The following is a 57,069-nucleotide window of genomic DNA, read 5'->3' on the forward strand; positions in this document are numbered from 1 at the left end:
GGTACGTCTACACCTTCATCTCCGAGCAAGCGGTCCGGTCGGTGAAGGCGAAGATCCGTGCCCTGACACACAAGACATCGCAGTGGAACCTTGCATCGATCCTGACCCGGATGGGCCAGATAATGCGAGGCTGGGCCAATTACTACAAACATGCCGTGGCAAAACACACCTTTAGCAAACTGGACGGTTTCATGTTCTGGAGACTCGCCCATATGCTGAGGAAGCGCCACGGCTGGAACTGGGGACAGCTCCGCCGCCACCTGACCGCCGTCACTGGGCGGTGGCGGATCGCGGCGGACGGGGTCGAGTTTTTCCGGATTGAGAAGGTGACGGTCTCCCGTTACACCTACCGGGGCGACAAGATCCCGGCCCCTTGGCCGACCACGAACCCCGCCTGACGGCAGAAACCGTGGAGAGCCCGTTACCGAGAGATCGGTACGGCGGGTTCGGCGAGCGGTCCGGGGAAACGGACCGGTGGTAACACCGGAACCGCGCCCCGGGCCGACTCAACACGCGGGTGCGCGGGATCTCCGCCCGCTCACACACCTTGTCCCACCACCGGTTGACGTTGTGCGGATCGATCCGGTTTCCGGTTGCCGTGGTGAACACCAGCCCGGGATCCGCCCACTCGTACGCTTCCGCTCTGGCCTTGCCCGGTTTGTCGCGTTCTGCGAGGAGCTGCCGCACATCCGCACTCGCCGGGCGCAGCGCCGACCAGAGCGGTGTCCATGAACGCGAGGCCACCTTGCGCAACCCCCCGCTATGGCCTCAACAACGATCCCGAGGTCACGACCTGCGCCCGCGACGTGCTCGCGGCCACCAGCCCACCCAACCGTCACTGTGATCCCCGGTGATGGTGCCCTCGGCGGACCAGACGGTGCGTTCTACGACCGGCTCGCAGTCACCGTGACCATCCAGGACACGCCCTGAACTCAGATCTCAATCACGATCTTGCCGCGTCCATGACCGGATTCCAGGTCACGGTGGGCGGAGGCCGCGTCCTCAAGTCGGTAGCGTGACCGGATCGCGACGGAAAGGTCTCCGCGCTCGACATACTCGACCATCTCGCGCAGCCCCCTGGTGCTGCGCGTGCCGGCCCAGTCGCTGACACCGAGGGCGGCGATCTCGTCGTTGAAGATCATCGTTACCACTCTACCGACGTCACGGGCGAGTTCGACGGCTGTGCGCAGCCCCTCCACCTCGAAGCCGAACGCGGCGTCGATTCCGGCGGGCGCGATGTTTCTCACGCGGTCGGTGAGCCCGGGTCCGTAGGCGACGGGGATCGCGCCGAGCGACCGGACATACTCGTGATTCGCTGGCGAGGCGGTGCCGATCACCGTCGCCGCGCCACGGATGCGCGCGAGCTGTGCGGCTATGGCGCCGAGGCCACCAGCCGCAGCGTTGATGAGCACGGTCTCACCCCCGGTGACCCGCATTCGGCTCAGCACGTTGCGCGCGCCTTGCGCATGGCCCGGGAATCCGCCCGCGACATCCCATGGCACTGCCGGCGGCTTTCGGACCACCTGGCCCGCGGGCACGACGATGTGCTCGGCATACGCCCCCAGGGTGCTGAACCCAAGCACCTCGTCGCCGACACGCGGCCCTGTGACGTCCGCACCGACCTCGTCGATGACGCCGGCGAACTCGTTGCCGGGCACGATCGGCGGGTCTCCGACGAACTCGCGCGGGAACTCGCCTGCCCGCACGCCGAGGTCGAAGTGCTGCACGCCGGCAACTCTGACGCGCACCCGCACTTCTCCCGGCCCGGCGTGCGGGGCCGGGAGAAGTGCCACGCCCAGCACGCCCGGTGGTCCGAAACGGTGAACAACCGCTGCTCGCATGGTCGTGCTCTCCTTCGTCGGGCTTCTCGCATGTGCGGAGCGACTTATTCCGCACATGCTACCGTTGCGCGGAACGTTTCGCTCCCCACAAGAGGCGGGTGGAGGCATGGCTACGTCCCCATGGCCGCGGGCGCTGGTCCCCTTCCGGTCAGATCAGTACCGGCTTCTGGCGGGATCGTTCGCGCTCAGCCTCGTCGGCAGCGGGATCTGGACCGTGACGGTGGCGTGGCGGCTTCTCGACCTCGGCCACGGGTCCGCCGGGCTCGCGATGGTCGCGTCAACCACCACCGCCGCGCTCGTGGTCACCGCGCTCGCTGGCGGCGTGCTGGCTGATCGGCTGTCCCGGCGGAACCTGATCGCCAGGATCGGAGCGGCCAAAGCTGCCTCGGTGGCGACGGTCGTCGCGGCGGACGTCACGGGAGAGCCTGGCCTGCCGCAGCTCGTCGTGGTGGCCGCGGTGCTGGGCGGCGCCGATGGGATCTTCTTTCCGGCGTACTCGGCCTCAGTCCCCTCGGTCATCCCGGAGGCCGAGCTGCTGGCAGTGAACTCGATCGAGTCGCTGCTGCGTCCCGTCATGCTGCAGGCCGCCGGCCCGCTGGTCGCCAGTGCACTGATCGGCCTTGCCTCACCAGTTGTCGCCTGGGCCGGCACCGCGGTAGCGTTCGCGGGCTCAGCCGCGTGCGCGGCCGGTATGCGGCGTGATCCAGCACGGGTGAACCCACCCGGCGGAGGGTTGGCGCTGCGACAGAGTGTGGCTGACCTGAGGTCGGCGGTCGTCTACGTAGCGACGACACGGTGGCTCGTGGCAACCCTGGTCTTCGCGGTCGCCGTGGTCCTCGCCTACGCCGGCCCGATCCAGGTGCTGCTTCCGGCGGTCGTGCGCGACCATGCGCACGGCGGACCGGAAGACCTCGCCCTTGTCACGGCCGGCTACGGCACCGGAGCGATCGTCGGCTCGCTCGTGATGGCCTCGACGCTCATGCCTCGGCGCTATCTCACCGCGATGCTGCTCATGTGGGGCGTCGCGTGCGTCCCTCTGGCCGTGATGGGTGTCTCCGATCACGTGTGGCTGATGGCGCTCGCGTTGTCGATCTGCGGGGCACTCGTCGCCTGCGCGGGGACGCTGTGGGGAACGCTGCTCCAGCGGCGCGTCCCGCACGAGATGCTCGGCCGGGTCTCAAGCCTGGACTTCTTCGTGTCTCTCAGCGCGGCACCGGTCTCAGCAGCCCTCGTCGCACCCGCCGCCGAGGCCTGGGGCATTCCCGCCGTGTATCTCGTCGCCGGTATCGCTCCGCTTACCGTGGCGGTTCTCGCCCTCACGCTCGGCGGACTGCGCCGCGACGAGCTGGCCCACCCCCTGCGATAGGGGCCCAGCGCGCTGGACGCTCGGGTCCGGGACCGGGCCGGACGTCCCCAGGAGAGCGCGGCGGGACGCGTGCTCCTACCCGCTTCCCTCCTCGGGCCACCGAACGGCGAGCAGGCGCTCGCTGGGCGGCGAACTCGGGAGGCCGGCGCGCGGACCCGCGGCGAGGCCATCCAGCGCGATCGCGATCAGGCGCCGCCGCGCACTGTAGGCCTCGGCGTCGAGAGCCTCGTCGCCGAGGTCGCGAATCTGCTCGACGAGCGGTGATCGCCCGAGTTGCTCGATGAGCAGCAGGATGTCAGTGGCCGTCACATCATCGCGCAGCCCGCCGGAACGATGGGCGCTCACGACGAGCGCCCCGAACGCCGCGTCCGCGCGGACCGCGACGTCTCCCAGTCCACGCGGCGCCAGGCCCAGTCGCCCGAGCGGCGCGAGCGTACCCTGGCCGTACTCGACGCTCTCGACCACAAGCGCGCGGAGGCCGCCCCACGGATCGGGGTTCGCGACCGCCCTTTCCACCGCGGCGGCCCACTGCTCGTTCGCCAGCACCAACAGTCGCTCGAACAGCGCGGTCTTGCTCGTGTAGCGCCGGTACAGGGTGCCCACCCCGACGCCCGCGGCCTCGGCGATCGCCGCCACCGACGCGCGCGCCCCCTCACGGGCGAACACGAGGCGCGCGGCGGCCAGCAACGCGGCGTCGTTGCGCGCGACCTCGGCCTGCCGCGCCCGCCGCTGCCTGGAGATATCCACGCTCCCAATCTAAATGTGCGGAGTCAGACACTCCGGGAGGTGTGGCAAGCACGTGTTCCACACCGAATCGAACACCCGTTCCCATGCCGGGCGGCTCCGGGCGGGACCGGTGGCCGCGTCGCTCGCCAGTCCAGGCGAGCCCCACACAAAGATGATCACCGCTGCGAGAATGGTCGCTGCTGCCGGATCAAACCGCCAGAGCCAGCAGCCCGGTTCCGGGAGCCGCAAGCAGGCCAGCCACCACCACCTCGCAGAGGCCGGGAACGCGAACCGGCAAAGCGCCGCCGCAGATCCGCCGTGTTCATGCCCTCATGATCGGGCTGAGGTTGACGGGGGCGCCTCTGGTGGCGGGCTCTGCCCCGCAGCGCCGCAAGGTGGTGCCTGCTCGGAGTGGCCGGATTGTCTGCTCTTGGTGCGGAACGGCCGCATCATCCGCCGGGAGTGCCGGCGGCCGGGAGGCATGAGGCTCGGAAGTCCGGGTTGGCCGGAAATCCGCCGACGCCGCTGACAGCAGCCGTCGACGGCCGTCGACGGCGCGGCCGTCCCCGAGCTCACGGCCGACCAGCCTCCAGTACTGCATCCCGAAGCAGGCGGCCGAGGCGCCGGACGTCTGGACCACCTACCTGTTGACGCCGTCGTTCGTCATCTTGCGCCGTCCGCGTCATGCCGTCTGCCGGAACCGGCCGGATTCAGGACCGGGTCAACGCATGTGCATAACGTCGTGCATGCTCCGGGCGGTCGAACGCCGGACTTCGTCCAGAATTCCCACGTAGATGTCCGTCGTGCTCGCCAGTCGCGTGTGCCGCAGAAGGGCCCGGATCTCGTTCAGGTCGACGCCGGCCGAGAACAGCAGCGACGCCGCAGTGTCGCGCAGATCGTGAACGCGGGTGCGTGGGATGGTCCGGATCTCCCTCCATTGGCTGCATCTCGGAGACCTCGATCCTGTCCGCGGCCATGAGGGTGGTGAAACATCCCCGTACTGGGGCCAGTGTGCCCCGCCTGCCCATCGAAACCGGCGGCTCGCGCGATGGCCGATGAGGGGTTCCGCGAAGTCCGCCATGACGGCCACGTTGACAGCCAGGCCCCTGGATGCGGGCGGACGTCGACGGACGCCAGTGGACGGAACGCCTGTGACAGCCGTCGGGGTCGGCGGTGCGTTCCGGTCAGCCGCGCTCGGTTTCCGGCACACTGCGCGGCGGCGGGGCAGCGTGGGCCTCCATGGCCCTGGCGCCCAGGGACGGTCTCCTCGCACCCCTGACGGGGGCGGTTTGCGCCGCGGTCGTCATCGAGGGTGTGGCGGACGCGGCGGACGCGGCGAGCGCCCTGGTCGGCGCCTCGGGGGCGCGGCGGACGGCTCCGTCCCGGCGGCCACGCCGTCGCAACAGGTGGAGGAGCGCGGGCAGCACCGTGGCACGGAGTACGAAGGCGTCCAGGGTGACACCGGTTGCCAGCCCGACCCCGATCACCTTCATGAGGCGTGACGGCTGGGCGGCGACCGCGGCGAAGATGAACAGCATCACCAGGTTCATGGTGAGCACGACGTGGCCGATCTCGGCGTGGCCGGTGGCGATCGGGCCCTTGTCTGCCCGCCGCGCACGCCGGGTGGTCAGGGCTGGCGGGTCACGGTGTTCGCTGAGCCCGACCAGCAGGTTCAGGTTGAGCCCGGGAGACAGGCTGATCACCGCGATCAGGATGAGTGCCAGGAACGACGGTTCGACCGGTCCGCTCGTCAGCCCGATGGAGCGGGCGAACGCATCGGTCTGGAACAGCAACGCGATCTGTCCTGCCGCCGCGAGCGCGGACAGGACGGCGGTGGCCGCGAGGGCCGCGGCAGGCAGCGCCGAGCCCAGCAGCAGGAAGCCGAAGAGGGCGAACACCACCAGCACCACGGCGAACAACTTCGTCGTCGCACCCTGGAAGTCGGCGGCGATGTCGGTTGATATCGCGGTGGCGCCACCGATGTAGATCCGCGCCGTCGTGTCGCCGACCAGCGTGGGCGTGACCTGGTCGCGCAGCCTGTGCAGCAGGTCGACGGCTTCGGGAGTGCGGGGGGCGGCTTCCGGCAGGATGCGGATCATGGCGAGGCCGCGCTCCGGGTTCTCGGCGCCCAGGGCCGCGTCCTCGACGCCCGGTGTCTTCGCGAGGACGGCGACTGCTTCGGCGGCGGTGACCTGGGAGCCACGACGGTCCAGGAGGGCGAGCATCGGCCCGTTGAGCCCGGGGAAGAACTCGGCGCTGAGCAGATCGTAGGCCCGGCGGGTGCTCATCGACGTCGGATCGACGCCGTCGTCAGCACCGCCGAGATCGATCGGAACCGCCATGGCTGCGAAGGTGACGAGGACCAGGGAGCCGATGACCGCGGCGTGGGCCGGCCGGCGTTCCATCCAGCGCGCCCACCAGGCGCGTACCCCCGGACGCTGCCGCAGCCCGGCTCCGGTCGTCTCCACATGGTGTCGTTCGACCCAGCCGAGCAGGTGCGGTCCGCCGAGGGACAGCAGCGCCGGCAGCAGTGTGATCATGATGAGGGCGGTCACGACGCCGGCGGCGACGGCGCCGACAGCGATGGCGTCGAAGGAGCTCAGATCCAGCTGCACGACCACCGCCATGGCCGCCGCGACGGCGAGACTGCCGACCGCGACGGCCGTACCGGACCGTCCGCTGGCCTCGCTGGCCGCGTCGACCGGACGGGCCCCGGCGCGCAGGCTCTCCTGCGCGCGGTGGACGACGACGATCGCGCCACCGAGGCTGGTTCCGGCGGCGATGAGGCCTGCGAGCAGCAGCGCCAGAGGCGTCGTCGTCAGCAGGTGGGAAAGCACCACGGTGACCCCGACGGCGCTGATCGTGCCGGCGCCCACGGCGGCCGCGCACAGCGCGACGGCGAACCGGGAGCGCAGCGTGATGCCGAGGAACAGCACGGCGCCGAGGGCCGCGATGAGCAGCGGCCCTGGCGAGACCGTCGTGGCGTTCAGCGCGGTCGCCCCGGGGCCGGCTACCTCCACCTGCAGGTCGGGCCCGTCGTAGGCACGGGCGATGTCGATGATCCGCCGGGCCGCGTCCCGGTCCGGTTCGAGCGCCGAGCTTTTCAGAACGACGGAGGTGATCCCGGTCCGGCGGTCGGCGCTGATCGGCTGGGTGCCGAGGACGAGCGGGCCGACCGGGCTGAACGGATCGGCCACGATCACGAGGCCGGGCAGCTTCGTCAGCTCGGCTGTCATCGCGGTGACCTGGTCATGGGCCGGCGGGTCGTCGAGCGTCCCCCGGCGGCTGTGCAGCACCACCGAGGCGGTGTCGTTCAGCTTCCCGCCGGGAACCGTCTCTCCGGCCAGAGCCAGCGCCCGCGCGGAGTCCGAGCCCGGGACTGCTACGTCGGCGCTGGTCCGTGGGCCCTCCGCACGCGCGTAGAGGGCGATGCCGAGGACTCCGACGAGCCACAGCACGAGGACTGCCCAGCGGTAACGCCCGCACACCGTCGCGAGAGCTCTGGCTCCGCCGGCCGCCGGATGGGACTTTTCGGTCATTCTAGACAAAATATTGGGTGCGTTCCGTATGTCAATGGATCGCCACTGCGACAGTTACCTGCGACGCATCGCGCGGGCCGCACCGCGCCGTGTCTCAACCAGCACCTACTCCGGCTCACGGAAACAAGGTGTTGGTGTTGGGGTTGGGGTTGGGGCGGGACGGGGCGGCAGGCCCTCCGGCGGTGACGTTGGTGAAGCCGCGCCCCCGGGACGGTCGCGCATGGGCAGAGGCGGCGGGCGCCTGGGCGCTCCGCCGCCTCTGGTCCGCGGAGGCTCAGTAGTTTCCGAGCCCGCCGCACACGTTGAGTGCCTGGGCGGTGATGGCGGCGGTACGCTCGCCGGCCAGGTACTCGACCATCGCGGCGACCTCGTCGACCTCGACGTACCGCTGGATCGGTACCCGGGCGGTGATGCGCTTGAACACCTCGCTCGTCGGCACGTCCCAGATTCCGGCATAGTGCTCGCGGACGTTCGCGGCCATCGGGGTCTCGACGAAGCCGGGGCAGACGGCGTTGACCGTGATTCCGGTGGCGGCGAGTTCCAGACCGAGCGCCTTGCTGAAGCCGACGACGCCGTGTTTCGACGCCGAGTAGGGGGCGGCGTGCACCACCCCCTGCTTACCGCCGGTCGACGCGATGTTGATGATGCGTCCCCAGGACCTGTCACTCAGGCCGCCCACGGTGAGGACGGCTTTCGTCATCAGGAAGACGCTGTTGAGGTTCGTGTTGATCACGTCGAACCAGAGCTCGTCGGTGATCTCCGCGGTGGCGCCGCCGCCGCTGCGGCCCGCGTTGTTGACGAGGATGTCGATGCCGCCGAACCGCTGCACGGCAGCGCCGACGAACCGCGTCACCTGTTCCGGCGAGGTCACGTCACAGGGGCTCCCGTCCACCTCGAGGCCCTTCTCGCGCAGGGACTTCACGGTGTCGACGAGCGCGGCCTCGCCGCGCGCACAGATGTAGACCGCGGTTCCCAGCCCGGCCAGCCTTTCGGTGATGGCGAGACCCATCCCGCTGGTGGCACCGGTGACGATCGCGACGGGCCGGTCAGGACGTGACATGAGCTGCTCCTGTTCAGGGACGCGGAACATGGGCCCCGCGGGGGAGGCCGGACGCGGGTCTCCCTGCCGGGTCTCCAGGTACGCGGCGGGCGTGGGCGGTTGCCGCCGTCGCTGGTGAGCCTGGCGCCCCGTCCTCGAACTTCGCTCGCATCGTCGTGGGGCCGCACGTGTGCGGCAGCCCGCGTGCCACGGTTCCGCGGGTCGGGAGCGCCACGGGTCGCGGAGTGCCACGGGTCGGGAGTGCCACGGGTCGGGAGTGCCACGGGTCGGGAGCGCCACGGGCGAGCCGGTCTCGAGTGGGCCGCGAGCGGTGCCGGTGATGGTGAGGACCCGGTCCGAGCCGAGCCGCCCCTGTCGGCCCGCACTCCGACCACGACCGACCCGGAGGTACCGGATGGCCCCGTCGCCCTTTGCCGATCTCTACGCCGAGGTGCAGAACTTCTACGCCCGTCAGATGCAGAGCATGGACCAGCGCGACTTCGTCGCCTTCGCCGGGACGTTCACCGAGGACGGCGAGTTCAGCCACACCCCCGGGCAGCTCGCGCGGGGCCGTGCGGACATCATCGCGGAGCTGCGGGAGTTCCACCGTCGTTTCGACGGCGACCCGGTGGTTCGCCGGCACTGGTTCGGCATGACCTGCCTGGAGCCGTTGGACGGGCAGAGCTGGCAGGCGACCTACTACGCGTACACGGTCAACACCAGGCCCGGCGCGGCCGCACCGACCATCGGCCCGAGCTGCCTGGTGACCGACGTGCTGGTCCGCACGGCGGCGGGGCTGCTGAACCATTCCCGGTACGTGCGTCAGGACCGACTTCTGCTCGAACGCTAGCCACGTCGGCGGGCCCGGCCCCGCCCGGGCCTTCCAGACAGGCCGGGCGGGCCGGGCCGCAGCAGGACCAGGTCGTGCCGATCAGACCGTCGCCGCGGCGTCGGCGGCGTAGCCCATGGTCACGCTGCTGTTGCGGCCCAGAGCCCGCCGGACGTAGGCACGGGCGTCGGCGATGCTCTGGCCGGGCCCGAGAACGTCATGGACGGCGGCAGGATCCAGCAGCACGGTGTGACGGGCGGTGAGCACGGCGCCGCCCGGCCCATCGGCGAAGGTCCACAGACCGCTGTGGCCGAGCAGGAGACGCGGTGTCTGCAGCTGCTTGTAGGCAATCCACCCGGGCGGGGCGCACACGCGCAGGGACCGGGTGCTGTGCGTCGAGCCGTCGTCGGTGACGGTCTCCATCTCCAGGTCCTGGACGCCGGGCGACGGCTCGGTCATCCGGACGGCGCGGACGTGCGGCAGCCGGCTTGCCCAGTCGCCGGCGCGGGCGACGAACCCGTAGGCGTCCGTCGCCGCACCCGCTGTCACGCGCGTGTCGGTGAAGCTGAAGAGCACGTCCTCCACCGGATGCCCGCACTCGGCAACCTGGGTCAGCGCTGCCAGTTCCTCCGCGCTGTTGCGGTCGAGCGCGGATGTGATCCACTCGACGGAGTCCGCGGCTGCCTCGAACCCGTGCCGAAGGATCACCTCGCAGCCCCTGCCGGGCAGCTCGTCGATCTGCCACTCTCCGTCCATCGCGTCGATCGGCGGGCGGCTCACCTCGCGGGCGAATCTGAGGCGCAGGCCGTGCGGGTCGAACCAGCGCCGGGAGACCCAGCTCGTGACGGAGCCGTTCACGCTGGCCCAGATCTCGACACGCTCCTCCTGGGAGGTCGACGACAGGCGGTGCGCATACACACAGGGGCCGAACACGGCAGGCCAGACGGTGACGTCGGCGAGCAGGTCGTACACGGCGCGGGCTGGCGCCGCGACGAACTGCCGGTGCTCCGTGCGGTGGGTGTACCGGACGTTTGGCGGGTTCTGGGTGCCCATGGACTCGCTGCCCCTCTTTCTCTGCTGCGTCGAGATGTGGTGGCCCGCGCCGTATTCGACGCTGCCGCCCGTGGCTCGAAGGACGCTCGAGAGCGGGTCGGAGTTCACCGGGAGGACATCCAGCCGAATCCCCGCTGTTTCTCGACCTAAATGGTCGACTTTCCGGCCGCAATCAGGTGACACATTCTCTCGATCCGTGATCCGCACGGGCCCGGGCATCAAGGGAACGGAAGCGCCGTCGTGGAAGGGCATTGACCTGTCGTCGGCACCGACACAATGACGGCCGACGGCGCCGGCCGGGGACGACGAGGCCGCAGGACGGTGCGGGCGACAGCAGGCGGGAGATGTGAGCGAGAACATCACCATGAATCGGCACGGCTGGTCATGGCAGACCTCCACCGCGAGAGATCGGGCTGCTCGGCACCTGACGGTGGTGCGGCCTTCGGTACGAGGTTGTCATTTCGGGTCCGCAGCACAGGTACGGACCGTCGTCCGCCACGCCTTTTCCTGGGGGTCGCTCCGCCTGAAACGTCGAGGACAACGACTCGCGAAGCCGGCCCCCGCGGACGGCGCGTGACTCCGGCGTTGAGTTCCCGGTAACGGAAAGGCGGAGGGCGCGTGTCCTGTCGATGCACTGGAGCGGCGGGGCGAGGTCTTTTCTGCCCCCGCGCCGTCGAAAAAGATGCGTTCCGGTTCACCATGAATGTTTCTCACGCCTCCCGGCCTGGATCGGGTGTGGGCCCGACCACGTCCGGATCGTCGCCGTGATGCCTGCCCGCCGGTAATCGAGAGGTTCCGCCGGCCTCGGGTAAATCCCGCGCCAACCCGGGAGGAACGCGGGTCGGACCTGCGTTTCCGCCCGCCCCGGCATCTCTGTGCTGGTCTGCTCGGTGCGCGGTCGGCAGAAGATCCTCCCGCCTTCGGCGGCGGCCGGGATCGGTGCCATGCCGGGAACAGTCCGCAACGATGTTCCGGAACCGCCTGACCACCTGGGCACGCCACGGCGCCAGCCGCGGGGGCGGCCTTCGACGTCGCCTCAGCGGCCGTTCCGCAGCACCGTGACCTGCGGTGCTCGGCGGCCCGACGGCCGGGGCACCGCCTCACGCGCTGAGCAGCTCCTGCTGGAGGAGCCTCAGCTCGGGAGCGGGTGTCACCCCCAGCTCCGCGTCCAGGATCCGCCAGAGGTTCTGGTAGGCCTGCAGCGCCTCCGCCCTCCGCCCGCACTTGTGCAGGATCCGGATGAGCTGCGCGTGCAGACTTTCGTTCAACGGGTTCTCGGCAACCAGGAGCCGCAGCTTCGGAACCAGCTCCTGGTACCGCCCCAGCCGCTGGTTCGCCTCGATCTCAAGCTCGTTCGCGGTAAACCTGAGTTCATTGACGTAGGTGACGTGTGCTTCCAGCACAGGACCGATCTTCATACCGGCCAGAACCGGGCCGCGCCACAGCCTCAGCGCTTCGTCGACTCTGTCTATCGCCTTCTCCGGATCACCTCCGTCCAGAAATCTGCGGGCTTCTCCCACTCGCCGCTCGAAGATCTTGACGTCAATCTCCTCCGCATCCGCGCGGATAGAGTAACCGGACGGCTCCGTAGCCAGGATGTTACTTCCACGGACCATGGTGGAAAAGATCTTTCGCGCATGGTAGACGTACGTCTGCAGAGTGGTGAGCGAACTTCGCGGAACGTTTTCCCCCCACAGTTCGGCAATGAGGGTGTCGACACTTACCGTGGTTCCACTGCACACCAGAAGAAGGCCCAGCATCTGACTTATCTTTGATTTGCTCGGAAAGTACGACTCATCGTCCCCAGATATAATCTGGAATCGGCCGAGCAGATAATACTTCATCGTCCCTCCGGGATCTTCAAGAAACTTGAAGATGACTGGGCGACCGCCTGGCCGCAGACACGGTCCGTGACGAACGCGGATGGAACAATCTCAGACGCCTGCAGTGGGATCGTAGCCCGTCCTGTCACACCCAAGTGCACCTCGTGCCGCAACCAGGCCGATGTCGACGTGGACCGGGACAGAGCGTCCGCGTAGTATCACCGGCCCCGCACCGCCGATCGGCCAGATCACCCGGCCGTCCGGCCAGGTCTGTTAGCTCTTACGGCTGGTTTCCGGGCCCAGCAAGGAACGCAAGACTGCCGATCTGGGGGCTCTCCGCGCTATCCGAGCGCGCGAAGCGGCGTCATGTTCGGCGGTTCGAAGGGATGTCACATGTTCGACAGTTCGGTATCCGTGGTTGTCGCCTATCACAGCGGCTACGGGCATACGACCAGAATGGCCACGGCCGCACGCGACGGCGCAGCGATGGTGACCGGCGCCAACGCCGAGATGATCATGATCGAGACCCTGGACGACAGTCACTGGGAGCAGCTCGACGCGGCTGACGCGATCATCTTCGCCTCGCCGACGTACATGGGGTCGGCGAGCCCGGCCTTCCACCGGTTCGCTCACGACTCCAGCTCCCGCTGGCAGACCCAGAAGTGGAAGGACAAACTGGCTGCCGGCGTCACGACCTCGGGCTCGATGAGCGGCGACAAGCTCCACACGCTGCAGTACTTCACGCTGCTCGCGGCGCAGCACGGAATGCACTGGGTGAACCTGGATCTGCTGCCCGGGTCGACCGACGCGGATCTGAACCGGCTGGGTGGGTGGCTCGGCGCGATGGGCCGTTGCCCCGGCGACCAGGGGCCGGAGGCGATGCTCGAGTCCGATCTGCGCACAGCGGCCCACCTCGGCCAGCGCGTAGCCACGCACGCCCAGCTGCTGAGCCACGCCAGGGCAGCCTCGCCGGCGGTCATGGCGTAGCGCGCGGCAGAGACGAGCCGAGACGAAGCGGCGCCGGCGAGCAGTCTGCTCGCCGGCGCCGGTCCACTATGCCGCTGACGCCGCGCTGTCCATCCCCCCAGCCCGCTCGTCGCCTCCCCCGCGGGTTTCAGGCCCCGTTTCCGGCCCCGAGGCCCCGCCTCAACGCGTCGACCTGATCGTCGATCATGCGCCGGGAGACGGCTGCCTGGCTCAGGCCGATCGATCCGTGGAACGTGCCCGGATAGTGCACGAGCGCCGTCCGCACGCCGGCCCGGATGAGACGTCGGCCGAAGTCGAGCGCCTCGTCGCGCAGCGGGTCGTACTCGCAGGCACCGACGAAGGTCGGTGGCAGGCCGGACAGGTCCTCGGCCCGCCCCGGCGCCGCGTAGCCCGAGGCGTGCCGGCCGCCCAGGTAGTGCCGCCAGCTCATGACAAGGCTGGAACGGTCCAGCATGGGCGTGTCCACGAACAGTTCCGCGGACGGCGACTCCAGCCGGTCGTCGAGCTGGGGAAACAGAAGGTACTGGAACGCGATGGCCGGCCAGCCGCGGTCCCGCGCGAGCAGCGCGAGCCCGACCGCCAGGCCGCCGCCCGCGCTGAAGCCGGCCACGCCGATCCGGTCGACGTCCACGCCGAGCTCGCCGGCCGTGCCCACCGTCCATTCCAGGACGGCCCAGCAGTCGTCGAGCGCGGCCGGAAACGGGTGCTCCGGTGCCAGCCGGTAGTCCGGGCAGACCACGACCGCCCCGACGAGATCGGCGATCCGGGCGGCCGCGGTGCGGGAGGTGTCGAGGTCGCCGGTGACGAAGGCGCCCCAGTGCGGGAAGAGCAGCGCCGGTCGCGGCCCCGGCCAGTCCGTCGGTCGCGGGCGGAACAGGCGCACCGCAACGTCGGGCGCGCCCCGCGGTCCCGGTGCCACCACGTCCTCCACCAGAACGCGGTGGCTGCGCTCGTACGGGGGCTGGCGGTCCATCACGACCCGCAGCGCGACCCGCGCCGCGGGGGGATCGGTGTAGTCGAGCGGGGCCAGCCGGGGCACGAAGGGGGCCAGCTCCGGGTCGAAGTCATAGCTCAGCACGGGACGTCCTCCTGTCGTCCGGACCGGCCCTGCGCCAGGTCAGCATCCGACGGCCCGGCCAGGCCGCCTCCGCGGGCGCCACGCCCGTGAGCGTGAGCACGCCGTCCCCCAGCGACAGCTGCCGTACCTGCGCGCGCCCGACCAGGTAGGGATGCGACGCCACCGTCACCTCGTGGACGACGCCCTCGCCGGTGAGCCGCCACGTGCCCGCATAGCCCATGAACCCGCTCATGACGCCGCCCACGAGCCCGGCCTCGACCGCGCCCGGCGGCCCGGCGGCCGGCCCCGCCGCCTCCGACGGCCCGTCCGGAACCCGGGAAGGGGCCGCACGCATCATGGTCACCGACATGTGATGGTCCGCGCCGTAGATCAGGAGACCTCGAGGCCGGTCCCCGAGCGGGCCCGGGGCGGTCCGGCCGTCATCCCCGACGTCGACGTAGGCCTCCAGGAGCCATGTCCCCACGAGCTGGCCGGGACTCGCCAGGGGCGCGGGGCTGCCCTCAGCCACTGTGCGTCGGCCTCGACGAGACCACGTACCGCCCCGATCGCAGGCCGGCGCCCTGGCCGAAGAGGCGGTTGGAGGCGAGGCTGTCGTTGTCGAGGAACACCAGGGGCGTGGGTTCACCGGCCGTGGGGTTGAAGTAGTGATCCGGCTCCGTGGTCAGTCGCACCAGCCCGCGGTCGGAGTGTTCGGGCGCCACTCCGTCGAGGATCGTGAACATGCCGAGCCCGCACGCGAGCTGGCGTGGGCTCACCTGGGTCTCGACTCCCCCGTGGTCGAGCACGAGGTACTTCCGGGAGCCGAGCCGGAAGCCGACCCGGTCGACGCGGAAGACCTGGTTGCCGTCCAGGTACCACCGGACGACACCGCGAGCGCGGTCATACGAGATCTTCAGGTGGTGGACGTCGCGGGGCGACCGCCGCGCGACCGGGATCGTGTAGAGGAATGCCGCGTAGTTGCCGAACGTCGCGCGCGCGTTGGGCAGGCGCTCGTACCCGACGTACACCCGCTCGTTGCTCAGGAAGAAGTCGAAGGCGAGCCCGGTCTCCAGGTCCTGGGTGGGCATGCACACCGAGGACAGCCGCAGGTCATCATCGGGCCGGCGCACGGCCTCGCCGAACGGATGTCTGGCGGTGCCGTACAGCCCACCTGACATCCAGGTCTCGAACGACAGCTCGTGCCCGTCCTGGGCGTCGAAGCCGAGCACTCCGTGGGAGGACTGGTTGTTGGCGTAGACGAGCCACTTGACGTGGTCGAGCGTGCCGGGGAGGCCGCTGGGATCGTTCTGGCCCAGCGTCTGGCGGAACGCCGGCTCACCGGTGGTCGGGTTCGCCCCGCTGGCCACCACCTCAAGGCCCCGCCGGGAGGTGGTGGCGACGCCGTCCTGACCGATGAGCGGACCGAACGGCAGGAAGGTCCAGCGCGCGTCGGGACCGCTCGTGCTGAATCCGCCGGAGAAGTCGTCCCACACCGTGCGGTACCCGCCCCGGCCGCCCGCCTGGTCCTGACCGCCGGCCTGGTCCTGACCGGCCGCGGGGGACTCCGCCGTTGCGGCGACGGCCGCGCCGGCGGGGAGCGCCGTCGCGGCCAGGGCGCCGGAGATGCCCAGGAGGGCGGTCCTGCGATTGATCGACATTCTGCTTCCTTCCGGAGGTTGTCAGGTGGTGCGCGCCAGGACGGGTGATCGGCCTCGTGGACGATCCCGCGTCACGGGCGATGTCACGGCCGCCCGGTACCGAGCTGCCGGTTGATGTCGAGCAGCTCCGCGTCGGCGGTGACCGCCGCGCCGAAGCGGCGGAAACGCGCGCGCCGGCAGGCCCGCAGTGCCTCGGGGCTCTGCCTGCTCAGCGCATGCAGTTCGTGGGACAGCACGGCGCGCAGCCGGGCGGTGGCGTCCAGGGAGGCCGCGCCGACACCGCCGGGCGGCTCGGGGATGACGGCGTCGACGACACCCAGCCGGAGCAGGTCCGGGGCGTCGAGGCGCAGGGCCCTGGCGGCCGCCGGCGCCGCGGCCTCGTCCTTCCACAGGATCGAGGCACAGCTCTCCGGACTGACGACCGAGTAGGTGCTGCCGGAGAACATCAGCACCCGGTTGGCCAGCGCCAGCGCGAGCGCGCCGCCGTTGCCGCCCTCGCCGATGATGACGCTGACCACGGGCACCGACAGCGACGCCATGCAGCGCAGGCTTTCCCCGATGGCGGCGACCTGGCCGTGTGCCTCGGCCTCCCGGCCCGGGTGGGCGCCCGGGGTGTCGACGAGGGTCACGACGGGCAGGCCGAGTCTGTCCGCCAGCCGCATCAGCCGCGCCGCCTTGCGGTAACCGGCGGGCGAGACCATCCCGAAGTTGCGGGTGACGAGCTCGGCATCGGTGTGGCCCTTCTGGACGGCGACGACGATCGTCGGCACCCGGCCCAGCCACGCGACGCCCGCGACGACGGCGGGGCAGTCGCCGCCGATCCGGTCGCCGTGCAGTTCCTGGAAGTCGGTGAAGGCCCGCTCGAGGTAGTCCAGCGCGGTGGGACGGCTGAGTGTCCGGGCCCGGCCGACCTGCCGCCAGGGGTCGACCTTCGGAAGCTGGTCGGGTTCGGTGACGGTCAGCACCGGCAGCCGGGTACCGGCGGAACCCTGACCGCAGATCTTCGAACCGCCTATCCGCAGCAACCTCCCGAGCCGTGGACGCAGCTGCGGGCGGGTGACGATCCCGTCGAGCAGGCCGCGGGGCAGCAGGACCTCGGCCGTCTGCGGGTCCGGCGGCGCCCCCGCCCCGGTCGGCCGGGAGGCGACACCGCGGCCGGTGTAGCCGAGGCGCGCGGCCGGTTCGGCGAACACGATGTCGGCGAGACCGGCGAACGACGCCGCGACGCTGCCGAACGTCGGATCGGCGACGACGGCAACTGTCAGCAGCCCGGACCTGCTCACCTCGTCGACCGCCGCGGCGGTCTTGGCCATCTGCATCAGGGCGAGGGCGCCCTCCTGCACGCGGGCGCCGCCGGAGGACGTCACGACGACGAGCTCGCGTCGTTCGTCGACCGCGGCCTCCGCTGCCAGCGTCATCAGCTCGCCGACCGCGGTGCCCATGGTGCCCCCGAGAAAACGGACATCCATCGCGGCGATGACCACCGGTTGTCCCTCGATCGTCGCCCGTGCGCAGACGACGGCCTCGGGCAGGCCGGTCCGCGCCTGAGCCTGGGCGATGCTCTCGGTGTAGGGCGCCACCGCCACGAACTCGAGCGGATCGGTGTCGCTCACGGTGAACGGGAGCGGATCGACGCTTCCCGGGTCGGCGAGCTGTGCCACCCGTTCGGGAGCGCTGACCGGATGATGGTGCCCGCACCGGGGGCAGACATCGAGAGCGCGCCGCATCCGGTGACCGAAGATCAGATGTCGGCAGCCGTGGCACAGTACCCACTGCGCCACCACGGGGGTCGCGGTCGGTTCGGTCATGGTGAGCTCCTTCGGCACGCACCGCCGAGGTGGAGCGCGCAGGCGGCGCAGGGCCGGGTGGGGCAGGGCCGGGTGAGGCAGGGCCGGCAGGGCGGTCGGCGTCAGGCGGGGCGGTCAGATTCCGAGCACCTGGTGGGAGTAGGCGGCCGCGGCGGACTCGACCTGCAGCGCCTGGTGGCCGGCGATCGCGTTGATGTCCCGCCAGAAGCGCTGCACCGGGTTGTCGGCGGCCTGGCCGGTGGTGCCCACCCGCCGGAACAGCCGGTTCGCGACATCGACCAGCGTCTCGGTCGCCACGGCGCAGTCCCGCCAGCTGCGCATCGTCTGCGGGCCGCTCAGCGGACGACCGTCGTCCAGGAGCGCCGCCGCCCGGTCGAGCAGGAGCTCGGCAGCATCGATCGCGGTGGTGGCGTGGGCGAGGGTCACGTCATAGGTGGCGCGGTTGAAGGTCGGCATCCCGGGCAGCGCGGGCCGGGAAGCCCGCGCCGCCGCCTCGATCTTCGGGCTGACGTAGCCCAGCCAGGAGGCGAGCGCGCCCTTGGCGGCGCCGAGGGCGGGCGTGGCGAACATCAGCGTCGTGGCCTGCATCGGAACCGCGTGGCAGGACGCGGCGGAGTCCGCCGCCCGGCCGAGGAAGAGATCCTCCCGGCTCATCGTCCGTGCGTCCGGCACGAGGACGTCCTCGACGACGACGGTGTTGCTGCCGGTCGCGGCCATCCCGACGTTGCGCCACGTGTCGACCGTGCGCCAGGCCGACCGGGGCACCGCGAGCACCCGTGGCGCGGTGTCGTCCTGGCCGGTGGGGGTGGAGGCCAACAACGCCCAGTCGGCGTGATCGATCGCGCTGACGAACGGCCAGGTGCCGGACAGCCGGAACCCGCCGGCCACCCGCTCCGCCCGACCCGCCGGCGTCAGCGCCGCGACGAACAGCGCATCCGGGCCCTCCGCCCAGATCTCCTCACAGCCCCTGGCCGGCAGGTGCGCGGCCATCCGGGAGACGTGAGCGGCCAGCGAGGCGCACCACGCGGTGGCGGCGCAGCCCGAGCCGACGGTACTCACCGCCCGGTTGAGCTCCAGGAACGTACCTTCGCTCCCCCCTCGTCCACGCGGGACGAAATGGCGGGGGAAGCCGGCCGCCACCATCGCCTTCACCACGTCGGGGTCGAGCCGGCGGGCGGCCTCCGCGACGCCGGCCCTCCGGGCCGCGTCCGCGGCGACCTCCGATGCCGCCGCCGCGAGGCCGGTCGGGGTCGGATTGTGCTCCATCCAGGTTCACTCCTCGGCTCACGGATCTGACACGGAAGCGCCGCGCGGTGCCGGCGGCCCGGCTCGGGCCGCGACCGATCGCGGATTCTGTGCCGCAGACGCTGTCGGCCGCGGGTAGAGGATGCCTCGATATCCGCTGGAGTCCGCGGGACCCCCGGGCGCGACCGGCGCTCTAGTAAGGCTCGAGTTCGGGTCCGGATGCTACGGATCCGCGACGTCCGTCACGGGCCGCCCTCCCGGCGTTTCCCGAAGAACGGACTCCCAGATTGTTCCCACACATGCGTGACAGCCACGGGAGGTATTCGATGACCCGCCGGGTGGTGATTACCGGGATTGGCGTGAAAACGCCCGGGGCCAGTGATTCGAAGGAGTTCTTCAACCTGCTGACCGAGGGGCGGACAGCCACTCGTCGGATTTCCTTCTTCGATCCCTCCCCCTATCGTTCGCAGGTGGCCGGGGAGGCGGATTTCGACCCGGTGGCCGAGGGTTTCTCCCCGCTGGAGATCCGCCGCATGGACCGGGCCTCCCAGTTCGCGGTCTCCTGCGCCCGCTCCGCCGTGCGCGACAGCGGACACGACCTCGGCGCGGTGGACCCCTGCCGGGTGGGAGTCAGCCTCGGCAGCGCGGTCGCCGCGGCGACCAGTCTCGAGCAGGAGTACCTCGTCCTGTCCGACAGCGGCCGTCACTGGCTGGTGGACGAGTCGAACCTCTCGCCGCACATGTTCGACTATCTCGTCCCCAGTGTGATGCCGGCGGAGGTGGCCTGGACGGTCGGGGCGGAAGGCCCGGTGACCATGGTCTCCAACGGCTGCACGTCGGGGATCGACGCGGTCGGGTACGCCTCCCAGCTCATCCGGGAGGGCAGCGCCGACGTCATGGTCGCGGGTGCCGCCGACACGCCGATCACGCCGATCGTCGTCGCCTGCTTCGACGCCATCAAGGCGACGACGCCCCGCAACGACGACCCGGAGCACGCGTCCCGGCCGTTCGACGGCTCCCGCAACGGCTTCGTGCTGGCGGAGGGGGCGGCGATGTTCATCCTCGAGGAACGGGAGAACGCGCTGCGCCGCGGCGCCCACCTCTACGCGGAGATCACCGGATATGCCACCCGGTGCAACGCCTACCACATGACCGGCCTGAAGACGGATGGCCGGGAGATGGCAGAGGCCATCCGGGTCGCCCTGGAGCAGGCGCGGACCGATCCGACCGACATCGACTACATCAACGCCCACGGCTCGGGGACGAAGCAGAACGACCGCCACGAGACGGCCGCGTACAAACGCAGTCTGGGCCAGCACGCCTATCAGGTGCCGATCAGCTCCATCAAGTCGATGGTGGGCCATTCCCTCGGCGCGATCGGGTCGATCGAGATCGCCGCCTGTGCGCTCGCGATCAACTATGGCGTGGTGCCGCCCACGGCGAATCTTCACACCGCCGATCCGGAGTGCGATCTGGACTACGTACCCCTGACCGCCCGCGAGACGCCGGTACGCAATGTGCTCACCGTCGGCAGCGGGTTCGGGGGCTTCCAGAGCGCGATGGTGCTGCGCGGTCCGGTGGTCGCGTGAGCGGGCCACGCACGGCCTCCCCCACGGTCCCGGGAGCCGCGCGGAACGCGGCAGGGGATGCCCACGAACCGGTCGTCGTCACCGGCATCGGTCTGCTGGCGCCGAACGGCGTGGGCCTGGAGCCGTACTGGGCCGCGCTTCTCGCCGGACGCAGCGGCATCCGGACCCTGGACCGGTTCGACGTCTCCCGGTACGACGTCCGGCTCGCGGGCCAGATCGACGCCTTCGACCCGGCGCAGCACCTGCCGAGCCGGCTGCTGCCGCAGACGGATGTGTCCACCCGGCTCGCGCTGGTGGCCGCCGACTGGGCGTTGCGGGACGCGGGAATCGAGCCGGGTGACCTCGTCGACTACGCCACCGGCGTGGTGACCGCGAACGCCGCCGGCGGTTTCGAGTTCACCCACCGCGAGTTCCAGAAGCTCTGGTCGCGCGGCCCGTCGTCGGTCAGTGTCTACGAGTCCTTTGCCTGGTTCTACGCGGTGAACACGGGCCAGATCTCGATTCGTCACCAGTTCCGCGGCCCGAGCAGCGCGTTCGTCGCCGAGCAGGCCGGGGGGCTCGACGCCCTCGGGCATGCCCGGCGCACGGTGCGCCAGGGAACACCGGCCGTGGTGGCCGGCGGGGTGGACTCCGCCCTGGATCCCTGGGGCTGGGTCTCCCAGATCGCCAGTGGCAGGCTGAGCCGAGCCACCGACCCGGAGCGGGCCTACCTTCCGTTCGACGTCGCGGCGGGCGGCTACGTACCGGGCGAGGGCGGTGCGCTGCTGCTGCTGGAGGCGGCGTCGGCGGCTCGGGCCCGCGGGGTCCGCCGGCTCTACGGAGAGATCGCCGGCTACGCGGCCACCTTCGACCCGCCTCCCGGATCGCCTCGCCCGCCCGGCCTGCGCCGGGCCATCGAGCTGGCGCTGCGGGACGCCGGGACGGAGCCGGGCGAGATCGACGTCGTCTTCGCCGACGCGGCCGGGGTGCAGCCGCTGGACCGCGCGGAGGCGGAGGCCATCGGCTCCGTGTTCGGGCCCGGCGCGGTACCCGTCACCACACCGAAGCCGCTGACGGGCCGGCTGTACTCGGGTGGCGGCCCGGTGGACGTCGCCACGGCGCTGCTCGCCATCCGCGACGGGGTGCTGCCGCCGACAGCGGGCAGCGCGGACATTCCCGCGGACTACCGGATCGACCTTGTGCGCGGCGAGCCCCGCCCCGCGTCGGTCACCACCGCGCTCGTCCTCGCTCGGGGGCGCTGGGGTTTCAACGCCGCCGTCGTCGTACGCGGGGTCGGGCGGCAGAACCCGTCTCCGGGCCCGCACGAGCCACACCCGTCCTGACAGGAGATGACCGTGATGCCAATGACGATCGACGACCTGCGCCGCATCCTCGTGGAGTGCGCGGGTGACGTGCAGGAGGGCGAGCCCGCCGGCGACATCCGCGACGTCGCGTTCGAGGAGCTCGGGTACGACTCGCTCGCGCTGATGGAGACCTCCGCCCGGATCACGACGGAGTTCGGCGTGGCCGTTCCCGACGATCGGCTCGCTGACCTGCGTACTCCGCGCGAACTGCTCGATCTGGTCAATGATGCGCTCGTCCAGGCCGGCTGAGGGAACGGTGACCGACCAGTTCCGGGAGGTCATGGCGCGGCTGCCCACCGGAGTCACCATCGTGACCGCTCGTGACGCGGACGGGCAGCCGCACGGGATGACAGTGAGCGCCTTCTGTTCCGTCTCGCTCGATCCGCCCCTGCTCCTCGTCTGCCTGTCCAGGACGGCGCGGTGCTTCCCGGTCCTCGCCCGTGCCGGCCGGTTCGCCGTCAGCATCCTGCGGGACCGGCACGAGCCGCTCGCCCGCCGCTTCGCGAGCGGTGACCTCGACAAGTTCGGCGCGGGGGGCTTCGTGGCGACGCCCGGGAACGCTCTGATCGTCAAGGACGCGCTGGGGGCGGTCGAGTGCCGGGCGGAGGCCCGGCACGACGCCGGTGACCACGTGATTCTCGTCGGGACGGTGCTCGACTGTTTCGTCACCGATCCCGGTGCGCCGGCGGTGTACTTCGACCGGCGCTTCGTCGGGATCGCCGCGCGCCCGCTCTCGCTGGAGGGGGGCGTGCGTGCGACCTGAACCCGATGGCTACGACGAGCTGCTCGCCCTGGACGGGAGGCGCCTGCGGGAGGTGCTGGCACACAGCGAGATACCGGCGCTGCTGATGACCGTCGCCCATCTCACCGGTGACGCCGGGATCCTGCCGGACGATCTGCGCACCCCGGGGTGGCTGACGGTCCCGCAGGGTGGGCTGGACGAGACCCGCCGCCTCGCGGCCGTGGAGGCAGCCGCGGCCGCGCTGGACCGGCTGCGCGGGCCGGTCCCCGCACCGGGGCGGCCTGACCCGGAGCTGTTGCGGGCCATTGTCACCTGGGCGATGGGCCCCGACGTCGACGACCTCCTGCCGATGATCGCCGAGGAGATCGCGCTGCCCGCCCATGATCCGAAGGCACCCTCCTGGCGCCTTCCCGACGTCATCCCCCAGGGGGGAGGGGAACCCTTCGAGGTGGCGATCGTGGGAGCCGGGTTCAGCGGTCTGCTCGCCGCCTACCGGCTCTCCCAGGCCGAGGTGCCCTTCGTCATCTACGAGAAGAACCCGGACGTCGGCGGGACCTGGTTCGAGAACACCTACCCGGGATGCAGAACCGACGTCGCGAGCCACCTCTACAACTACTCGTTCGCTCCGAACGCCGACTGGCCGGACTTCTTCTGCAGGCATGACGTCGTGCTGGACTACCTCCGCGACTTCGTCAAGGAGGCCGCTCTCACCGAGCACATCGAGTTCGGCACCGAGGTACGCGCGCTGCAGTGGGATGACAGGGCGGGCACCTGGCAGGTGCGCACGCGGGGCCCACGAGGTGAGGGGACCCGCACCTTCCGCGCCGTGATCAGTGCGGTCGGCCAGCTCAACCGGCCGCGGACACCCGACATCCCCGGCCGCGGCGAGTTCCGCGGAGCCGCCTTCCACTCCGCACGCTGGGACCACTCCGTCGACCTGGCCGGTAAGAGGGTCGCCGTCATCGGTACTGGCGCGAGCGCGTTCCAGATCGTGCCGGAGATCGCCGGATCCGCGGCCGAGCTCGTCGTCGTGCAACGGAACCCGCCGTGGCTGCGTCCCACACCGACCTACCGCGACCCGGTTTCACCGGAGGCCAGGTTCCTGTACCACGCACTGCCGTTCTATCTGCAGTGGCACCGCTTCTGGCTGCTGGCCCCGGGGCTGCGCGGAATACTCGAGGGCTGGATCGTCGACGGAGACTTTCCGCCCACTGAGCGATCGGTGTCCGCGCTGAACGAACAGATCCGCACGGCACTCGAACAGGCGATGCTGGCGCAGCTCGTCGACGCCCCCTGGCTGACCGAGAAGGTGATTCCCCGTTACCCGGTCGGAGCGAAGCGCGTCCTGCGGGATGACGGCTCCTGGCTGGCGACCCTGAAACGGGCCGACGTGCAGCTCGTGACCGCGCCGATCGACCGGATGACATCCACCGGAATCGTGGCCGGCGGCGAACACATCGACGTTGACGTCGTCGTCTACGCGACCGGTTTCGAAGCCTCCCGCTTCCTGGCGCCGATGCAGGTGACCGGCCGCGACGGCGTGGACCTGCACGAGATGTGGAACGGCGAGCCGCGAGCGTACCTCGGTATCTCGATTCCCCGTTTTCCCGGTTTCTACTGCATGTACGGGCCCAACACGAATCTGGTCGGACAGGGCGGAAGTATCGTGTACTTCGCGGAATGCGCGATCTCCTACATCCTGGATGCGGTTCGCCGGCAGGCAACGGGCGTCGTACCAGAAGTACGCCAGGACGCCCACGACCGTTACAACACCTGGGTGGACGAGGCGAGCGGAAAGCGTTCGTGGGGCTGGTCAAAGGTCGGCGGCTGGTACAACGAGGACGGCCGCTCGGCCACGAACTGGCCGTTCACCGCGAGCGAGTACTGGCACAGAACCCGCACCGTCGACCCCGCCGTACACCATTTCCTCCGGTACGGGAGCGACGGCGGGCAACCCGGAGGAGTTCTTCCGCCGACCAGACGATCCGGAGGCGAGTAGATGCCGACGCAGAGGGAACCACTGGTCATCGCCGCCACCCGGGTGGCGGAGACGGCCGGCCGTCTCGCCACCACCATGGAAAGCTCACGCAGGCTCGACCCGGACGTCTTCAAGGCCTTCGTCGACGCCGGTCTCCTGCGCCATTTCGTCCCCGTTGATGCCGGCGGGCGGGACGGCACGTTCACCGACCTGCTACCCGCCGTCGCCGCGATCGGGGAACGCTGCACCGCATCGGCCTGGTGCGCCTCGCTCTTCGCCAGCTCGCCGAGGTTCGTCGAGTTCCTGCCTCCCGCCGGCCAGCGGGAGGTGTGGGCGCAGGGGCCGGATGTGGCGGTGGTCTGCTCCGTCGTGCCGTGCGGCACGGCCGTTCGCGAGGCGGCGGGCCTGCGGGTGAGCGGCCGGTGGCCCTACCTCAGCGGGGTCGAGTTCGCGGACTGGCTGATCGTCTGTGCACAGGTCGCCGGAACCGAACCACCGGAGCTGCGCCTGGTGGCGGTACCAGCCGCGCAGTGCCAGGTCGAGGACACCTGGTTCAGCGTGGGCATGCGGGCCACCGGCAGCAACACGGCTGTGCTCCATGACGTTCTGGTTCCGCCGCACCGGGAGTTCGCCTGGTCGGAGGTCTTCGCCGGCCGCCCGGCGCGGGAGTCGGCACCGCGGCCCGACCCGGGTCTGGCTCCGTTGCCCGCGGTGAACGGCCTGACCTTCGTCGTCCCGGCGCTCGGCGCGGCGCGGGGTGCGCTCGCCGAGCTCACCCGGTACCTGGAAAACAAGATCCAGAACGCGCCCAGGCTGCCGGGAATGCCCGGGGTGCAGGGAAACCTGGCGACCTACGAGGGTGCGCTGACCCGGTCCGCGGCCGAGATCGACGCCGCGCAGCTGGTGCTCGAGCGGGCCGCCGCCGCGGCCGACCTGCGCGGCGGCCTCGGCCGCGCCGCAGCGGTGCGCAACGCCCGTGACGGCGCGTTCGCCATCGACCTGCTCGTCACGGCGACGAACCGGATCTACCGGACCGCCGGGACGGCCGGTCAGGCCGCCGGGGGGGCGCTGGAACGGATGTGGCGGGACGTGAACTCCGTCGCGACCCACCAGGCGCTGCAACCCGAGCCGGCGGCTCGCAACTACCTGCGGGCCGTGTTCGAGTCCGGAGCCGGATGAGCCGCGGAGCAGGCTCACCCGGGGCCGGGACCGGGACCGGGACCGGGTTCTCCCGGGACGACAGATTTCACCAGGCAGAGGAGGAAACCCTGATGGCGCCAGAGATCACGCCCGATCACATCATGCAGATCGGCATGGGATTCGAGGCATCGAAGACGCTGCTGAGCGCGGTCGAGCTCGGAGTCTTCACCGAGCTGGCCAAGGCACCGGGCGACGTCACGGCGCTGCGGGAGCGGCTCGGGCTGCACCCCCGGGGAGCGCAGGACTTCTTTGACACACTGGTCGCGCTCGGACTGCTCCGCCGGGTCGGCGGCATCTACCACAACACCGAGGAGACCGCCCGTTTCCTGGACCGCGGAAACGCCGAGTACAACTACTGCGGCAGCCTGCTGGAAATGGCCAACGGCCGTCTGTACGGAATCTGGGGGAGCCTCACCGAGGCGCTGCGGACCGGCATCGCCCAGGACGAGTCGAAGGCCACCGGGCAGGACACGTATGGCGCGCTGTACGCCGACCGGGAGCGCCTGCGCCAGTTCCTCGCCTCGATGACCGGCGTCAGTCACGCCGCGAACCTCGCCATCGCGCGGCAGTTCCCGTGGAAGGACTATTCGACGGTCGCCGACATGGGCACCGCCCAGGGCGACCTGGCCACGCAGATCCTGCTGGCGAACCCGCACCTGAGCGGTGTCGGTTTCGATCTCCCGCCGACCGGCCCGATCTTCGCCGACTACATCGCCGGGCACGGCCTTCAGGACCGGCTGACCTTCGTGGGCGGCGACTTCTTCGTCGACGACTTCCCGCGGGCGGACGTCATCGCGTTCGGGCACATCCTGCACAACTGGGATCAGGAGCGCAAGGAGCTCCTGCTGGCCCGGGCCTGGCAGGCTCTGCCCAGCGGCGGGGCGGTGGTCGTGTACGACACGCTCATCGACGACGACCGGTCGGCGAACGCCTTTGCCCTGCTCATGAGCCTGACCATGCTTTCGGTCACCGACGGGGGCTTTGGCTACACGGCGGCCGACTGCGAGAGGTGGCTGCGCGCCGCCGGGTTCAGCCAGATCCGAACCGAGCATCTGACCGGCCCGGATTCGATGGTGGTCGGCATCAAGGAGTAGCAGACCCCGGCGGCGACGCCTGTGCTACGTTCTGCCCGGTTCAGGCCGGCGGCGGTCCCGACCGCGCCTGGGGCCGTTCAGCCGGTCGCGCGCAGAATCCATCGAAAGGAATTTACCCATGAGTCCCGACCAGACAGCTGCCGCGCCCCGCGGCGGAATTTCGGGGATCGACGAGAACCTGGGCGACAACGAGAGGATCGTTACTGAGTTCATCCGGTTCTTCTACAACGAGAAGGACTTCGAGCGCGCGCTCGGGCTGCTTGCCGAGAACTTCGTGAACCATCACCCCGGTGTCGGTGTCGGTCGGGTCCGGACGGTGGAGACCTTCCGCGAGATGGCGGCCAATCCCTTCCCGGACTTCTCCCTCACCATCGCGCGGATGATCGCGCGGGACGACCAGGTCTGGACCCACAGCGTGGCACGCATTGCCCCTGACGCGCCGCCGTCAGTCGTCGTCGACATCTGGCGGATCGAGGACGGGCTGCTCGCCGAGCACTGGGACGTCGGCCAGGCGGTGCCCGCGGGGACCTCCCTGGACGACATGATCTCCGATGCGCGGCCGCCCGAGGAGCGGACATGACCAGTGACGGAGCTCCCGCCGCTTCCACCACCATGCGCGCGGTCAGTCAACGGACGTTCGGCGGACCGGACGTTCTCGAGATCGTCGAGGTGGAACGGCCCCGACCGCGCCTGAACGAGGTACTCGTGCGGGTGCGTGCCGCCGGCGTCAACCCGATCGACGCCCATGTTCGATCCGGCGTTCTCCCCCTGCTCGGCGCACCGCCGTTCACCGTCGGCTGGGATGTGTCGGGAGTGGTCGAGGAGGTCGCGCCGGGAGTCACCCGGTTCACGGTCGGCGACGAGGTGTACGGCATGCCGCGGATACCGTACGCCGCCAGCGCCTACGCCGAGTACGTCGCGGCCCCGTCGCGTCAGCTGGCGCACAAGCCCGCGGCGCTGACGCACGTCGAGGCCGCCGGCCTCCCGCTCGCCGGGCTGACCGCATGGCAGGCGCTGGTGGACTGCGCCGGGCTGGCGGCCGGGCAGCGGATCCTCATCCACGGCGGTGGCGGTGGTGTCGGGCATCTGGCGATCCAGATCGCCAGGCATCGCGGGGCGGAGGTCGTCACCACCGCCAGTGCGGCCAAGCACGACTTCGTGCGCCAGCTCGGCGCCGACCAGGTTGTCGACTACCGCGCCGTCGACTTCGGCACGGTCGTGGAGCCTGTCGACGTCGTTCTCGAGACTGTCGGCGCCCACACGGCCCAGCGTTCCCTCGACGTGCTGCGGCCCGGCGGTGCGCTGATCACGATCGTCGACATGCGCGACGCCGACCTGGCCCGGCAGGCGGCCCGGCGGGGAGTCAGGTTCTTCGGCGTCACCGCCGAACCGGACCACGTCGGTCTTGCGGCGCTGGCCGAACTCGTCGACAGCGGGAAGCTGAAGCTGCACGTCGGGCATGTCGCTCCGCTCGCAGACGTGTCGAGAATCCACCGGATCCTCGACGCCGGATCCACGACCGGAAAGGCTGTTCTCACCCTCTGACCAGCAGTCGAGCGCGAGCACGGCGGCGTCGGGCCGGGCGGCGCGCCGCCCCGGAACGAAACAGCCCGGGCTGTCAGGCGCCCAGGGGCGGCTCGGCCGGGAAGCCGGCGGCCCGCGCCACCGCGGCGGCCTCACCTCGGGAGTCGACCCCGACCTTCTTGAGAATGTTCGCCACGTGGAACTTGACCGTGTGCTCGCTGATATGCAGCCGGTTGGCGATGGCCCGGTTCCGCAGACCGCTCGCCAACTGATGCAGAACATCCAGTTCGCGCGGGTTGAGCCCACTGAGCCGGTTGTTCCCGAGCTCGCCCCGTCCGCTCTCGGGCGCGGCCAGCGGCAGCTGGACGGTGACGATCGTTCCCCAGCCGGCGACGGAGTCGACGTCGATCAGGCCGTTCAGCGCGACCACCCGGTCGGTGAGGCGGTGTATCGCGAGCGCGTCGGAGGTCAGGCGCCCCGGGCCGTCGTCGCGGACGACCGTCCGCAGCTCGGTGTCGGTGACCTGCCAGCTCACCCGGATCCGGCGCACATCGCCCTGCTCCAGCATCGCGAGAACGGTGCCCCGGCCCGTGGTGCGGGCGACCCGCGCGATGTCCGGCGGCAGCATCCGCCGCGCGCCGTCGAGGAGGCTGAACTCGACGGCGACGTCGCTGTAGCGGGACAGCAGCCCGAGCATGTCCGAGAGCCGGCCGAAGGCCTCGTCGACCACCTCCTCACGCGTGCCCAGATCGTCCTCACTCGCCGACCGCAGCTTCACCAGCGCCGACGCCGCCAGGTCGACCGCCGTGCGGCGGGCCACGCCGTCATCGAGGCTGTTCGTGCGCAGGACACCGAGGACCCCGGTCAGCGTGGCGACGTGCGCGTCCGTCAGATCGGCGATCGCACGGGCCTGTTCGCTGTTGGCGATCCAGGGGGTGTTCACGGGCAGCGCCGCCGGGAACAGCTCCAGGACGCGGCGGGTGGCCAGATCCCACAGCTGTTGGATCACCTCGAGCGCGACATCGTCCGGTCTGCGGTCCCCGTCGGTGAGAACGGTGAGCAGGGCACCGGCCGAACCGGGCGGCGCGGCCGCGGCGGCGAGCACCGGCCGGTGCGCACCGGCGACGTGGGCCTCCCCGAACCAGGGCTGGCCGACGTCGACATGGGTCGCCAACCTGGTCAGCTCGACGGAGGTGACATCGCCGCCGGGGTCACCGTGCAACCAGATCGGCGATTTCGGGCAGTCGCCGGTGAACATGACCAGGGCGTTGTGCGACGCCAGGCCATCAATGCAGTCCGAAAGCGCGGGCAGTATCCCCCTCAACGGCGCCCGGAGCAGCCTCGTCGCCACCGACAACACATACCGCGGATCCGTCCAGTCCGGTTGTTGGGGCATGGCTTGTTGGGGCATGGCCGGATGATAGCTGCCACGCCCATCCCATCCTCCCATTCCTTCGGCTAGTTGGTACCGGCTCGAACGAGTAGTGACCGCCGGCTCCCCGCTCTGCTCGACTTGCCCGGGCATCGGGCGACGGGATGCCCTCCAGGACTCCGAAAGGTGTAACTCATGGCTGAGATCCAACCGAGCGAGAACATCGCTCTCGTCACCGGTGGTAACAAGGGAATCGGCCGGGAGGTCGTCCGCCAGCTCGCCGCCGCCGGCATGACCGTGTATCTCGGTGCCCGACATGCCGACCGCGGGCGTCAGGCGGCCCAGGAGCTCGCCGGCAGCGGCAGCGACGTCCGGTTCCTCCAGCTCGATGTCACCGACCAGAACCAGGTCGACGGCGCGGCGCTGCGCATCCGGGACGAATGTGGCCGCCTCGACCTGCTGGTGAACAACGCCGGCATCGTCGTGGAGTGGGGCGTGCCGATATCGGACGTCACCGCCGCGCTCGTGCGCGCTGCCTACGAGACGAACGTGTTCGGGGTCGTCGCGGTGACCCAGGCATGCCTGCCGCTGCTGCGGTGTTCGGCGGACCCCAGGATCGTGAACGTCTCCAGCCCGTTGGGCTCGCTGGCGTTCCTCAGCGACCAGAAGAACCCGATCTCCACCCGTCATCTGCTGCCCTACAGCTCGTCGAAGGCAGCACTGAACGCGATCACCGTGCTCTACGCCAACGCCCTGCGCGAGGAGGGAGTGCGGGTCGACGCGGTCAGTCCGGGTCTGGTGGCGACCGACCTCAACGCCCGCTCGCCCTTCAGCCGCGGTGTGCTGACACCCGAGCAGGGGGCCGCGGTCGTGGTCGGGCTCGCGCGCGGGGACGCCGAAGGCCCGGCGGGGGCCTTCCACAGCCATGACGGCTCGTCCTGGCAGACGCTTCCCTGGTGATCACGCCGGCCCGCGCCGGGTGGCCCGGGACGTGGGTCCGGCGCGGCGGATCACCGTCGCAGCAGGGTGACCGTGGCGAGGGCGAGGATCTGGTCGCCGTGGCCCGCGTCGGTGACCTGAACCGTCACGACGGAGTGGTCGCCCGCGTCGCGCAGGACCGTGCCGGTCGTCCGGGCTGGTCCGGTCCGCACCTGGGAGAGGAAGTGGATCTGCAGGTCCGTCGCCGCCAGGCCGGGGCGCATAGCCTCCGCCGCGGCTTCGATCATCACGGCCAGGGCTCCACCGAAGATCGTGCCGATGCTGTTGGTCACGGACGGCGTGCGGTCCAGATCGAACCGGCCGAGGCGCGGCTCGAGCAGCCGCAGCCCCAGCCGCTCGTGGAGGGAGCCCTCGACCGGCGCCCGCACACCGGTGTGCCGGACCTGCCCGATCCACCTTCCCGGGTCGTAGTCGTCCATGCCGGCGGCCGCGGTCCGCGGAAGGCGGGCAAAGCTGATCAGGCCGGCGCCGGCCCTGGTCAGGCCGACGGGAACCGCCGACGGCTCCGCCTGATCGATCAGCCACTGGAGCTTCTCGATGTCGTCCACCCCGTGCCCGTCGTAGACGGCGGCGGAGGCGATGGCGACCTTCTTCCCGACCCGCACGAGCTGGTTATCCACCACGATCGGGCCTTCGGTGATCGGACCCGCGCCGTGCAGTGAGATGTCCTGGGTCGCGGTCCAGTCAGGCCGACAGGTGATCATCGTGGGGTGTGACGCCCCGATGTCGAAGATGGTCAGGATCATGCCCGGCGAGACGGAACCCCCCGGCGAACGGACAGCGTCCGTGAGCGGCGCCGTCATCAGGCAACGCCGCTCGGAGACGATCAGCTCCGTGAGCGCCGCGTCCCCGACGAAGCTGCGGCGCGGCGCTGCTTCCGGGGACGGCGCTGCTTCCGGGGACGGCGCTGCTTCCGGGGACGGCGCTGCTTCCGGCGCGTCTGCCTCGGGCGTCATACAGCACTCCGATCTGAGCCGCCGGCTCGTCGCAGCAGAGTCCACGAAGGCGCGGAACAGCGCCTTGCGCGGTCTCGGAACGCGCCCCGGAGCCGCCCGATCAGCAGCGCCCATCCACCGGGTTAGCTGGTGACGCCGGACTGGTGACGCCGGATTCGACGTTACCCGGAGGAACACGGTCGGCGCGCGGCCCCGGTCCTGAGACTCCGGGCACCCTCATGGACCCGAGCGACCCGCGCCGACCTGGCCCTGCGCATGCGGAGGGGCACCGGACGCCGCCGCGCCTATGCCGTGACCGTCACCGTTCCGGTCATCGACGGATGGATCTCGCAGATCACCGTGAACGTTCCGGCCTTGCTGAACGTGACCGTGGCGCTCTGGCCCTGCTGGAGCCGGCCGGTGTCGAAGCCGCCCTCCGCGGAGGTCCAGGTGTGCGGGGCACTGTCGTTGTTGACGACGGTGATCGTCTGCCCGACCTTGAAGGTCGCGGTCTGCGGGCTGAAGGCGAAGTTCTCGATGGTCACGGTCGTGGCGCTCTGAGCACCGCCTGCCGGTGCTCCGGTGGCAGCCGCGGCCGGGGTCGTGCTCGACGGGTGCGACCCGTAGGACGACGACGAGTGGTTCGCGCCAGCTGTCGTCGCGGCCGCCGGAGCTGACGAGTTCGGCGTGACCCCGGCGGCGGTGTCCGTATCGTCGGAACCTCCGCAGGCGCCCAGTGCGAATGCCAACGCGGCGCCGACGACGGCAAGGCGAAGCGGAGCCCCCGCCATTCCCGTCCGGCGTCCTCGGGTCATGTCTCTGAGGTTCACAGCGTCTCCTCGCTCATCGTCATCCGCCCTTTCCGGTGCTGTGGCACGGAACGATGAGCGGATCGGCTGAGGACCATGCTGCTGCCCCGGATCCGATTCGCATGCGCTCTGTCACTCCCGCGACCGGTCGCTCAGGCGACGTCCGACGAGCTCGCGATGAGATAGCTGGCGAGACCACCAGCCTCGACCCACCTCGTCCACCTCGCCCGTGGCGGAGTCCGGGTCACACCCGCAGCGGGGCCCGGGCGAACTCCGTCAGGCCGTCGGCGAAGGTGACCGTGGCCTGGTAGCCGAGAACGTCACGGGCGCGGGCTGACGAGGCGGTCACATGGCGGACGTCGGCCGCCCGGTAGCGACCAGTGATCACCGGGTCCGGGCCGCCGTACGCGCGGGCGAGCGCCTCCGCCATGTCGCCGATGGTGCGCGGCTGGCCGCTGCCGATGTTGAGGGCCCGCAGCCGCCCGGGCTCGGCGGCCCGGGGGGACAGTGCCAGGGCGGTGGCCCTGGCGACATCCCGGACATGGACGAAGTCGCGGAGCTGAGCTCCGTCCTCGAAGATCTGCGGGGGCTCACCCCGTGCCAGGGCGCTGCGGAAGATCGACGCGACGCCGGCGTAGGGGGTGTTCCGCGGCATCCGCGGGCCGTAGACGTTGTGATAGCGCAACGCGACCACTGATCCACCGCTGGCTGCCGCCCAGACGGCGGCGAGGTGTTCCTGCGCGACCTTGCTGGCGGCGTAGACGCTGCGCGGGTCGAGCGGCGCGTCCTCGTGCACCAGTGTCGGCTCCAGCGGACGTCCGCAGTCGGGGCAGCCTGGTTCGAACCGTCCGGACCGCAGGTCGCCCTCGGCTCGGGGGTTGGGTCTGACCGGGCCGTCGGCCGGGCACCGGTACGCGCCCTCGCCGTAGACGACCATCGAGCTCGCCAGCACCAGCCGGTGTACGCCGCGGCGGGCCATCGCGGCGAGCAGGACGGCCGTGCCGAGGTCGTTGTGGCTGGCGTAGGCGGGCAGGTCGTCGAGGTCGACGCCGTGGCCGACCTTCGCGGCGAGATGGCACACGGCGTCCACTCCGTCGAGTGCGGACGCGACGTCGCCCGCGTCGCGGACGTCGCCGACGACAAGCTCGGCCGGCAGGTTCTCCGGGGTCGGGCGGGTCCGGTGGACGGCGGGGTCCAGCGCGTCGAGGACCCGGACCTGCTCCCCCGCCGCCACCAGCGCCTCGACGAGATGGGACCCGATGAAACCGGCACCGCCGGTGACGAGGATGTGCACGCTGGCGACGCTAGGTGCCGACGAGGCGCCGCGGGCCCCCGCGGGTCCTTACGAGCCGAGGAAACCGGAGCGGGCCGCGTCGCCGGCACGGACGAGGCGGGCGAAGTGCCGCCCGGCGGCCCGCCAGGTCTCCGCGACGTCGAAACCGCTGGCGGCGGCGAGTCCGGCGATCCCGTCGACGCCCACTCCGGCCCAGCGCAGCGGGGCGCTGACGAGGCCCGCGGCCGCCAGCCGGGTCCAGTAGGAGCCGGTCGGTGCGCCTGGCGGGTCGAGTTCGACCAGCACGGTGCCGTCCGAGGCCAGCAGCAGGGCGATCCGGTTCAGCAGCCGGCGGGGGTCGCCGCCGATCCCGATGTTGCCGTCGACGAGCAGTGCCTCGCGCCACCGGCCGGCCCCGGGGAGCGGGCCGAAGACGTCGCGGCACAGCGCCGAGGCACCTGACCGCCGGGTCAGGAGGACGGCGAAGGGAGCGATGTCGATGCCGAGGACGGGGATTCCGCGGGCGGCGAGGGCGGCCACGAGACGTCCCGGCCCGCAGCCGACGTCGAGGGCGGGGCCGTGACATCGGGAGAGCACCGACTCGTCGGCGGCCGAGGCCGGGCTCAGCCACTGGTCGACGCGCAGTGCCCGCCACTGCCCGTGCTGCCGGGCGAGGAGCGGGCTGCCCGGTGCACGCAGCGCGGCGTCGTAGACGGCACCCGGCGACGCCACGCCCGCGACCGCGGCCCCGGCTCCCACCCCGGACGATGTCCGGACGCCGGTTCCCACCCCGGCTGCTGCCCGGACGCCGGTGCCGGAGCTGGTGACGGCGGTGTTGTCGGCCCTCATCCTGAGTGCGTCAGACGTGTCTCGTCGTGGGCGCGGAGGCCGGTGGCCTGGAAGGAGCGGGCCAGGGTGGCGAACCGCCCGTCCGGTGCCAGGTTCGCGACCAGCTCCACGTCGGGGGCGGTGTCGACGTCCCGCAGCGCGGGAAGATCCACCACGCGCAGGCCGGCGGCGCCGAGCCGGGCACGTTGCACGGCGCCGGTGTCGGGGCGGGATGTCGCGACTCCCCGGACGAGGCTGCCATCTGCCGCGCGCAGGCCGAGCGCCCACCAGCCGCCGTCGAGCGCCGGGCCGAGGACCGCGTCCGTGCGGAGCAGCGTGCGGCAGGCCGCGGCCAGGGTGTGGGCACGTACCTGCGGGGTGTCCATCCCGATCACCAGGGCCGGTTCGCCGCGGGCGGTGTCGAACGCGGCGGCGAGCCGTTCGTCGAACGGGCCGCCGGCCTGGGCGACGACGGGCAGGTGGGCCGGCAGCCAGTCGCCGGGTGTCCCGTCGAGAACCACCAGGGGACGCACCGGTAGCTCGGGATGGCAGCTCGCGCAGGCCGCCACGACGGCGTCCAGGGTGTCGGCGAGCGCGGCCGCGGCCAGCGCTGACGCCTGTTCTGGCCGGTAGGGGGGCGTCAGGCGGGTCTTCACCCGGCCTGGCCGTGGCTCCTTGGCGATGACGATCAGCGTCACGGGATGCCGCGTCACGGGATGCTCCGCAGCACTGCCGACATGTCCCGCACGGCCCGGGCGGTGCCAAGGGCGGTCCCGGTGACCTTCGAGCGGCCCCGGCGGGGCAGGTACGGGACGTCGACCTCGGCGATGCGCCAGTCGGCGGCGGCGGCCCGGGCGAGCAGCTCCAGCGGATAGCCGAACCGGCGGTCCGCCACGCCGAGGGCGAGCAGGGCCTCGCGCCGGGCGACGCGCATCGGACCGATGTCGCGGACGGGCGCCCCGCAGCGCCGGCGGAGCTGGCGGGCGACGATCGCGTTGCCGGTGCGGGCGTGCAGCGGCCACGCGCCACGCTGCGTGGTCCGGCGCCGGCCGACGACGAGATCGGCCTCGCCGGCGGCGACCGGGCCGACGAGGCGCGGCAGTTCCGTCGGGTCGAGCGAGGCGTCGGCGTCGCAGACGCAGACGAGGGGGGCGCGGGCGGCGAGCAGACCGGCGTGGACGGCCGCCCCGTACCCGCGCATCGGCACCTCGACGACCTGTGCGCCCAGCCCTCGGGCCAGGGCGGCGGAGCCGTCGGTGGAGCCGTTGTCGGCGACGATCGCGCGGTAGCCGGCCGGGATCCGCTCCAGGACCCAGGGCAGGGCGGCGGCCTCGTCCAGACACGGCAGCACGACGTCCACCTGGTGGACAGCGCCGGCGCTCGGCGGCGCCTGACGTTCAGTGAGCATGGTCGGCAGGCTAGTGACGGAACGTGCTGACAGTTCTTACAGAACGGAGACGTCCTCGGCGGCGCGGTCTGCTTATTACGAAGCACGAACGGACACATGGGCGGCCCTCGGCGGGGGCTGTCGGGACGTCTACCGTGGGCGGATGGCCCGGGTGTTGCTCGTCGAGGATGACCCGACCGTCGCGGACGTCGTCGGCCGCTACCTTTCCCACGCCGGCTTCGAGGTGGACCGGGCCGGCGACGGCCACACGGCCCTGGCGCTCGCCGCCGAGTGCCAGCCCGACCTCGTCGTACTTGACCTGATGCTGCCCGGCCTGGACGGGCGGCAGGTCTGTCGCCGGCTGCGGGAACGAAGCGCGGTGCCGATCGTGATGCTGACGGCCCTCGGTGAGGAGGCCGACCGGGTCGCCGGGCTGGAGACGGGCGCCGACGACTACATCACCAAACCCTTCTCCCCGCGCGAGCTGGTGCTGCGGGTCCAGTCGGTGCTGCGCCGCACGCTGGCGCCGCCACCGGCCGGTCGCGGTGTGCTGCGGGCAGGTTCCCTGGTCGTGGACGTCGCCGCCCGGGTGGCCACACGCGGCGGCGAGTCCCTGGCGCTGACGGTGCGGGAGTTCGACCTGCTCGCTTTCCTGATGGCGCACCCGGGTGAGGCGTTCTCCCGGGTGACACTGCTGGAGCGGGTGTGGGGCTGGACCTACGGCGACGCCTCGACCGTGACCGTCCACATCCGCCGGCTGCGTGAGAAGGTCGAGGCGGATCCGACCAGTCCGGCGCTGCTGCTGACGGTCTGGGGCATCGGGTACCGCTTCGAGGCCGGAGTCGGCGCGGGCGGGCTCAGCCCTGGCGATGCCGACAGGAGCGGCGTCAGCGCGGGCGGCGAGCGGCCGTGACGGACCTGCTGCACATCGTCGGGATCGCGCTGGCCTGCTCACTGGTCGCGCCGCTGCTCGTCGCGCCGGCGCTGCGCTGGCTGCGGCGCGCACCGATCCGTGTCTGGGGGGCGGTGCTCGTCCTCGCCGGGGTCGCCGCGATGGCGGCCGGCGTCGCCGGGACGGCCCAGGCGATGTTCCTCTCCGACCATGACCTCGACGTGGTGCTCGTCGTGCTGGCCGTGTCCGCCGTGGCAGCCTCGGCGACGACGGTCTGGCTCGGCCGTCCGCTGGCGCGGGCGTCCACCGCGCTGACGGTGGCCGCGGGTCAGCTGGGCGAGCCCAGCTACGAGCCCGTCCGCCGGCCGCCGCCGACCGCCGAGCTGGCGGCGATAGCCCGGGCGCTGGACGAGTCGCACCGTCGGCTCGCCGCCGCGCGGGAACGGGAGCGGGCGCTGGAGGCGAGCCGACGGGAACTGGTCGCGTGGGTCAGCCACGACCTGCGGACGCCGATCGCGGGCATCCGCGCGACCGCCGAGGCACTCGACGACGGGGTCGTCAGCGACGCCGCCACCGTCGCCCGCTACCACCGGGCGATGGTGCGCAGCTCGGAGCGGCTCTCCAGCCTCGTCGACGACCTGTTCGAGCTGTCGCGGCTGCACGCCGGCTCGCTGGAGCTCACGCTGGAGACGGTGGCACTCAGCGATGTCGTGTCGGACGCGGTCGCCGCCGCGGACCCGCTCGCCCGGGCCAAGGGGGTGCTCCTGCGGGGCGAGGCCGACGACACCACCAAGGTCGACATCGACGTCGCCGAGGTCGGCCGTGTACTGAGCAATCTGCTGGTCAACGCGATCCGGCACACCCCCAGCGACGGGACGGTCGCGGTGACGGCGAACGTGTCGGCGTCACGGGCGGTGGTGTCGGTCGCGGACACCTGCGGCGGCATTCCCGACACGGACATCGACCGCCTCTTCGAGACCGGGTTCCGCGGCGAGCCGGCCCGCACTCCCACCGCGGGCGGGCCGCACGAGCACACCCCGCCCGCGGCCCCCGCCGCCGAGGGAAGCCAGTCAGGTCTCGGGCTGGCGATCGTGCGCGGCATCGTCGAGGCACACGGCGGCGGCGTGACCGTCCACAACATCGACGGCGGCTGCCGGTTCGTCGTCGAGCTTCCCCTCGCCGCCTGAGATCCGGCGGCCGCGGGCCGGGTCGCCGGGCAGCCGGTGCCGCCGGTGCCGCCGGTGCCGCCGGCGCCGCCGCACCGCGCGCAGGATCATGATCGCTGCGGCAGCGGCCCACACGGCCCCGAGCACGAGGGCGAGGTTGCGCCGGTAGGGCAGCGGGTTCGTGGTCGGGTTTCCCGGTGTGCCGCCGTAGCCGAGCCACAGCGGAAGACACATCAGAGCCACGGAAGCCGAGACGATCAGGGCCCCCTGCGCCACGGCCCGGTACGGCGCCGGGACGAACCGGGCGAGGACGAGCCCGACCAGCACGGTCGCCGGCACCAGCACGAGATCGTGCACCAGGACCCCACCGGCCAGCCACCGGGTCGAGTTCGGCAGATTGACCGGTCGCGGGTGGGTGACCAGGCCGGCGAGCCCGTAGCCGAGCGCCGCGAGTCCGGCGCAGACGAGCAGGACCCGCACGACCTGACCGGCCCGCCGCCTGTTGCCACTCAGATCGCCGCTCAGATCGTCGCTCAGGTTGCCGTTCAGGTTGCCGTTCACAGCATCACCACCCGGTGGACCCACTTGGTCTGCAGGACGCCCGGCCGGTTCGGCGCGATCAGCCGGGCCGGGTAGCCGTGCTCGATGTCGAGGAGCTCCCCGTTCAGCCGGGTGGCGAGCAGCGTCAGGTGGTCACGGGCGTGCGGCGGCGCGACCTCGCTCGTGCGATAGCCGCCGCGGGCCTCCAGCGACTCGGCCCGGACGCTCGCGTCGGCCGGGATGCCGGCCCGGTCCAGCAGGTCGCGCAGCTGCACCCCACCCCAGATGGCGTCGGCCGACCAGCCCTCGACGCAGGTGATCGGCAGGCGGGACGTCGCGCGGCCGAGGTCGTGCAGCTCGGCCAGCGTCAGGGTGAACGGGCGCGGGCCGACGACCTCGAGCCGGTACCCGGCGTCCCGGGCGATCCGCACGACACCGGCGGCGGCCGCGGTGCGGTTCACCGGCAGCCCCTGCGGCCCGAGGGTCGGGCCGCGCGGGGAGAGCAGCACGGTGCCGCCGGCGCCGGGCACGAACTGGCCGGCGGTCGACACCGTGATCACACCGGCGGCGGTGCCGACCGCGATGCCGAAGCCGCGCCGGGACAGCCCCTCGCCCGGCGGCTCGGGCTCGCTGACCCGGTCGGTCAGGTGCGCCCGGCTGGCGCGGCGACGTCCCACGTTCGCCCGGACGACGGCCAGCTTGGCGGCGACGTGCACCACCAGCGCGCCGATGGTGATCCAGGCGACCCAGTAGTGGGTCACCGTGAAGAAGAAGCGGAACTGGTACCACTGGGCGATGTTGGCGATCCCGGTCGCGAGCTGGAACAGCGCGCCGGCGATCAGCGGGATGATCGAGATCCGTTCGAGCGCGTGGGCGGCGTTGCGCACCGGCGGCCACTCCCACAGCCGCGGGTAGACCGTCCACAGCTTCGCCAGCAGCAGCGGCACGCAGGCCAGCCCCGCCGCGACGTGCACGCCCTGGGTGAGCCGGTAAAACCACACCGGCCTGGACCACCAGGCGAACTGGCCCGGCGGGTGCTGCATGAAGTGCGACACCAGCCCGGTCAGGAACGCGATCAGGAAGGCCACGCCGAGCCACATGCCCAGCAGCGCCGCGACGCGCGGGTCGTGCAGGCGGCTGGTGAAGGCGTCACCGCGCAGCGGGCCCCGCCGCAGCCGCTCGGGAGGCGGTGGGAAGGGGCGGTCGAGCAGGTTCATGCACGCACGGTAGGCAGGACGTCGGCTTCCCGGACCTGCCCGGCTCATTACGGTCCGCGGAAGCGTCCGCCCGGGTACGGGCCATCTCGGGCTGGTGCCGCCAGGCTGGGGCCTCATGGCGATCCGTCCGCACTCCGAGGCGCTCGCGCCGGCCCCCGACAGACCAGCCGCCGGCCCGGGACCCGTACCGGGCGCCGTGGAGGGACCCGTACCGGGAGCCGGACGGCGGTGGTGGGCTCTCGTCGCGGCGGCCGGCGTCCTCGCCGGTGCGCTCGCGTTGGAGAGCGCGGTCATCGCGCAGCCGGGCCCGCTGCCCGGCCCGCCCGCGGTGCTGTACCTGGCACTCGCCTGGTGGGCGGTGGCCGCGCTCGGGACCTGGCTGCTGGTACGCGCCGGCTCCCGGCGGGCCACGGTCTGGCTGCTGCTCACCGGGGCCGTCGCGGTGCACGTGCTCGCGATCGGAGCGGGCCCGCGGATGAGCGACGACCTGTACCGCTACAGCTGGGACGGCCGGGTCCAGGCCGCCGGGATCGATCCGTACCGCCACCCGACCAGCTCCCCCGAGCTGGCGCATCTGCGGGACGACTGGCTCTGGCCGGACGACGCGGCCTGCGCCGAGATCAACCGCGGCCCGGGCTGCACGAGGCTCAACTACCCGCAGGCGCACACGATCTACCCGCCCGTCGCGCAGGCGTACTTCACCGCGGTCCACTACCTGCCGGGCCCGCCCCGGGAGAACAAGGTCCAGCTCTACGGGGCGCTGGTCTCGCTGGCGCTGACCGCCCTGCTCGTCCGGGTCCTCGCGGCACGTGGGCATCCGGTCGGGTACGCCGCCGCCTACGCCTGGGCGCCGTCCGCCGGGCTCGACGCGGGCATGGACGCCCACGTCGACGTGCTGGCGGCGTTGTTCGCCGTCGGAGCCTGCGCGCTGCTCGCGCGACGTCCGCCCGGCCCGGCCCGGCCCGGCCGGCCGTGGCTGCGCAGGCCCCCGCGGATCGGCGTCGCCGCCGGGGCGTTGCTGGGCGCGGCGGTCGCGGTGAAGCTCTACCCGGCGTTGCTGCTCGTCGCCGCCGCCCGCCGCCGGGCGCTGACAGTCGGGGGCACCGCTGTCGCCGTCGTCGCGCTGTCGTATCTGCCGCATGTGCTCGCCGTCGGCCCAGACGTCGTCGGCTTCCTGCCCAGGTACCTCTCGGTCGAGGGCTACCAGGACGGCCACCGGTTCCTGCTGCTGGGCCTGCTCGGCCTTGCCGGGACGTCCGCCAAGATCGCGGCGGGACTCGTCCTCGCCGGGGTCGTCGTGGCGGTCTGGCGCTCCGATCCGGCCAGGGTCAGCGCGGAGCTCGGCGCGCTCTGGCTGCTGGGCGCGGCCTTCCTGCTCGCCACGCCGGCCCAGCCCTGGTACGGGATACCGCTGGTGGCGCTGGCGGTCCTCGCCCGGCGCCCGGAGTGGCTGGCGGTGGCCGCGGCGCCCTACGTCCTCTACATGGCGCTGTTCACCGATCTCGCGCTCGCCGACCGGATCACCCGCCCCGGCGGCTACGTCGTCGGCGCGCTCGTCGTGCTCGGCGTCAGCATCGCGCGGGTCAGGGTCAGGGGAGGTCGAAGGGGAGCGTCATACCGTCCAGCGCGGCCGGGCACGGGCACGGCCGCGCGGACGTCGACGGCAGCGTCGGGATGACCCGGCACACCAGATCGCGCACCAGTTCGATGTTGCGTTCGAACACCGCGAAGACCTCGGCCTGGCTGACGGCCGAGGCGGCGTCCACGCCCGCGTCGTAGTCGGTGACCAGCGCGATCGTCGTGTAGCAGAGCGCGAGCTCCCGGGCGAGGACGGCCTCCGGATGACCGGTCATGTTGACCAGCGACCAGCCCTGCGCGGCGAACCAGCGGGATTCGGCCCGGGTCGAGAAGCGCGGGCCCTGCACCACGACCATCGTCGCGCCGTCGACCAGCGGCCGGCCGCTGTCGGCGCCGGCCTTGAGCACCGCCGCGCGGCCGGCCGGGCAGTACGGGTCGGCGAAGGAGACGTGCGCCGCGCCGGAGTCGTAGTAGGTCTGCGGCCGCCCCGACGTCCGGTCGACCAGCTGGTCGGGCAGGACGACGGTGCCGGCCGCGAGCTCGGGCCGCAGGCTTCCCACCGCGGCCGGGGCGATCACCTGCCGGACCCCGAGGCTGCGCAGCGCCCACAGGTTCGCCCGGTAGTTGACCGTGTGCGCCGGATGCCGGTGGCCCCGGCCGTGCCGCGGCAGGAACGCGACCGTCCGGCCGCCGACCTCCCCGACCGCGATCACGTCGCTGGGATCCCCGTACGGCGTCGTCACGGCGACGTCCGTCATCCCGTCGAGCAGCGAGTAGAAGCCGCTCCCGCCGATCACACCGATCTCCGCGCCGGTCACATCCGTCTCCCGTCATCGCTGTCCGCCATCCGAGCCGGTTCCGGGATCGCTTGTCGTGGCCCGGCCTTGACGGGATCCGGGCCACACTCGGCCCCCGTCGACGCGGAAGCTACCGACGCCACAGGTTCCTTTCCCGCGCTCCCGGTCATCCGTCCGCGGTTCGTAACACCCAGCCGCGGGGACGCCGTCCCGCCCCGCCCCGCGCCGCGGCCGGCCGGATCCTCGCGGAGGCGCGGGTCTCCCGGGGCGCGGAACGCTGTCGATGTCGGTGCCTCTATTCTTGTCCCAGCTGGGGGTCAGCCACGGCATGGTTGCCATGCCGACGAGGAGGACCCGTGCCCGGCGCACCTTCGGCAGCGACCCGGACGACCCGGACGTCTCCAGCCCCCGTCTCGCGACGCGGTGGGCGGGCCCGCAGGCGCTGGATGGGCGTGGCCGTCGCGGCCGCCGCGGCCGGGGCGGTACTCGCCGGCTGCGGGCCGGTGGGCGACGCTCCGGCCGGCGGGGGGCCGCCGATTCCCGCGACACGGACTCCGGCTCCGGCCACCTCCGCGCCCGCACCCGCACCCGGCGGGAATCCGACGGAGCCGGCGTCGAACCCGACAGGATCGGCCAACCCGAGCGGCTCGGCGAACCCGTCGAATCCGGCGGTCTCCCCCACGGCCACGCCCACCCGGGCGACCACGGGGCCCACCCGACCGCCGAACCCGAACCCGGGGCCGAGCACGGGCACGGGCACGACGCCGCCCCGGCCGCCCGCGGCGGTGACGGCGAAGAAGGGTGCCGCGGTCTGGACGTACGGCGCGGCCGCCCAGGCGCTGACGGATTCGGGGTCGTCCTGGTTCTACAACTGGGGCCCGAAACCCGACAACACTGTTCCGCCGGGCGTGCGTTTCGTGCCCATGATCTGGGGGCCCGGTGCGGTGACACCGGCGACGTTGAACCAGGTCAAGGGATACGGCGACACGCTGCTCACGTTCAACGAGCCGGATCTCGGCGGGCAGGCGGACATGTCGGTGGAGCGTGCGCTGGAGTTGTGGCCGCAGTTGCAGGCAACCGGGATGCGGCTGAGCAGCCCGGCGGTGGCGTGGGGCGCGGCCGACGCGGGTGGCTGGCTTGACCGGTTCATGGCAGGCGCCGCCCAGCGCGGATACCGCGTCGACTTCATCACTCTGCACTGGTACGGCAGCGACTTCGACCCCACCCGGGCCACGGGCCACCTCCGGGACTACGTCCAGAAGACCTTCGAGCGCTACCACCTGCCGATCTGGCTGACCGAGTACGCGCTGATGGACTTCGCGAAGTCGCCGCGGGCCCCCTCGACGGAGCAGCAGGCCGAGTTCATCCGCCAGTCGACGGCGATGCTGGAAAGCCTTCCGTATGTGGAGCGTTACTCCTGGTTCGGGCTGCCGGCGATCGGCGACAGCGTCACCGGCCTGTACGACGCGGCGGGGCGGCCCAATGCCGCCGGCCTCGCCTATCGGGCCGCCGGAGCCCGCTGACCTGCACCGGTTATCCATCTGCCGGGCGGCGGTCGCGGTCAGCTGCCAGCGCCGCTCAGCCGCGCCCGCAGATGGTCACCGAGATCGAAGCGGCGCGGTACCTGCATGAGCTCGGCCGGTGTGGCGACCACCCCGAACGCACGCAGGCGTTCCGCGAGGAAATCCCAGTCCTGCGCCCCGCCGCTGTCCTCGACCGCGGCGAGGTGTGGCGGCAGCGGGTGGTCGTCGTCGGCCCAGTCCGGCAACAGCACCAGGTAGGCCATGCGCTCGATCTCCTCGGTCGTCAGCTCGGCCAGGAGCTCGTCGGAGGTCGCGGCGCCGCGCGAGGTGCCCCAGCCCCGGTCATCCAGGAGGGTGATCTCCCGGCCGTCCGAAAGCTCGGCGAGTTCGTGCACCCTGACGGCGAGACCGCTGCGTTCGTCGAGGTGGCTGTCCGGCGAGTCGAGGTGGCTGTCCGGCGAGGAGCTCGGCGGCGGCGCGAGGCCCGGCCTCGCGGCCGGATCCGGAGCCGGTCCCCGCGACGGAGTCGAGATCGTGCCGGTCGCATCAAGGTCGCACCAGATACGGATTCTCACGACAGCGACGGGGCTCACGGAACCATCATGGCAAGGCCCGACCCTGGTGACGGCTCTCCGCGGCCGGGCCAACGGATGCCTCAGATCGCACAAGCCGGGGTGGCCCCGGCAAGATCCTGCTGGTCGTTGGCCGCGGCGGACGACAGCTCGACGGCACGGGCCAGCACCCGAAGGGCGGCGATGTTCACCTACCGGCAGACGGCAATCACCACATCTGCCGAGAAAGAGTGGTCTTCGGCCGGTACCCGACCGTGCCCCCTGGGAACGACGGTACCGCCCGGCAATGGAACTACCGCGGCAGTCGCCGACCTGGCGAGAGCCCAGGCAGCCTCGACTCGGGTGGGCCGGTTGCCACCCTGTCGTGGTCAGGCCTGGTGCGGCCTTATGGGACTTTTCGTGCGGAAGGCCGCGAGCCCGGTCCCAACACGGGCTCGCGGCAATCCGTCAAGGTCTAGAGAGGCTGCACCTGGGCGGCCTGCGGGCCCTTCTGGCCCTGCTCGATGTTGAAGGAGACGCGCTGACCCTCTTCGAGAGACTTGTAGCCGTCTCCGACGATCGAGGAGAAGTGGGCAAAGACGTCGGGGCCTCCGCCGTCAACCGTGATGAAGCCGAAGCCCTTCTCGGCGTTGAACCACTTGACAGTACCTTCGGACACGTTCTTTCCTCGTTCCCCTGCTGCGGCACACCCGCGTGGTGTCCCGGCGTTACGCCGACGATCGCGATTGGCGATCGTCGTGATGCCATCCTGTACTGGTGACCGGCGGCACCAAGGAGAAGAGCAACGGGACTACCGTACACCCCCCGGTCACGGGTGCCAGGCGGGAGCACGCTGCCTCCGTGTTCCGCCCACCGCGCCGGGAACCGGGCGATCGCCGGGGCGGGTCTGCGCGGGATGCTCCGCGGCGCCGCCCTGCTGCCCCGCCGTACGATGGGGCCATGACGGCCGGCGATCTGTGGACAACCGCGGACATCGCTCGACGACTGTCGATCTCGGTCGAGCGGGCCCGGCGGCTGTGTGCCCGCGACGGTTTCCCCCGGCCCATCCAGTCCGAGCCGCACTTCGACCGGTGGCGGGCACACGACATCGAAGCCTGGCTGCTCGAGGGCGGCACTGACCCCTCGCGGTAGGGCCGTGGCGGTGAGCCCGTCTGGCGATGGGCTGGCCTGCCCCGGCGGCGCCGCGCGTGGGCAGCTCGTCAGCGCTTGGCGAACAGGTGCGGGGGTGGCGGGCCGAAACGCCCGCGAAGGAAGTCGAGGAGGCCGCGCAGGCGCCCCTCCACGTTCCAGTAGGGCCCGCGCCGGGCCGGCACGACCGCGCCCGACGCCAGGTGCCACAGCGCGATACAGAGCCGGATGAACACGTGGTAGCGGCCGGAGTGCTCCCGCACGAGGAGCAGCGTGTTGCGCAGCTGCAGGTAGTCGATCGACGCCGAGGCCGAGCCGACCGACGGGTTCCGGACCATCGCACCCCGCACAAGCCCGGACTCCCAGCCGGCGGCCGTCGCCCGCAGCGCGAGGTCCGCCTCCTCGCAGTAGGCGAAGTAACGCTCGTCGAAAATCCCGACCTCGTCGAGGCAGGCACGCCGGGCGAGCATCAGCGTCCCGTGTGGGTGGCCGACCGGCTCCCATCCCTGCTCGACGCGTGCCGGGACGAGGATCCCGCCGAAGTAGGGGTCGATGACCGGTGTCGCGCCGTCGCCGACGTCCGCGCAGGCCAGCCCCGCGCGCGGGTGCTCGGCGAGCACGCTCAGCATGTTGCTCAGACAGGTCGGCTCGGGCAGCGCGTCGTGCGGCGCGAGCACCACCCATTCGCCCGCCTCGCCGTCGGCGAGGAACCGGCGGTAGCCGATGTTGGCCGCGGGGCCGAAGCCCAGGTTGCCGCCGGCCAGCACGACCGCCACATCGGTGGCCTCGACCGCCGGCACGGCCGCCGAGCCGTTGTCGACGACCGTGATCGTGACGGGGACGTCCTGGGCGCGGAAGGCGTCGATCGTGTCGACGAGGCGCGCCGGCTGGTTGCGGTGAACGATGACGACCGGGAGAGGCTGCACAGATCAGTGCTATCTCAGTAGGCCGCCCGTTCGCGGTCGAAGGGAAGAGAGCGGCAGTCAGATCGCCGTGATCGTCGTGGGGGCGCGCTCGGCCCGGCTGAAGGCCCGCAGGACGGCCATCGGCCCGTGCCGGTGGGCCGCCAGCCGGGTCAGCAGAGCCAGGACGGCGTCTGTCGCCGGCGCGGGCAGCGCCGGCGTCGGGACGTCCACGCTCACCGCCAGGTCGTCCGAGTGGACGGCGATCTCGAGAATGCGGGTGGCCAGGAAGTCGTCCAGGGTCAGCACCATCGACGCGAGGCTCACGAGCCGCTCGGCCGGCTCGGCCGCCAGCCGCCCGGGCAGGTCCCGGATGACGCTGTCGACCCGGTCGGCCAGCGCCACCGGGCCGTCGGCGGCCATGTCGTCGCCGATCTGGCGGATGATCCGGTTGAGATCGGTGTCGAGAGGGGCGCCGATCCACCCCGCCTGGGTGGTGTAGTGCTCGAACAGGGAGAAGGGTTTCCTGTCGGGTGGGCTTTCGTCGAGCAGCACCGGAACGATGGTGACCTGCCAGCCCAGATGCCCGGCCAGCCCGCTGACGCGCAAGTGCGCCAACGCGCTGTCCGCGTCCCAGGACGCGGCGACCGCCGGGTCACGCAGGAGGGCCGCAGCCGACACGGCGACGTCCAGGAAAAGCTCTCTGTACAGTGCCATGGCACCTATTGTCGTCCGTGCCTTACTCCGAGGACGGGACCCAGGGGCCGACACCGCCGATACGCTGCACCGAATAGCGAATGATGTACCCGGACGCGCGCGGTGCGGGAAACTCGGCGTCCGGGGCCACGTAGATCTTCGTCAGGCGGTTGAGCAGATCCCAGGTGTCGTCGCTGGGCTGCACGGTGGCCTGGGTGTGCAGCACCGCATACGGGGCCATGACGACCCCTGGCTGCCGCGGCGCTTCGAAGGAGAGCACGGCGCGGCGGTCCCGCTCGATGTTGCGCAGTTTCGCGTACCGCGACAGATGGCCGCTGACCAGGTCATCGCCGTCAAGACCGATCCAGATGACCGAGACCTGGGGGCTTCCGTCCGCGTTGATGGTGCTCAGGTGCGCCAACGGGCCGGATGCGACCAGGTCCTTCAGGGACTGCGGAAGACTGCCACTCATCTCATGGTCCTTTCCCTGGTTCTCGCCGTGCGACGAGGTCAAGCTTGCCCGCACCCCGCCCAGCACCGCTGGACGGGGTGCGCCTTCGCTACCTGACCGCCGACGCGGCCGGCGCCGTTACGCGGCCGTGCTCGGGAGAATGGTGAACTGGACGAGCGTGCGGCTGGGGACGAAGGTGCTGTCGCCCAGATACTCGATGAAAAGGTGCGCTGATATCGGATTCGTGCTGGAAGAGCTGGACGGCCGCTGCTGCATGGTGATCGTCGCTCGGCCGTGGGCATCGAGGGTCGCCTCGAACGAGGGCTGCGCGAAGTCCTCCGCGTTGCGAACCTTGCCGGTGGGTATGCCGCTGACTCCCGGCAGCGGCACCACCTGAACCTCGACGGTGTACGGCTGGCCGTCGACAGGCGAGCCGGGAACCGATGCGATGACCTCTGCGTTCGGGATGTCCACCGACACCGTGGCCCGGTTCGGCTGGAAGTTCGCGTCGCCGCTGTAGTCGAGGGTCAGCGGGTGGTATCCCGGCAGCAGGTCGATGTCCAGGACGCCGTGTGCATAGGGATTGCCCATGGGCTCGTCCGGCTTCGCGATCGGCACCGTGCCCAGAAGCCTGTTCCCTTCACGGACCGTCATGGTGCCCGTCGCCCACGAGAGCTGGGCTCCGGGCGGTGCGGCGGGTGCGACGCCGACCTCGAGACCGTTCAGTTGTGGCCAGCTCAGACGGTAGGGCTGCGCAGAACCGTCGGAAACGAAGCGGGAGGGCGACGTGGCCGGGTCCGGGAACCGCCCGGCCACGTTGCCCGTCCCTTGAGTGCTCGCGGGCGGGAGCAGTTACTCCGCCGCGCTCACCTGCGTCACGGAGCCGGACAGGTGGCGCCGGCCCAGCCCATGACCATGCAGTAGGTTTCGCGGCTCACCTTCCACTGGCCCTCGCTGATCACGGCCGTGCCGCCCTGCACGCCGAAGTCGGCGCCGCCCTGGTAGGCGATGTGGAACCGCAGCCAGGCGTTCCGCGGGTTGGTGAAGGTCACGTCACCCGTCGTCACCGAGGCACTGGACGTCGCCTGCGGGAAGTTCTGCTGGGCCTGCTCGAGGGTGGCGGCCAGGGCCGGTCCGTCCTGCACCGCGGCGAGGCTGTGCGCCGGATCCCCGCTGCTGGTGAACGCCTGCGCGTAGGCCTGCTCGATGGCGGTCCGCGCCGCGGCCGGGTTCTGCGGCGGGCGGCCGGCCTTCGGCGGGCAGGGAGCGCCGACCCTGCTGAGGATGCCGCAGAAGGTCTCGCGGCTCACCTTCCAGCGGCCGTCGCTGAGCACGGCGGTGCCGTCCCGCACACCGAAGTCGATGCCCTCCGGATAGGTGAGACGGAGGCGCAGCCAGGCGTTCCGCGGGTCGGTGAAGACCACGTCGCTGGTGGCCGCCGCGGACGCGGAGACGAGCTGCGGGACGTTCTGCCTGGCCAGTGCCAGGGTGCCCGCCAGCGCCGGGCCGTCCTCCACCGCGGCGAGGGCGCGGGCGGTGTTCTCACCACTGGTGAACGCCTGCGTGTAGGCCTGCCCGATGGCGGTCCGCGCCGCGGCCGGGTTCTGCGGCGAGCGGCCGGCCCTCGGCGGGCAGGTGGCGCCAGCCCATCCCAGGACCGTGCAGTAGGTCTCGCGGCTCACCTTCCAGCGGCCGTCGCTGACCACGGCCGTGCCGTCCCGCACACCGAAGTCGATGCCGCCCTGGTAGGTGACGTGGAAGTGCAGGGCCGCCCTGCGGGGGCCCTGCAGGGCGATGTCGCTGACGGCCACCTGGGCGGTGCTGGTGGCCTGCGGGAAGTTCTCCGTCGCCAGCGCGAGGGTGCCGGCCAGGGCCGCGCCGTCCTCGACGGCCGCCAGGGCGTGTGCCGGGCCCTGGCCGCCGGTGAGAGCCTGCGCGTAGGCCGCGGTGATCGCGGCCTGAGGGGTCTGCGGGGCCGCAGGGGCCTGCGGCGGCCGGGGCGGCACCGGCCGCGGCCCGGGCCCGCCGGCCATTGCCGCCTGCGCGGGGATCGTCGCCACCACGGCGGTGGCGACCAGCATCAGCCCGGCCAGGCGCCGCCCTCGGGAGCCCCGGCGGCTCCGGGTACCCGGGCCGCCGCGCGTGACGCCGGTGAAGCTGGTGGTGCGGTGATCGGCCGGATGGCTTCCCGGCCGGTCGGACATCGTCATCGTGTCCTCCTCTGCGGCCTGATTGCGGCAGAGGGTAAAGAGTCCGTCACTCCCGAAAAGGTTTACATCACGAGGACAACAGTGGGCGGAGCGACGCCGCCGGAGGACGGGATCGAGCTGCCGCGGCGGTTCAGGCGAGCGGGTTCGGACGAACGAGGTTCGGACGAGTGTCAGCGGCTGACCGGTTCGAGACTGGCGGCCAGCTGGTGGATGTCGCGACGCCCACGCCCCTGTACCCAGACCTGGGTGCCGGCCCGCTCGAAGCGCAGATGGACCTGGTCGGGGTCGCCGCTGGGAGACCACCGCCGGGCATGGGTGCCGTCCGGCAGCCGGATCGGCTCCCATTCCGCCGGATCCGCCATCCTCGTTCCCCCGGACTGCGTGAACCACCGGCGCCAGCCACCGGGTCCGCCGCCCGAAGGATGGGCGACGACGACCGACCCGCCCTCGTCGGTGTCGACGACTCCGGTGTAGTGCTCACCGCGCGGGCTCAGCACGGTGAAGTCGACCTCGTCGGCGAGCGAGGCCAGCGGTCGGGCTCGTCTGATCGGGGATCTGGCCTCGGCGGCGGTGCCGACCGTCGCCAGATCGAAGCGGGCCGGGTCGACCGGCGCGTCGAACCGCGGGCCGCCCAGCCAGCACCGCTCGATCTCCTGGTCGGCGTACCAGGTGGTCAGGTCCAGCAGTACGCCGGTGGCGCTGTCGACGACGAGATCGTAGGCGTCGCCGTCGGTGAGGCTGTGCGGGCCGGGTGTCGACCAGCACTCGTTCTCGCGCGGCTCGGCACGCAACCAGGTCGCCGGCCGCCCGTGCCAGTCCAGTGCGTCGCAGGCCTCCAGGTGCAGGCAGGACAGCAGCCACCAGGGTCGGACGAAGACGAGTTCGCGGACCCACCGGGCGGTCAGGCCGGTACCGGGATCGGTGACCTGCGAGCCCCGGACGCTCCCGGCACGGCGCTCGCGCCACTCCTCGCCCCGCACCACGGCAACAGCCGCGCCGGCCGCGCCGGCGGCGCCGTCACCCGCAGCGGCCGCCGCGCTGGCGTGCCATTCGACCCGCAGCGAGCGAGGGGTGGCGAGGAGCGAGCCGCGCTGCTCGTCCACCGCGACCGCGGCCACCGGCGCGCGCGGGAACCCTGGCGGCTGGATGTCGGCAGGAATCCCGCGCGCAGCCGCGGCCGCGGTCCGAGCCCTGGTCAGCGCGGCTCTGTCGGCCCACCAGTGGAGGTCGGCCTGCAGCGATGCCCACCGCCCGGCGCTGGTGGACATGCTCTCCAGGGCGTCACCCAACAAGCTCACGCGGTAACCGTCGCACGAACAGGCCGATGATCGTGAGACCGCCCTCGAGGCCCGGGCCCCCCGTGACGCGGCGCCCCGGCAGACGCTGCCCTGACGGCGGTGTTTCGTCAGCGGGCGTGGACTGACGCGGACACGGGCGCCGAGTCGCTGTCCCCGCGCCCGTCCGTCCCGCGCTGCCGCGGCCCGCGCGGGCCGCCGTCCGACCTGTCACCCTCGGGCCTGCCGCCCGCGGGCCTGTCGTCATCCTGCATACCGCTGGGGTCCGCGGTGGGCTCACCGGTCTCGCTGAAGGCCCGGGAACGCTCTTCGGCGTCGGCGCTGCCGGTGAACAGGCGGGCATCCGAGATCATCTCCGGCGACTCCTTCTCCAGCCGGACGCGGTCCATGGGGGCGAATCGTCCGCCGTGCCCGTTCTGGGTGCCGCGCTCGGCCGGGGAACGGTCGATCTCGATTCTGGTGCGCGGCAGCGCGAGCGCATGCCGGCGCCGCAGCCAGTCCACGAGTGCCTCCCGGACATGGCAGCGCAGATCGAACGTCGTCGGCCCGTCCTTGCCGCTGACGAGGACCCGGATCCGCACATGGTCGCTGATGGCGTCGGTGACCTGCAGGACGCTCACCCGCCCGTCCCACAGCTCGGTGTTCTCCACGATGCGGTGCATCTCGGCCCGCATGTCGTTGACGGGGACCGACCAGTCCAGGTCGAACTCCACCGCGCCGAGGACGGCCGATTCCCGGCGGGTCCAGTTCTGGAACGGGTTCGTCGTGAAATAGGTCGACGGGAGGATCATCCGGCGGTCGTCCCAGATGTGCACGACGACGTAGGTGAGGGTGATCTCCTCGATTCTTCCCCACTCGTCCTCGACCACGACGACGTCGTCCACCCGGATGGCGTCGGTGAACGCCAGCTGCAGGCCGGCGAACATGTTCGCGAGCGACGTCTGTGCCGCGAGACCGGCGATGATGCCGACCACTCCGGCGGAGGCGACGATGCTCGCCCCGGCGACGCGGACGCTGGGGATCGTCATCAGCATCGACGCGATCGCGATCAGCGAGATGACCAGGACGGTGATCCGGCGCAGCAGCATCACCTGGGTCCGGATCCGGCGGGCATGCCTGTTGTCGGCGATGTCCATCCGGTAGCGGGACAGGGCGAGGTCCTCGACGACGAAGGCGAGGACGCCCACCAGCCAGGCGATCGCCGCGATCAGGGCCAGGCCGAGCACCCGCACGGTGGGGGGCGTCCAGGACTGTTCCACTGCGGCGTTCGCGGCTGTGAGCAGCCCGAGGACGACGAAGGCGAAGCGCGTCGGCCGCCGTCCGCGGACGGCGAGGTCGCTGACGATCTGCGAATGCCGGCCGATGCGGCGCAGAATCCGGTACAGGAGCAGGGCGGCCAGATAGCCGACGATGGCAGCCCCGGCCATGATCACAAGGACGCCGGGGCTGGAGTCCGTGCCGTCGATGCCGGGGATGGGGCCGAGCGCAGAACGTTCGGTCATAGGCGAAGCTCCTCGCATTGCGGTAGCTGTCCACAGGCCAGGCCCGGTATGCCCGCATCCGCCCGGGTCATGCCCTGCTTTCGGAAAGGCGCCACGCTTCGGCGGACCGCGAGGTCAGCCGGTGGCGGAGGGGCCGCGACCGGATCCGGCGAGCTGGCGCGGGGGGATCCGGCGGGTGAACACCGTCGCGAACAGCGCGACGAGCGCGAGGACCGCCAGCGAGGCGCGCAGTGCTGTGACGCGGGCGCGGGCGTTCTCGTCGACAATCACGTCCGTGGTCTGCGCGGGCACGCCGGCGGCGGCGAGGCCGGATCGCAGATCCTGGTCCGACAGGAACGGGGCGCCCTCCGCCAGCCGCACCGTGGCCTGTGCCGCGAGGTCCGGCGGCGCCGCGGGGTTGTCCCGCACGCCAGCCAGGAACGATGTCGTCAGGCTCGCGATGAGCACCGTGCCGGCCACCGCGGTGCCGATCGAGGCGCCCAGGTTGGTCACCGTGTTCTGCACTCCGCCGACCTCGGCGCTGTCCTCGTCCGCGACGGACGAGACGGTGACGCTGCCCAGCTGGGACGCAAGCGCGCCGATGCCGAGGCCGGCCAGCAGCAGCGGCAAGGTCACGATCTCCGGGCCGGCGCCGAGATCCAGCAGCGCGATCATGATCACGATCCCCCCGAGGAGCGCGAGAAAGCCCAGGCGCACGATGCGGCGCGGGGAGGCGTGCGGGAGCAGCCTGGGGATGCCGACGGCCGCGGCCAGCAGCGTCGCGGACAGCGGAATCAGCCACACCCCGGTCTCGACCGCGGACAGTCCCAGGGACACAGAGAGGAACAGCGGCACGACGAAGAACAGCCCCGCCTGCAGGAGGTACTGGAAGAAGAAGGACGTGAGGCCGCCCCGCAGCGTCCGATTCCGCAACATCGCGGGGTCGAGCAGCGCGGGCCGTCGGCGGGCGATCCGCCTCTCCTCCCACCACAGGAAGACCCGCAGGGTGCACAGGCCAGCGAAGATCAGCCAGCAGGCCGGCGAGAGGCCCAGCCAGGCCGGTTCGCCGTCCTTGGGCCTGACAAGCCCCCAGCTCCCCGCCCGCAGGACGCCGTAGACGACCAGACACAGGCCCAGCGCGGAGAGCCCGGTTCCGGTGAGGTCGAGGCTGGCACTCCACCCCCGGGGCCTACGGGACTGCTCGCCTCCCGCCCCCTGCTGATCTCCTGCCGCTCCCTGCTGATCTCCTGTCGCTTCCTGCCGGCCCTGATGGCCCTGATGGACCGGGGTCGCCGGCACTCCGGCCGGGGACTCGGCCATCCGGCGGGTGAAGGCCAGGATGACCAGCACGACCACCACCTCACCGGCGAACACCCACCGCCAGGACAGATAGGTGGTGAACAGGCCGCCGACGAGCGGTCCGGTGGCGACCGCGATCGCTCCCGCCGAGGCGACCAGGCCATAGGCTCGCGGACGGTCGGGGGGCGCGAAGTTGGCCGCGACCAGGGCGACGATCGCCGGCATGATCAGTGCCGCGCCGATCCCCTCGAGCACCGACCAGCCCACGGTGAGCACAGCCAGATTCCCGGCGAGCGCCGTGGTCAGCGAACCGCAGCCGTAGATCACGCAGCCGACGGCGAAGACCCGCTTCCGCCCGAAGATCCGCCCGAGCCGACCCCCGGTGATCATGAATGCGGCCATGACCAGGGTGTAGAAGGTGATGGCGGTCTGGATGCCGCTGACCGTCGTTCCGACGTCCGCCGAGACGGTCGCGATCGAGACGTTCATGACCGAGCTGTCCAGGGTCATCAGGAACTGACCGGCGCACAGCGTCAGCAGGACGCCTCGCCCACCGCCAGCCGCCCTGGCCGTCCCCGTCCCGGCGCTGGCCATCTTTCCTCCCCCACGAATGCGACCGCGCCGAATGTCGATGTCCGAGGCTCCGGCCATCCGCATTGTTGACCGGGGCCGCAGCATTGTCAGCGCACGACGCCGGGGGGCCTCGACAGGATCCGACGGGATGCCGGAACCCGGCCGGCTATGTCGAACCGCACCTGGCGACATCGCGGCGCAACGGGGGCCGTGCCGGGCGTGTGCCATTTCCGAGCGGCTACAGTCGGAATGTCGCGGGCCTTTGACGGCAGCGCGCCGTGCCTGGGGGGGCGACATCTTGACCGGCAAGCATGACCTGATCGCGGCCGCGTTGCCGGGCTATGCGGTGCACGGCGAGATCGGCCATGGTGCTTTCGGTGTTGTTTTGTCGGGCCGAGACCGGCTGAACCGCGAAGTTGCGATCAAAATTGTGCCCGGCGTGGACGGCGGTAGTGACGACGCCCGGGCGGAGGCCCTCACTCTCACCAAGGTCGATCACCCCCACATCGTGCGGGTGTACGACTACGTCCAGCTGGACGACCGCGCGCTGATCGTCATGGAGCTGGTCGGCGGCGGCACACTGCGCGCGCGGGCCGCACGCGGACTGTCTCCGGCCCAGGTGTGCGCGGTGGGTCTGGCCACCGCTGCCGCGCTGGGCCACGCCCACAGCCGGGGCGTGCTGCACCGCGACGTGAAGCCGGCGAACGTGCTGTTCACGGAAGGCGGGCAGCTGAAGGTCGCCGACTTCGGGATCGCGCGGGAGTACACGGGCTCGGACCTGCGGACGGCGACGGCGGTCGGAACCCCGCGTTACATGGCGCCCGAGCAGTTCCTGGCGGGGCCGTTGGGGCCGTCCACCGACCTGTACGCGCTGGGCGTCATCCTCTACGAACTGCTGGCCGGCCGGCCGCCGTTCCGGGCGGCCCCGACGGACGCGCAGTCCTCGTTCGAAGGGCTTCGCCGCAGCCACCTCGGCGAGGCACCGCCGCCACTGCACACCGCGCCCGCACCGATCGGCGCGGTCGTCCTGCGGGCGCTGGCGAAGCGCCCCGCCGACCGGTACCAGACTGCGCGGGACTTCGCCGCCGCACTCGCCGGCGCCGCCACCGAGGCGCTGGGTCCCGACTGGCTGCGCCAGGCGGGCCTGGTGGTCAGCCTGGACGACGACATCCGCGCGCTGGCCACGAGCGACCCGGCCGCGGCGCCACTCCCCGGTGGTGGTCCACCGGCGGCGTGGGGCAGCACCGGGCTGACCGCGCTCCCACCCGGACTACTGAAGCCCGCGGTCACCCTGGTCGTGCCACCGCCTCAGCGACGGCCCGCGCCACCACCACCACCACCACCCGCTCCGCCCCGGCCCCAGCGGCCGGGGCCAGGGCCGGGGTCGCGGCCAGGGCCGGGATTGCAACCAGGGCCGGGGTCGCAGCCAGGGTTGCCGACGGGCGGCCCGGCCACGGGCGCGAGGGGCTCGGGGGTGGTCGTGGGCAGGGCCGCGCTGCAGCGGGTCGTCGGTGACGAGTCGCGGGTCGTGGTCCGTACCGGCACCGACGCCGAGTACCGCAGGCTCGGCTACCGGACGGCTGTCGCCGCCCTCGTGCTGCTCACCGCGGTGGGGCTGCTGGTCGCCACAGCCCTGCTGCTACGCGGATGACGGTGCCGCGCTGACGACGGAAGTGGCCGGCAGGACGACACGCCTGCCGGAATCGAATCGGGGGGATCATGACGGAATCACTGCTGGGCCCGGATGACACGGCCTGGTTCGCCGAACGCGGCACGGCACTCGTCCGCAACGTGGAGACGCTGATCCGGGGCAAGACCGAGATCGTGCGGCTCGTCGCCGTCTGCCTGGCGGCCGAGGGTCATGTCCTTATCGACGACGTCCCGGGCACCGGCAAGACCTCGCTCGCGAAGGCGGTGGCCAACTCGATCGCCGGCACGATGCGGCGGATCCAGTTCACCCCCGACCTGCTGCCCACCGACGTCACCGGCGTGCAGGTGTGGAACCTCGGGACGCAGGTCTTCGAGTTCCAGCCGGGGCCGGTCTTCGGCAACGTGATTCTCGCCGACGAGGTGAACCGCGCCTCGCCGAAGACCCAGTCGGCGCTGCTGGAGGTGATGGAGGAGCAGCAGGTCACGGTGGACGGGACGCCGATCGCCGTGCCACGCCCGTTCCTCGTCGTGGCCACCCAGAACCCGGTCGAGCACGGCGGGACCTACGACCTGCCCGAGGCCCAGATCGACCGGTTCATGATGCGGCTCACGATCGGCTACCCGGACCACGCCGCCGAGGTGGAGGTGCTGGCGAACCGCCGGGGCGGCCGGTCGGTGGACGCGGTCGCGCCCGTCCTGACCACCGCCGACATCGACCGGATGATCGGGATCACCCGCCGGGTCCACCTGTCCGAGGCGCTGCTGGGCTACATCGTCACCCTCGCCGCGTCGACGCGCCGCCGGCCGGAGGTCAGGCTCGGGGTGAGCACCCGGGGTGCGCTGGCGCTCGCCGCCGCCGCGCAGGCACACGCGGCGGCCGACAGCCGGACCTACGCGACACCTGACGACGTCAAGGCGCTGGCGCCGTACGTCCTCGGGCACCGGGTGCTGCTGCGCCCGGAGGCGGAGATGTCCGGCCTGCGCGCCGTGGACCTGATCGGGGAGACGGTCGCCGCGGTTCCGGTCCCGAGCCAGCGACTGGCCACCCGTTGATC

Annotated in this window: 52 protein-coding genes; 21 read left to right on the plus strand and 31 right to left on the minus strand. The window is 71.7% G+C overall.

Going from position 1 to position 57,069, the window contains the following annotated elements:
• On the plus strand, window positions 1-398 hold a 398-nt coding region (locus AB1460_RS11895; RefSeq protein WP_368961094.1), incomplete at its 5' end, for a group II intron maturase-specific domain-containing protein.
• A 534-nt stretch (window positions 399-932) separates the two neighbouring features.
• Here AB1460_RS11895 and AB1460_RS11900 read toward each other — a convergent pair.
• Window positions 933-1,841 (minus strand): NADP-dependent oxidoreductase, encoded by a 909-nt coding sequence (locus tag AB1460_RS11900; RefSeq protein ID WP_368961095.1) that lies wholly within the window; start codon window positions 1,839-1,841, stop codon window positions 933-935.
• A gap of 106 nt (window positions 1,842-1,947) precedes the next feature.
• On the opposite strand from AB1460_RS11900, the gene AB1460_RS11905 reads away from it, so the two are divergent.
• Window positions 1,948-3,207 carry an MFS transporter gene (locus AB1460_RS11905; protein ID WP_368961096.1) on the plus strand — a complete coding sequence of 420 codons (1,260 nt, stop codon included), beginning with the start codon at window positions 1,948-1,950 and terminating at the stop codon, window positions 3,205-3,207.
• 75 nt (window positions 3,208-3,282) lie between these two features.
• Here AB1460_RS11905 and AB1460_RS11910 read toward each other — a convergent pair whose 3' ends face one another.
• The 3 genes from AB1460_RS11910 to AB1460_RS11920 form a co-directional block, all read right to left on the minus strand.
• A complete protein-coding gene (locus AB1460_RS11910; protein ID WP_368961097.1) occupies window positions 3,283-3,954 on the minus strand; it encodes a TetR/AcrR family transcriptional regulator in 672 nt (223 codons plus the stop codon).
• 1,163 nt (window positions 3,955-5,117) lie between these two features.
• Complete coding sequence (locus tag AB1460_RS11915) at window positions 5,118-7,472, minus strand: MMPL family transporter (RefSeq protein WP_368961099.1); 2,355 nt, start codon at window positions 7,470-7,472, stop codon at window positions 5,118-5,120.
• Between the two features lie 274 nt (window positions 7,473-7,746).
• The gene (locus tag AB1460_RS11920; RefSeq protein WP_368961100.1) at window positions 7,747-8,532 is read right to left on the minus strand and encodes an SDR family NAD(P)-dependent oxidoreductase; all 786 of its coding nucleotides are present in this window, start codon (window positions 8,530-8,532) and stop codon (window positions 7,747-7,749) included.
• A 394-nt stretch (window positions 8,533-8,926) separates the two neighbouring features.
• On the opposite strand from AB1460_RS11920, the gene AB1460_RS11925 reads away from it, so the two are divergent.
• The gene (locus AB1460_RS11925; protein WP_368961101.1) at window positions 8,927-9,361 is read left to right on the plus strand and encodes a nuclear transport factor 2 family protein; all 435 of its coding nucleotides are present in this window, start codon (window positions 8,927-8,929) and stop codon (window positions 9,359-9,361) included.
• A gap of 81 nt (window positions 9,362-9,442) precedes the next feature.
• On the opposite strand, the gene AB1460_RS11930 is transcribed toward AB1460_RS11925, so the two are convergent.
• Window positions 9,443-10,393, minus strand: a complete 951-nt coding sequence (locus AB1460_RS11930) for an aromatase/cyclase (RefSeq protein WP_368961102.1) — start codon at window positions 10,391-10,393, stop codon at window positions 9,443-9,445.
• A gap of 1,100 nt (window positions 10,394-11,493) precedes the next feature.
• On the minus strand, window positions 11,494-12,237 hold the full coding sequence (locus AB1460_RS11935) for an AfsR/SARP family transcriptional regulator (RefSeq protein ID WP_368961103.1): 744 nt from the start codon (window positions 12,235-12,237) through the stop codon (window positions 11,494-11,496).
• A gap of 372 nt (window positions 12,238-12,609) precedes the next feature.
• Here AB1460_RS11935 and AB1460_RS11940 point away from each other — a divergent pair, with 372 nt between their 5' ends.
• Complete coding sequence (locus tag AB1460_RS11940) at window positions 12,610-13,203, plus strand: flavodoxin family protein (RefSeq protein WP_368961104.1); 594 nt, start codon at window positions 12,610-12,612, stop codon at window positions 13,201-13,203.
• A 127-nt stretch (window positions 13,204-13,330) separates the two neighbouring features.
• On the opposite strand, the gene AB1460_RS11945 is transcribed toward AB1460_RS11940, so the two are convergent.
• The 5 genes from AB1460_RS11945 to AB1460_RS11965 all read right to left on the minus strand — a co-directional run bounded on the left by AB1460_RS11945 (window position 13,331) and on the right by AB1460_RS11965 (window position 18,992).
• On the minus strand, window positions 13,331-14,281 hold the full coding sequence (locus tag AB1460_RS11945; protein ID WP_368961105.1) for an alpha/beta hydrolase: 951 nt from the start codon (window positions 14,279-14,281) through the stop codon (window positions 13,331-13,333).
• The gene (locus AB1460_RS11950) at window positions 14,268-14,789 is read right to left on the minus strand and encodes a lipocalin-like domain-containing protein (RefSeq protein ID WP_368961106.1); all 522 of its coding nucleotides are present in this window, start codon (window positions 14,787-14,789) and stop codon (window positions 14,268-14,270) included. The genes AB1460_RS11945 and AB1460_RS11950 overlap by 14 nt, the downstream gene beginning before the upstream one ends.
• The gene (locus AB1460_RS11955; RefSeq protein ID WP_368961108.1) at window positions 14,782-15,918 is read right to left on the minus strand and encodes a DUF6081 family protein; all 1,137 of its coding nucleotides are present in this window, start codon (window positions 15,916-15,918) and stop codon (window positions 14,782-14,784) included. Before AB1460_RS11955 ends, AB1460_RS11950 begins: the two co-directional genes overlap by 8 nt.
• 83 nt (window positions 15,919-16,001) lie before the next feature.
• Window positions 16,002-17,726, minus strand: a complete 1,725-nt coding sequence (accA, locus tag AB1460_RS11960) for a carboxyltransferase subunit alpha (protein WP_368961109.1) — start codon at window positions 17,724-17,726, stop codon at window positions 16,002-16,004.
• A 114-nt stretch (window positions 17,727-17,840) separates the two neighbouring features.
• Window positions 17,841-18,992 carry an acyl-CoA dehydrogenase family protein gene (locus tag AB1460_RS11965; protein ID WP_368961110.1) on the minus strand — a complete coding sequence of 384 codons (1,152 nt, stop codon included), beginning with the start codon at window positions 18,990-18,992 and terminating at the stop codon, window positions 17,841-17,843.
• Window positions 18,993-19,297: 305 nt separating this feature from the next.
• On the opposite strand from AB1460_RS11965, the gene AB1460_RS11970 reads away from it, so the two are divergent.
• The 9 genes from AB1460_RS11970 (at window position 19,298) to AB1460_RS12010 (ending at window position 28,462) form a co-directional block, all read left to right on the plus strand.
• A complete protein-coding gene (locus tag AB1460_RS11970; RefSeq protein ID WP_368961111.1) occupies window positions 19,298-20,560 on the plus strand; it encodes a beta-ketoacyl-[acyl-carrier-protein] synthase family protein in 1,263 nt (420 codons plus the stop codon).
• Window positions 20,557-21,882, plus strand: a complete 1,326-nt coding sequence (locus tag AB1460_RS11975; RefSeq protein ID WP_368961112.1) for a ketosynthase chain-length factor — start codon at window positions 20,557-20,559, stop codon at window positions 21,880-21,882. Before AB1460_RS11970 ends, AB1460_RS11975 begins: the two co-directional genes overlap by 4 nt.
• 21 nt (window positions 21,883-21,903) lie before the next feature.
• Window positions 21,904-22,152, plus strand: coding sequence for an acyl carrier protein (locus AB1460_RS11980; protein WP_420497261.1), 249 nt, complete (start codon window positions 21,904-21,906; stop codon window positions 22,150-22,152).
• Window positions 22,153-22,159: 7 nt separating this feature from the next.
• A complete protein-coding gene (locus AB1460_RS11985; RefSeq protein ID WP_368961114.1) occupies window positions 22,160-22,666 on the plus strand; it encodes a flavin reductase family protein in 507 nt (168 codons plus the stop codon).
• Window positions 22,656-24,644, plus strand: coding sequence for a flavin-containing monooxygenase (locus AB1460_RS11990; RefSeq protein ID WP_368961116.1), 1,989 nt, complete (start codon window positions 22,656-22,658; stop codon window positions 24,642-24,644). The genes AB1460_RS11985 and AB1460_RS11990 overlap by 11 nt, the downstream gene beginning before the upstream one ends.
• The gene (locus AB1460_RS11995; protein ID WP_368961117.1) at window positions 24,645-25,802 is read left to right on the plus strand and encodes an acyl-CoA dehydrogenase family protein; all 1,158 of its coding nucleotides are present in this window, start codon (window positions 24,645-24,647) and stop codon (window positions 25,800-25,802) included.
• Window positions 25,803-25,894: 92 nt separating this feature from the next.
• Window positions 25,895-26,917 (plus strand): methyltransferase, encoded by a 1,023-nt coding sequence (locus AB1460_RS12000; RefSeq protein WP_368961118.1) that lies wholly within the window; start codon window positions 25,895-25,897, stop codon window positions 26,915-26,917.
• 118 nt (window positions 26,918-27,035) lie between these two features.
• Complete coding sequence (locus AB1460_RS12005) at window positions 27,036-27,497, plus strand: nuclear transport factor 2 family protein (protein WP_368961120.1); 462 nt, start codon at window positions 27,036-27,038, stop codon at window positions 27,495-27,497.
• A gap of 32 nt (window positions 27,498-27,529) precedes the next feature.
• Complete coding sequence (locus AB1460_RS12010; RefSeq protein ID WP_368961173.1) at window positions 27,530-28,462, plus strand: NADP-dependent oxidoreductase; 933 nt, start codon at window positions 27,530-27,532, stop codon at window positions 28,460-28,462.
• 73 nt (window positions 28,463-28,535) lie between these two features.
• Here the strand turns inward: AB1460_RS12010 and AB1460_RS12015 are convergent, their stop codons facing one another.
• Window positions 28,536-29,792 (minus strand): helix-turn-helix transcriptional regulator, encoded by a 1,257-nt coding sequence (locus tag AB1460_RS12015; RefSeq protein WP_368961121.1) that lies wholly within the window; start codon window positions 29,790-29,792, stop codon window positions 28,536-28,538.
• A 216-nt stretch (window positions 29,793-30,008) separates the two neighbouring features.
• Between AB1460_RS12015 and AB1460_RS12020 the strand changes: the two genes are divergently transcribed.
• Window positions 30,009-30,773 (plus strand): SDR family NAD(P)-dependent oxidoreductase, encoded by a 765-nt coding sequence (locus tag AB1460_RS12020; RefSeq protein WP_368961122.1) that lies wholly within the window; start codon window positions 30,009-30,011, stop codon window positions 30,771-30,773.
• Window positions 30,774-30,823: 50 nt separating this feature from the next.
• Here AB1460_RS12020 and AB1460_RS12025 read toward each other — a convergent pair whose 3' ends face one another.
• The 6 genes from AB1460_RS12025 to AB1460_RS12050 form a co-directional block, all read right to left on the minus strand.
• A complete protein-coding gene (locus AB1460_RS12025; protein WP_368961123.1) occupies window positions 30,824-31,768 on the minus strand; it encodes an acyl-CoA thioesterase domain-containing protein in 945 nt (314 codons plus the stop codon).
• A gap of 284 nt (window positions 31,769-32,052) precedes the next feature.
• Complete coding sequence (locus AB1460_RS12030; protein WP_368961124.1) at window positions 32,053-32,577, minus strand: cupredoxin domain-containing protein; 525 nt, start codon at window positions 32,575-32,577, stop codon at window positions 32,053-32,055.
• A gap of 223 nt (window positions 32,578-32,800) precedes the next feature.
• Window positions 32,801-33,850: an NAD-dependent epimerase/dehydratase family protein gene (locus AB1460_RS12035; RefSeq protein WP_368961126.1), complete on the minus strand. Its 1,050-nt coding sequence runs from the start codon at window positions 33,848-33,850 to the stop codon at window positions 32,801-32,803.
• 48 nt (window positions 33,851-33,898) lie between these two features.
• Entirely contained in the window at window positions 33,899-34,678 is a 780-nt protein-coding gene (locus AB1460_RS12040) for a methyltransferase domain-containing protein (protein WP_368961128.1), read from the minus strand.
• Window positions 34,675-35,370 carry a TIGR04282 family arsenosugar biosynthesis glycosyltransferase gene (locus AB1460_RS12045; protein WP_368961130.1) on the minus strand — a complete coding sequence of 232 codons (696 nt, stop codon included), beginning with the start codon at window positions 35,368-35,370 and terminating at the stop codon, window positions 34,675-34,677. The genes AB1460_RS12040 and AB1460_RS12045 overlap by 4 nt, the downstream gene beginning before the upstream one ends.
• Entirely contained in the window at window positions 35,367-36,065 is a 699-nt protein-coding gene (locus AB1460_RS12050; RefSeq protein WP_368961131.1) for a glycosyltransferase family 2 protein, read from the minus strand. Before AB1460_RS12050 ends, AB1460_RS12045 begins: the two co-directional genes overlap by 4 nt.
• 142 nt (window positions 36,066-36,207) lie before the next feature.
• Between AB1460_RS12050 and AB1460_RS12055 the strand changes: the two genes are divergently transcribed.
• Window positions 36,208-36,957, plus strand: a complete 750-nt coding sequence (locus AB1460_RS12055; RefSeq protein ID WP_368961132.1) for a response regulator transcription factor — start codon at window positions 36,208-36,210, stop codon at window positions 36,955-36,957.
• Window positions 36,954-38,123, plus strand: coding sequence for a sensor histidine kinase (locus AB1460_RS12060; RefSeq protein WP_368961134.1), 1,170 nt, complete (start codon window positions 36,954-36,956; stop codon window positions 38,121-38,123). Before AB1460_RS12055 ends, AB1460_RS12060 begins: the two co-directional genes overlap by 4 nt.
• On the opposite strand, the gene AB1460_RS12065 is transcribed toward AB1460_RS12060, so the two are convergent.
• Both AB1460_RS12065 and AB1460_RS12070 read right to left on the minus strand, forming a co-directional pair.
• Complete coding sequence (locus AB1460_RS12065) at window positions 38,007-38,663, minus strand: hypothetical protein (protein ID WP_368961136.1); 657 nt, start codon at window positions 38,661-38,663, stop codon at window positions 38,007-38,009. The genes AB1460_RS12060 and AB1460_RS12065 overlap by 117 nt on opposite strands.
• Complete coding sequence (locus AB1460_RS12070) at window positions 38,660-39,859, minus strand: molybdopterin-dependent oxidoreductase (protein ID WP_368961138.1); 1,200 nt, start codon at window positions 39,857-39,859, stop codon at window positions 38,660-38,662. Before AB1460_RS12070 ends, AB1460_RS12065 begins: the two co-directional genes overlap by 4 nt.
• A gap of 115 nt (window positions 39,860-39,974) precedes the next feature.
• Between AB1460_RS12070 and AB1460_RS12075 the strand changes: the two genes are divergently transcribed.
• Window positions 39,975-41,537: a glycosyltransferase 87 family protein gene (locus tag AB1460_RS12075; protein ID WP_368961140.1), complete on the plus strand. Its 1,563-nt coding sequence runs from the start codon at window positions 39,975-39,977 to the stop codon at window positions 41,535-41,537.
• Here the strand turns inward: AB1460_RS12075 and AB1460_RS12080 are convergent.
• Window positions 41,449-42,195 carry an S-methyl-5'-thioadenosine phosphorylase gene (locus AB1460_RS12080; RefSeq protein WP_368961175.1) on the minus strand — a complete coding sequence of 249 codons (747 nt, stop codon included), beginning with the start codon at window positions 42,193-42,195 and terminating at the stop codon, window positions 41,449-41,451. The genes AB1460_RS12075 and AB1460_RS12080 overlap by 89 nt on opposite strands.
• 395 nt (window positions 42,196-42,590) lie before the next feature.
• Here AB1460_RS12080 and AB1460_RS12085 point away from each other — a divergent pair, with 395 nt between their 5' ends.
• On the plus strand, window positions 42,591-43,757 hold the full coding sequence (locus AB1460_RS12085) for a glycoside hydrolase family protein (protein WP_368961141.1): 1,167 nt from the start codon (window positions 42,591-42,593) through the stop codon (window positions 43,755-43,757).
• 38 nt (window positions 43,758-43,795) lie between these two features.
• Here the strand turns inward: AB1460_RS12085 and AB1460_RS12090 are convergent, their stop codons facing one another.
• Together AB1460_RS12090 and AB1460_RS12095 are read right to left on the minus strand one after the other, a co-directional pair.
• Window positions 43,796-44,350, minus strand: coding sequence for a hypothetical protein (locus AB1460_RS12090; protein ID WP_368961142.1), 555 nt, complete (start codon window positions 44,348-44,350; stop codon window positions 43,796-43,798).
• A 433-nt stretch (window positions 44,351-44,783) separates the two neighbouring features.
• Window positions 44,784-44,987: a cold-shock protein gene (locus AB1460_RS12095; RefSeq protein ID WP_018638894.1), complete on the minus strand. Its 204-nt coding sequence runs from the start codon at window positions 44,985-44,987 to the stop codon at window positions 44,784-44,786.
• A 281-nt stretch (window positions 44,988-45,268) separates the two neighbouring features.
• Between AB1460_RS12095 and AB1460_RS12100 the strand changes: the two genes are divergently transcribed.
• Window positions 45,269-45,460: a helix-turn-helix transcriptional regulator gene (locus AB1460_RS12100; RefSeq protein WP_368961143.1), complete on the plus strand. Its 192-nt coding sequence runs from the start codon at window positions 45,269-45,271 to the stop codon at window positions 45,458-45,460.
• A gap of 68 nt (window positions 45,461-45,528) precedes the next feature.
• Here the strand turns inward: AB1460_RS12100 and AB1460_RS12105 are convergent, their stop codons facing one another.
• The 8 genes from AB1460_RS12105 to AB1460_RS12140 form a co-directional block, all read right to left on the minus strand.
• Window positions 45,529-46,383 carry a glycosyltransferase gene (locus AB1460_RS12105; protein WP_368961144.1) on the minus strand — a complete coding sequence of 285 codons (855 nt, stop codon included), beginning with the start codon at window positions 46,381-46,383 and terminating at the stop codon, window positions 45,529-45,531.
• Between the two features lie 57 nt (window positions 46,384-46,440).
• Complete coding sequence (locus AB1460_RS12110; RefSeq protein WP_368961146.1) at window positions 46,441-47,076, minus strand: maleylpyruvate isomerase N-terminal domain-containing protein; 636 nt, start codon at window positions 47,074-47,076, stop codon at window positions 46,441-46,443.
• 22 nt (window positions 47,077-47,098) lie between these two features.
• Window positions 47,099-47,527, minus strand: coding sequence for a PPOX class F420-dependent oxidoreductase (locus AB1460_RS12115; RefSeq protein WP_368961147.1), 429 nt, complete (start codon window positions 47,525-47,527; stop codon window positions 47,099-47,101).
• 117 nt (window positions 47,528-47,644) lie between these two features.
• Window positions 47,645-48,160, minus strand: coding sequence for a hypothetical protein (locus tag AB1460_RS12120; RefSeq protein ID WP_368961148.1), 516 nt, complete (start codon window positions 48,158-48,160; stop codon window positions 47,645-47,647).
• 221 nt (window positions 48,161-48,381) lie between these two features.
• Entirely contained in the window at window positions 48,382-49,716 is a 1,335-nt protein-coding gene (locus AB1460_RS12125; RefSeq protein ID WP_368961149.1) for a hypothetical protein, read from the minus strand.
• Window positions 49,717-49,886: 170 nt separating this feature from the next.
• Window positions 49,887-51,014 (minus strand): hypothetical protein, encoded by a 1,128-nt coding sequence (locus tag AB1460_RS12130; protein WP_368961150.1) that lies wholly within the window; start codon window positions 51,012-51,014, stop codon window positions 49,887-49,889.
• Window positions 51,015-51,121: 107 nt separating this feature from the next.
• The gene (locus AB1460_RS12135; protein ID WP_368961151.1) at window positions 51,122-52,513 is read right to left on the minus strand and encodes a mechanosensitive ion channel family protein; all 1,392 of its coding nucleotides are present in this window, start codon (window positions 52,511-52,513) and stop codon (window positions 51,122-51,124) included.
• Between the two features lie 114 nt (window positions 52,514-52,627).
• Complete coding sequence (locus AB1460_RS12140) at window positions 52,628-54,385, minus strand: MFS transporter (protein ID WP_368961152.1); 1,758 nt, start codon at window positions 54,383-54,385, stop codon at window positions 52,628-52,630.
• 277 nt (window positions 54,386-54,662) lie between these two features.
• Here AB1460_RS12140 and AB1460_RS12145 point away from each other — a divergent pair, with 277 nt between their 5' ends.
• Together AB1460_RS12145 and AB1460_RS12150 are read left to right on the plus strand one after the other, a co-directional pair.
• Window positions 54,663-56,015, plus strand: a complete 1,353-nt coding sequence (locus tag AB1460_RS12145) for a serine/threonine-protein kinase (protein ID WP_368961154.1) — start codon at window positions 54,663-54,665, stop codon at window positions 56,013-56,015.
• A 68-nt stretch (window positions 56,016-56,083) separates the two neighbouring features.
• Window positions 56,084-57,067 carry an AAA family ATPase gene (locus AB1460_RS12150; protein ID WP_368961156.1) on the plus strand — a complete coding sequence of 328 codons (984 nt, stop codon included), beginning with the start codon at window positions 56,084-56,086 and terminating at the stop codon, window positions 57,065-57,067.
• The last annotated feature ends 2 nt before the right edge of the window (window positions 57,068-57,069 follow it).

The sequence above is a fragment of the Parafrankia sp. FMc2 genome (genome assembly GCF_041008525.1).
Taxonomy (GTDB): domain Bacteria; phylum Actinomycetota; class Actinomycetes; order Frankiales; family Frankiaceae; genus Parafrankia.

Excerpts from the sequence above, each read along its gene's own strand:
- AB1460_RS11900 (WP_368961095.1), bottom strand. The coding sequence starts at position 1,841 with ATGCGAGCAGCGGTTGTTCACCGTTTCGGACCACCGGGCGTGCTGGGC.
- AB1460_RS11905 (WP_368961096.1), top strand. The coding sequence starts at position 1,948 with ATGGCTACGTCCCCATGGCCGCGGGCGCTGGTCCCCTTCCGGTCAGAT.
- AB1460_RS11915 (WP_368961099.1), bottom strand. The coding sequence starts at position 7,472 with ATGACCGAAAAGTCCCATCCGGCGGCCGGCGGAGCCAGAGCTCTCGCG.
- AB1460_RS11920 (WP_368961100.1), bottom strand. The coding sequence starts at position 8,532 with ATGTCACGTCCTGACCGGCCCGTCGCGATCGTCACCGGTGCCACCAGC.
- AB1460_RS11925 (WP_368961101.1), top strand. The coding sequence starts at position 8,927 with ATGGCCCCGTCGCCCTTTGCCGATCTCTACGCCGAGGTGCAGAACTTC.
- AB1460_RS11930 (WP_368961102.1), bottom strand. The coding sequence starts at position 10,393 with ATGGGCACCCAGAACCCGCCAAACGTCCGGTACACCCACCGCACGGAG.
- AB1460_RS11935 (WP_368961103.1), bottom strand. The coding sequence starts at position 12,237 with ATGAAGTATTATCTGCTCGGCCGATTCCAGATTATATCTGGGGACGAT.
- AB1460_RS11940 (WP_368961104.1), top strand. The coding sequence starts at position 12,610 with ATGTTCGACAGTTCGGTATCCGTGGTTGTCGCCTATCACAGCGGCTAC.
- AB1460_RS11955 (WP_368961108.1), bottom strand. The coding sequence starts at position 15,918 with ATGTCGATCAATCGCAGGACCGCCCTCCTGGGCATCTCCGGCGCCCTG.
- accA (WP_368961109.1), bottom strand. The coding sequence starts at position 17,726 with ATGACCGAACCGACCGCGACCCCCGTGGTGGCGCAGTGGGTACTGTGC.
- AB1460_RS11965 (WP_368961110.1), bottom strand. The coding sequence starts at position 18,992 with ATGGAGCACAATCCGACCCCGACCGGCCTCGCGGCGGCGGCATCGGAG.
- AB1460_RS11970 (WP_368961111.1), top strand. The coding sequence starts at position 19,298 with ATGACCCGCCGGGTGGTGATTACCGGGATTGGCGTGAAAACGCCCGGG.
- AB1460_RS11980 (WP_420497261.1), top strand. The coding sequence starts at position 21,904 with ATGACGATCGACGACCTGCGCCGCATCCTCGTGGAGTGCGCGGGTGAC.
- AB1460_RS11995 (WP_368961117.1), top strand. The coding sequence starts at position 24,645 with ATGCCGACGCAGAGGGAACCACTGGTCATCGCCGCCACCCGGGTGGCG.
- AB1460_RS12000 (WP_368961118.1), top strand. The coding sequence starts at position 25,895 with ATGGCGCCAGAGATCACGCCCGATCACATCATGCAGATCGGCATGGGA.
- AB1460_RS12005 (WP_368961120.1), top strand. The coding sequence starts at position 27,036 with ATGAGTCCCGACCAGACAGCTGCCGCGCCCCGCGGCGGAATTTCGGGG.
- AB1460_RS12010 (WP_368961173.1), top strand. The coding sequence starts at position 27,530 with ATGCGCGCGGTCAGTCAACGGACGTTCGGCGGACCGGACGTTCTCGAG.
- AB1460_RS12020 (WP_368961122.1), top strand. The coding sequence starts at position 30,009 with ATGGCTGAGATCCAACCGAGCGAGAACATCGCTCTCGTCACCGGTGGT.
- AB1460_RS12025 (WP_368961123.1), bottom strand. The coding sequence starts at position 31,768 with ATGACGCCCGAGGCAGACGCGCCGGAAGCAGCGCCGTCCCCGGAAGCA.
- AB1460_RS12040 (WP_368961128.1), bottom strand. The coding sequence starts at position 34,678 with ATGAGGGCCGACAACACCGCCGTCACCAGCTCCGGCACCGGCGTCCGG.
- AB1460_RS12050 (WP_368961131.1), bottom strand. The coding sequence starts at position 36,065 with ATGCTCACTGAACGTCAGGCGCCGCCGAGCGCCGGCGCTGTCCACCAG.
- AB1460_RS12055 (WP_368961132.1), top strand. The coding sequence starts at position 36,208 with ATGGCCCGGGTGTTGCTCGTCGAGGATGACCCGACCGTCGCGGACGTC.
- AB1460_RS12070 (WP_368961138.1), bottom strand. The coding sequence starts at position 39,859 with ATGAACCTGCTCGACCGCCCCTTCCCACCGCCTCCCGAGCGGCTGCGG.
- AB1460_RS12075 (WP_368961140.1), top strand. The coding sequence starts at position 39,975 with ATGGCGATCCGTCCGCACTCCGAGGCGCTCGCGCCGGCCCCCGACAGA.
- AB1460_RS12080 (WP_368961175.1), bottom strand. The coding sequence starts at position 42,195 with ATGACGGACGTCGCCGTGACGACGCCGTACGGGGATCCCAGCGACGTG.
- AB1460_RS12100 (WP_368961143.1), top strand. The coding sequence starts at position 45,269 with ATGACGGCCGGCGATCTGTGGACAACCGCGGACATCGCTCGACGACTG.
- AB1460_RS12110 (WP_368961146.1), bottom strand. The coding sequence starts at position 47,076 with ATGGCACTGTACAGAGAGCTTTTCCTGGACGTCGCCGTGTCGGCTGCG.
- AB1460_RS12115 (WP_368961147.1), bottom strand. The coding sequence starts at position 47,527 with ATGAGTGGCAGTCTTCCGCAGTCCCTGAAGGACCTGGTCGCATCCGGC.
- AB1460_RS12120 (WP_368961148.1), bottom strand. The coding sequence starts at position 48,160 with ATGACGGTCCGTGAAGGGAACAGGCTTCTGGGCACGGTGCCGATCGCG.
- AB1460_RS12125 (WP_368961149.1), bottom strand. The coding sequence starts at position 49,716 with ATGACGATGTCCGACCGGCCGGGAAGCCATCCGGCCGATCACCGCACC.
- AB1460_RS12135 (WP_368961151.1), bottom strand. The coding sequence starts at position 52,513 with ATGACCGAACGTTCTGCGCTCGGCCCCATCCCCGGCATCGACGGCACG.
- AB1460_RS12140 (WP_368961152.1), bottom strand. The coding sequence starts at position 54,385 with ATGGCCAGCGCCGGGACGGGGACGGCCAGGGCGGCTGGCGGTGGGCGA.
- AB1460_RS12150 (WP_368961156.1), top strand. The coding sequence starts at position 56,084 with ATGACGGAATCACTGCTGGGCCCGGATGACACGGCCTGGTTCGCCGAA.